Annotated in this window: 47 protein-coding genes and 3 pseudogenes (1 of these 50 cut by a window edge); 29 read left to right on the top strand and 21 right to left on the bottom strand. The window is 60.8% G+C overall.

The window, feature by feature from the left end; translation table 11 throughout:
• The 5 genes in view from paaB to FNL14_RS01345 are tightly spaced (at most 29 nt apart) and all read left to right on the top strand, a layout consistent with a single transcriptional unit that may run on beyond the window.
• A protein-coding gene (gene paaB, locus FNL14_RS01365; protein WP_142057005.1) for a 1,2-phenylacetyl-CoA epoxidase subunit PaaB crosses the window boundary here: on the top strand, window positions 1-211 show its end. It extends 257 nt beyond the left edge of the window; only the last 211 of its 468 coding nucleotides appear in the window; its start codon lies off the left edge, out of view; its stop codon occupies window positions 209-211.
• On the top strand, window positions 208-1116 hold the full coding sequence (paaC, locus tag FNL14_RS01360; RefSeq protein WP_142057003.1) for a 1,2-phenylacetyl-CoA epoxidase subunit PaaC: 909 nt from the start codon (window positions 208-210) through the stop codon (window positions 1114-1116). Before paaB ends, paaC begins: the two co-directional genes overlap by 4 nt.
• A gap of 8 nt (window positions 1117-1124) precedes the next feature.
• Window positions 1125-1649: a 1,2-phenylacetyl-CoA epoxidase subunit PaaD gene (gene paaD / locus FNL14_RS01355; RefSeq protein WP_142057114.1), complete on the top strand. Its 525-nt coding sequence runs from the start codon at window positions 1125-1127 to the stop codon at window positions 1647-1649.
• Between the two features lie 9 nt (window positions 1650-1658).
• Window positions 1659-2900 (top strand): 1,2-phenylacetyl-CoA epoxidase subunit PaaE, encoded by a 1242-nt coding sequence (gene paaE / locus FNL14_RS01350; RefSeq protein WP_142057001.1) that lies wholly within the window; start codon window positions 1659-1661, stop codon window positions 2898-2900.
• A gap of 29 nt (window positions 2901-2929) precedes the next feature.
• Window positions 2930-3709: an enoyl-CoA hydratase/isomerase family protein gene (locus FNL14_RS01345; RefSeq protein WP_142056999.1), complete on the top strand. Its 780-nt coding sequence runs from the start codon at window positions 2930-2932 to the stop codon at window positions 3707-3709.
• 133 nt (window positions 3710-3842) lie between these two features.
• On the opposite strand, the gene FNL14_RS01340 is transcribed toward FNL14_RS01345, so the two are convergent.
• The 3 genes from FNL14_RS01340 to FNL14_RS01330 are packed head-to-tail and all read right to left on the bottom strand — an operon-like array spanning window position 3843 to window position 5710.
• Entirely contained in the window at window positions 3843-4355 is a 513-nt protein-coding gene (locus FNL14_RS01340; protein WP_142056997.1) for a gluconokinase, read from the bottom strand.
• Window positions 4355-4666 (bottom strand): putative quinol monooxygenase, encoded by a 312-nt coding sequence (locus FNL14_RS01335; protein WP_142056995.1) that lies wholly within the window; start codon window positions 4664-4666, stop codon window positions 4355-4357. The genes FNL14_RS01340 and FNL14_RS01335 overlap by 1 nt, the downstream gene beginning before the upstream one ends.
• 9 nt (window positions 4667-4675) lie before the next feature.
• The gene (locus FNL14_RS01330; protein ID WP_142056993.1) at window positions 4676-5710 is read right to left on the bottom strand and encodes a LacI family DNA-binding transcriptional regulator; all 1035 of its coding nucleotides are present in this window, start codon (window positions 5708-5710) and stop codon (window positions 4676-4678) included.
• Window positions 5711-5940: 230 nt separating this feature from the next.
• Here FNL14_RS01330 and FNL14_RS01325 point away from each other — a divergent pair, with 230 nt between their 5' ends.
• The 5 genes from FNL14_RS01325 to galU all read left to right on the top strand — a co-directional run bounded on the left by FNL14_RS01325 (window position 5941) and on the right by galU (window position 12934).
• The gene (locus FNL14_RS01325) at window positions 5941-7293 is read left to right on the top strand and encodes an NAD(P)H-dependent oxidoreductase (protein WP_142056991.1); all 1353 of its coding nucleotides are present in this window, start codon (window positions 5941-5943) and stop codon (window positions 7291-7293) included.
• Between the two features lie 91 nt (window positions 7294-7384).
• Window positions 7385-8419, top strand: a complete 1035-nt coding sequence (locus FNL14_RS01320; RefSeq protein WP_091416689.1) for a DctP family TRAP transporter solute-binding subunit — start codon at window positions 7385-7387, stop codon at window positions 8417-8419.
• 84 nt (window positions 8420-8503) lie between these two features.
• On the top strand, window positions 8504-10423 hold the full coding sequence (locus FNL14_RS01315; protein ID WP_142056989.1) for a TRAP transporter large permease subunit: 1920 nt from the start codon (window positions 8504-8506) through the stop codon (window positions 10421-10423).
• Window positions 10424-10427: 4 nt separating this feature from the next.
• Window positions 10428-11339, top strand: coding sequence for an NAD(P)-dependent oxidoreductase (locus FNL14_RS01310; RefSeq protein ID WP_142056987.1), 912 nt, complete (start codon window positions 10428-10430; stop codon window positions 11337-11339).
• Window positions 11340-12043: 704 nt separating this feature from the next.
• Window positions 12044-12934 (top strand): UTP--glucose-1-phosphate uridylyltransferase GalU, encoded by an 891-nt coding sequence (galU, locus tag FNL14_RS01305; RefSeq protein ID WP_142056986.1) that lies wholly within the window; start codon window positions 12044-12046, stop codon window positions 12932-12934.
• A gap of 10 nt (window positions 12935-12944) precedes the next feature.
• Here galU and FNL14_RS01300 read toward each other — a convergent pair whose 3' ends face one another.
• From FNL14_RS01300 to FNL14_RS01280, 5 genes are all read right to left on the bottom strand, one after another.
• Window positions 12945-13403, bottom strand: a complete 459-nt coding sequence (locus FNL14_RS01300; protein ID WP_142056984.1) for a VanZ family protein — start codon at window positions 13401-13403, stop codon at window positions 12945-12947.
• A gap of 245 nt (window positions 13404-13648) precedes the next feature.
• Window positions 13649-14263: an LPXTG cell wall anchor domain-containing protein gene (locus FNL14_RS01295; RefSeq protein ID WP_142056982.1), complete on the bottom strand. Its 615-nt coding sequence runs from the start codon at window positions 14261-14263 to the stop codon at window positions 13649-13651.
• A gap of 173 nt (window positions 14264-14436) precedes the next feature.
• On the bottom strand, window positions 14437-16203 hold the full coding sequence (locus FNL14_RS01290) for a DUF4012 domain-containing protein (protein WP_255470660.1): 1767 nt from the start codon (window positions 16201-16203) through the stop codon (window positions 14437-14439).
• 85 nt (window positions 16204-16288) lie between these two features.
• Window positions 16289-17602, bottom strand: coding sequence for a UDP-glucose/GDP-mannose dehydrogenase family protein (locus FNL14_RS01285; RefSeq protein ID WP_142056978.1), 1314 nt, complete (start codon window positions 17600-17602; stop codon window positions 16289-16291).
• Between the two features lie 42 nt (window positions 17603-17644).
• Window positions 17645-19030, bottom strand: coding sequence for a sugar transferase (locus FNL14_RS01280; protein WP_255470664.1), 1386 nt, complete (start codon window positions 19028-19030; stop codon window positions 17645-17647).
• A 432-nt stretch (window positions 19031-19462) separates the two neighbouring features.
• On the opposite strand from FNL14_RS01280, the gene FNL14_RS01275 reads away from it, so the two are divergent.
• The 5 genes from FNL14_RS01275 to FNL14_RS23775 are packed head-to-tail and all read left to right on the top strand — an operon-like array spanning window position 19463 to window position 24752.
• Entirely contained in the window at window positions 19463-20446 is a 984-nt protein-coding gene (locus FNL14_RS01275) for a GDP-mannose 4,6-dehydratase (protein ID WP_142056974.1), read from the top strand.
• A 2-nt stretch (window positions 20447-20448) separates the two neighbouring features.
• On the top strand, window positions 20449-21441 hold the full coding sequence (locus FNL14_RS01270) for a GDP-mannose 4,6-dehydratase (RefSeq protein WP_142056972.1): 993 nt from the start codon (window positions 20449-20451) through the stop codon (window positions 21439-21441).
• Entirely contained in the window at window positions 21438-22535 is a 1098-nt protein-coding gene (locus tag FNL14_RS01265) for a glycosyltransferase (RefSeq protein ID WP_142056970.1), read from the top strand. Before FNL14_RS01270 ends, FNL14_RS01265 begins: the two co-directional genes overlap by 4 nt.
• Window positions 22536-23672, top strand: a complete 1137-nt coding sequence (locus FNL14_RS01260) for a glycosyltransferase (protein WP_142056968.1) — start codon at window positions 22536-22538, stop codon at window positions 23670-23672.
• A complete protein-coding gene (locus tag FNL14_RS23775; protein WP_142056966.1) occupies window positions 23673-24752 on the top strand; it encodes a glycosyltransferase in 1080 nt (359 codons plus the stop codon).
• 603 nt (window positions 24753-25355) lie between these two features.
• Here the strand turns inward: FNL14_RS23775 and FNL14_RS01250 are convergent.
• Window positions 25356-25826, bottom strand: coding sequence for an ATP-binding protein (locus FNL14_RS01250; RefSeq protein WP_370455786.1), 471 nt, complete (start codon window positions 25824-25826; stop codon window positions 25356-25358).
• Window positions 25753-26119, bottom strand: a pseudogene (locus FNL14_RS23560) (IS21 family transposase); the annotation flags it as partial. The pseudogene FNL14_RS23560 and the gene FNL14_RS01250, both read right to left, overlap by 74 nt.
• Before the next feature lie 282 nt (window positions 26120-26401).
• Between FNL14_RS23560 and FNL14_RS23180 the strand changes: the two are divergent.
• A complete protein-coding gene (locus FNL14_RS23180) occupies window positions 26402-26539 on the top strand; it encodes a hypothetical protein (protein WP_181762505.1) in 138 nt (45 codons plus the stop codon).
• 390 nt (window positions 26540-26929) lie between these two features.
• Here the strand turns inward: FNL14_RS23180 and FNL14_RS01240 are convergent, their stop codons facing one another.
• From FNL14_RS01240 to FNL14_RS01220, 5 genes are all read right to left on the bottom strand, one after another.
• Complete coding sequence (locus tag FNL14_RS01240) at window positions 26930-28240, bottom strand: hypothetical protein (RefSeq protein ID WP_142056964.1); 1311 nt, start codon at window positions 28238-28240, stop codon at window positions 26930-26932.
• Between the two features lie 36 nt (window positions 28241-28276).
• Window positions 28277-29563 (bottom strand): oligosaccharide flippase family protein, encoded by a 1287-nt coding sequence (locus FNL14_RS01235; protein ID WP_142056963.1) that lies wholly within the window; start codon window positions 29561-29563, stop codon window positions 28277-28279.
• Window positions 29553-29972, bottom strand: a complete 420-nt coding sequence (locus tag FNL14_RS23770; protein ID WP_181762504.1) for an acyltransferase — start codon at window positions 29970-29972, stop codon at window positions 29553-29555. Before FNL14_RS23770 ends, FNL14_RS01235 begins: the two co-directional genes overlap by 11 nt.
• Window positions 29973-30197: 225 nt before the next feature.
• Window positions 30198-31391 carry a glycosyltransferase family 1 protein gene (locus FNL14_RS01225; RefSeq protein WP_142056959.1) on the bottom strand — a complete coding sequence of 398 codons (1194 nt, stop codon included), beginning with the start codon at window positions 31389-31391 and terminating at the stop codon, window positions 30198-30200.
• Between the two features lie 60 nt (window positions 31392-31451).
• Window positions 31452-32975 (bottom strand): polysaccharide biosynthesis tyrosine autokinase, encoded by a 1524-nt coding sequence (locus FNL14_RS01220; RefSeq protein WP_142056957.1) that lies wholly within the window; start codon window positions 32973-32975, stop codon window positions 31452-31454.
• Window positions 32976-34885: 1910 nt separating this feature from the next.
• Between FNL14_RS01220 and FNL14_RS01215 the strand changes: the two genes are divergently transcribed.
• Window positions 34886-35815 carry a MinD/ParA family protein gene (locus tag FNL14_RS01215; RefSeq protein WP_255470659.1) on the top strand — a complete coding sequence of 310 codons (930 nt, stop codon included), beginning with the start codon at window positions 34886-34888 and terminating at the stop codon, window positions 35813-35815.
• Window positions 35816-36073: 258 nt separating this feature from the next.
• On the opposite strand, the gene FNL14_RS01210 is transcribed toward FNL14_RS01215, so the two are convergent.
• The 3 genes from FNL14_RS01210 to FNL14_RS01200 all read right to left on the bottom strand — a co-directional run bounded on the left by FNL14_RS01210 (window position 36074) and on the right by FNL14_RS01200 (window position 38035).
• A complete protein-coding gene (locus tag FNL14_RS01210; RefSeq protein WP_091416642.1) occupies window positions 36074-36538 on the bottom strand; it encodes an Lrp/AsnC family transcriptional regulator in 465 nt (154 codons plus the stop codon).
• A gap of 231 nt (window positions 36539-36769) precedes the next feature.
• Entirely contained in the window at window positions 36770-37012 is a 243-nt protein-coding gene (locus FNL14_RS01205) for a hypothetical protein (protein ID WP_142056953.1), read from the bottom strand.
• A gap of 384 nt (window positions 37013-37396) precedes the next feature.
• Complete coding sequence (locus FNL14_RS01200) at window positions 37397-38035, bottom strand: helix-turn-helix transcriptional regulator (RefSeq protein ID WP_255470658.1); 639 nt, start codon at window positions 38033-38035, stop codon at window positions 37397-37399.
• 265 nt (window positions 38036-38300) lie between these two features.
• Here FNL14_RS01200 and pdhA point away from each other — a divergent pair, with 265 nt between their 5' ends.
• From pdhA to FNL14_RS01175, 5 genes and pseudogenes are all read left to right on the top strand, one after another.
• Window positions 38301-39521 (top strand): pyruvate dehydrogenase (acetyl-transferring) E1 component subunit alpha, encoded by a 1221-nt coding sequence (pdhA, locus tag FNL14_RS01195; RefSeq protein WP_142056951.1) that lies wholly within the window; start codon window positions 38301-38303, stop codon window positions 39519-39521.
• The gene (locus tag FNL14_RS01190) at window positions 39518-40630 is read left to right on the top strand and encodes an alpha-ketoacid dehydrogenase subunit beta (RefSeq protein ID WP_142056950.1); all 1113 of its coding nucleotides are present in this window, start codon (window positions 39518-39520) and stop codon (window positions 40628-40630) included. Before pdhA ends, FNL14_RS01190 begins: the two co-directional genes overlap by 4 nt.
• 2 nt (window positions 40631-40632) lie before the next feature.
• Window positions 40633-42099, top strand: a complete 1467-nt coding sequence (locus FNL14_RS01185) for a dihydrolipoamide acetyltransferase family protein (RefSeq protein ID WP_142056948.1) — start codon at window positions 40633-40635, stop codon at window positions 42097-42099.
• Window positions 42100-42534: 435 nt separating this feature from the next.
• The gene (locus tag FNL14_RS01180) at window positions 42535-43659 is read left to right on the top strand and encodes an acyltransferase (RefSeq protein WP_142056946.1); all 1125 of its coding nucleotides are present in this window, start codon (window positions 42535-42537) and stop codon (window positions 43657-43659) included.
• A 36-nt stretch (window positions 43660-43695) separates the two neighbouring features.
• A pseudogene (locus FNL14_RS01175) lies at window positions 43696-44161 on the top strand (2-oxo acid dehydrogenase subunit E2); the annotation flags it as partial.
• A gap of 577 nt (window positions 44162-44738) precedes the next feature.
• Here the strand turns inward: FNL14_RS01175 and FNL14_RS01170 are convergent.
• Complete coding sequence (locus FNL14_RS01170) at window positions 44739-45479, bottom strand: hypothetical protein (RefSeq protein ID WP_255470657.1); 741 nt, start codon at window positions 45477-45479, stop codon at window positions 44739-44741.
• Between the two features lie 153 nt (window positions 45480-45632).
• Here FNL14_RS01170 and FNL14_RS01165 point away from each other — a divergent pair, with 153 nt between their 5' ends.
• The 7 genes from FNL14_RS01165 (at window position 45633) to FNL14_RS01135 (ending at window position 55308) form a co-directional block, all read left to right on the top strand.
• A complete protein-coding gene (locus FNL14_RS01165) occupies window positions 45633-49019 on the top strand; it encodes a BTAD domain-containing putative transcriptional regulator (RefSeq protein WP_142056944.1) in 3387 nt (1128 codons plus the stop codon).
• 504 nt (window positions 49020-49523) lie between these two features.
• Window positions 49524-50444, top strand: coding sequence for a hypothetical protein (locus tag FNL14_RS01160; RefSeq protein WP_142056942.1), 921 nt, complete (start codon window positions 49524-49526; stop codon window positions 50442-50444).
• Between the two features lie 48 nt (window positions 50445-50492).
• Window positions 50493-51101 (top strand): hypothetical protein, encoded by a 609-nt coding sequence (locus FNL14_RS01155; protein ID WP_142056940.1) that lies wholly within the window; start codon window positions 50493-50495, stop codon window positions 51099-51101.
• A 157-nt stretch (window positions 51102-51258) separates the two neighbouring features.
• Window positions 51259-52050: a BTAD domain-containing putative transcriptional regulator gene (locus FNL14_RS01150; RefSeq protein WP_142056938.1), complete on the top strand. Its 792-nt coding sequence runs from the start codon at window positions 51259-51261 to the stop codon at window positions 52048-52050.
• Window positions 52051-52092: 42 nt separating this feature from the next.
• Window positions 52093-53676: a hypothetical protein gene (locus tag FNL14_RS01145; RefSeq protein ID WP_142056936.1), complete on the top strand. Its 1584-nt coding sequence runs from the start codon at window positions 52093-52095 to the stop codon at window positions 53674-53676.
• Window positions 53677-53710: 34 nt separating this feature from the next.
• Window positions 53711-55039, top strand: coding sequence for a S8 family serine peptidase (locus FNL14_RS01140; protein WP_142056934.1), 1329 nt, complete (start codon window positions 53711-53713; stop codon window positions 55037-55039).
• Between the two features lie 38 nt (window positions 55040-55077).
• Entirely contained in the window at window positions 55078-55308 is a 231-nt protein-coding gene (locus FNL14_RS01135) for a hypothetical protein (protein ID WP_091416562.1), read from the top strand.
• A 39-nt stretch (window positions 55309-55347) separates the two neighbouring features.
• On the opposite strand, the gene FNL14_RS01130 is transcribed toward FNL14_RS01135, so the two are convergent.
• A complete protein-coding gene (locus tag FNL14_RS01130; protein WP_142057108.1) occupies window positions 55348-57210 on the bottom strand; it encodes a DNA/RNA non-specific endonuclease in 1863 nt (620 codons plus the stop codon).
• 128 nt (window positions 57211-57338) lie between these two features.
• Window positions 57339-57671: pseudogene (locus tag FNL14_RS23175) on the bottom strand (hypothetical protein); the annotation flags it as partial.

Genomic DNA, 57671 nt, shown 5'->3' with positions numbered 1-57671 from the left:
CCTGCACGCACCGGATGCCGCCATGGCCCTGCGCAACGCCCGCGACCTCTACACCCGCCGCAACGAGGGCGTCTCCATCTGGGTGGTGCCGGCCGACGCCATCGCCGCCAGTGACCCCGATGCCAAGGGCTCGTTCTTCGAGTCGCCCCAGGGCAAGGACTACCGGCACGCCACGTACTACACCAAGAGCGAAGGGGTAAAGCACCTGTGAGCCCCCAAGCCCCCGAAGCAACCGAGACAACCGGCCACGGCGACATCTCCACCGGAGTAGCCGGCGGCGACTCCAACGCCTCCGCCACCCGCATCACCCCCGGCAATGCCCTGCGCCCGGAGGACATCGCCCTCGAGGTCCGCACCGGCCTCGCCAAACCAAGCGAAGACGTCGCCGAGTACGCCCTCCGCCTGGGCGACGATGCCCTGATCCTCGCCCAGCGCCTGGGCCACTGGATCTCCCGCGCCCCCGAGCTGGAGGAGGACGTGGCCCTGGGCAACATCGCCCTGGACCAGCTGGGCCACGCCCGGAGCTTCCTCAGCTACGCCGGCGGCGCCTGGGACAAGAGTGAGGATGACCTAGCGTACTTCCGCCGCGAGCACGAGTTCCGCAGCGTCCAGCTGTTCGAGCAGCCCAACGGTGACTTCGCGGTGACCATCGCCCGCCAGTTCATCGTGAGCTACTACCAGTTCGAGCTGTACCGCCGGCTGACGGCATCAAGCGATGAAACCCTGGCCGCCATCGCCGCCAAGGCCGTGAAGGAAGTGGACTACCACCGGGACCACAGCGCCCAGTGGATCCTCCGCCTGGCCGGCGGCACCGAAGAATCACGCACCAGGATGATCCACGGCCTGCGCCTGATGTGGCCGTACGTCCACGAACTGTTCCAGGACGATGACCTGACGCAGCGCCTCGTCGAGGCGGGTGCCGCCGTCGCGCCGTCCAGCCTGCGCGAGGACTTCGACCGGCTCACCGGCGAAGTCCTCGCCGAAGCCGAGCTCGAGGTGCCGGACGTGCCCGCAGCGCCTGGCGGTGGCAGAAGGGGCAAGCACTCCGAGCACCTGGGCTACCTCCTGGCCGAGATGCAGGTGCTGGCCCGCGAGCATCCCGGAGCAAACTGGTGACCGCGGCCATGTACATCTCGGACTTCGAAACCCGGACCCGGACGCCGCGGCAGAAGGCGTGGGACATCGCCGCCACCGTGTGCGATCCGGAGATCCCTGTGCTCACCATCGAGGACCTGGGCATCCTGCGGAACGTGCAGGTGGCGGAAACAGGAAAAGTCACCGTCACCATCACCCCCACCTACTCGGGCTGCCCCGCCATGGACGCCATCCGCGACGACCTCAAAGCAGCCTTCGCCAAAGAGGGCTACGAGGACGTCCAGGTTGACCTGGTCCTCGCCCCGGCCTGGACCACGGACTGGATGACGGAGGCAGGCAAGGCGAAGCTGCAGGAATACGGCATCGCCCCGCCGTCGGGCATGTCCACGGCACAAAGGCACGCTGGCCCAATCCGCCTGACCATGGCGGTCAAGTGCCCGCAGTGCGCCAGCCTGAACACCAAAGAGCTCACCCGCTTCGGCTCCACCTCCTGCAAGGCGCTCTATGTGTGCCAGGACTGCAAGGAACCGTTCGACTACTTTAAAGTGCTGTAAGGAAGCCCCATGCCTGTTGTCCGCCAGACCGCCGCCGAATCGGCGCAGGCCACCGGCCGCCGTCGTCCGTCCTTCCACACGCTCGCCGTGAAGGAGGTGCGCCGGCTCACCGAGGACGCCATCGAGGTGGCCTTCCACGTGCCCCAGGAACTCGCCGGCCAGTTCGACTACCTGCCGGGCCAGTACGTGGCCCTGCGCACCAAGCTGCCGGACGAAACCGGGGTGCCAAAAGAGGTGCGCCGCAGCTACTCCATCTGCGCCGAGCCGCGCAGCTTCGCGGATGGCAGCAGCGAGATCCGCGTGGCCGTGAAGAAGGACCTGGGCGGGCTGTTCTCCACCTGGGCCAACGCCGAGCTGAAGGCCGGGGACACGCTGGACGTGATGAGCCCCATGGGCGCGTTCGTGTCCAGGCACGGCAAGGACGGCCAGGCCGTGGAGCAGAACCGGATGAACTCCATGAACAACCCGGAGGAGCTCGCCGGGGACGTTGCCGGGCAGGGGGAGGCGAACTTTGTGGCCATCGCCGCCGGCAGCGGGATCACCCCGGTGATCGCCATCGCCCGGACGCTGCTGGCCGCCAACCCGCAGTGCCGGTTCGATCTGATCTACGCCAACAAGGCCGCCATGGACGTGATGTTCCTGGAGGAGCTGGCGGACCTGAAGGACAAGTACCCGCAGCGGCTGGCCATCCACCACGTGCTGTCCCGCGAGCAGCGGATCGCGCCGCTGCTCAGCGGAAGGATCGACGCCGAGAAGCTCCAGCAGCTGCTGGGCACCGCCATCCACGCGGACGATGTGGACGAGTGGTTCCTGTGCGGGCCGTTCGAGCTGGTGCAGCTGTGCCGGGACACCCTGGCCGAGCGCGGGGTGAAGCCGGAGAACATCAGGTTCGAGCTGTTTACCTCCGGCAAGCCTGATAAGCCGGAGGGGCATGCGGGCCGGCCCGTGGTGGTGGACGAGTCCAAGGAGACGTACAAGATCACGTTCAAGCTGGACGGCCTGCAGGGCGAGGTGGCCAGCCCCACCCACGCCCGCGAGTCCATCCTCAACGCCGCGCTGCGGGTCCGCCCGGATGTGCCGTTCGCGTGCGCCGGGGGAGTGTGCGGCACGTGCCGCGCCAAGGTGGTCACCGGCAGCGTGACCATGGACGAAAACTACGCGCTGGAGCAGGATGAGCTGGACAAGGGCTACGTCCTGACCTGCCAGAGCCACCCCACCAGCAAGGAAGTCACCGTCGACTTCGACGTGTAAACAGCGACCCGTCTCAACCAAGGAGTTCCATGATTTCCCTCTCCATCAGCAACAACGTCGCCGAAGTGGTCCTGGACGCCCCGCACAAGCTGAACTCGCTGGATGAGCAGGCGCTGGCGGAGTTGTCCCAGGCGTACGACGACGCTGCTGCCGCCGCCTCACGCGGTGACGTGCGGGCGCTGCTGCTCAGGGGAGAGGGCCGCGCCTTCTGCGCGGGGCGGGACATCCAGGGCGTGAACCCGGAGAATGACGATGCCGCGACGTACCTCAGCGGGCTGGTGGAGCCGCTGCTGAAGAAGATGAGCACGTTCCCGGCTCCCACGTTCGCTGCCGCCCACGGGGCCTGCCTGGGCGTGGGGCTGGGGCTGCTGCTGGCTACGGACGTGGTGTACGTGGCGGAGAACGCGAAGTTCGGCTCGCCCTTCGCCAAGCTGGGCGCCACGCTGGATTCGGGCGGGCACTGGTACTTCACGGAGCGGCTGGGCATGCACCGGACGCTGGACCTGATCTACACGGCCGAGCTGATCAGCGGCACCGAGGCGGTGGCGCAGGGCCTGTTCAGCCGTGCCATGCCGGCCGACGAGCTGTTGGAGACCACCCGGGCCATCGTGGCCAAGGTGGCCCGCGGCGCCACCGGTGCCTTCACCGCCAGCAAGGAGCTGGTGGCGCACATCCGCGACCAGCGCCTGGGCCTGTGGGAAGCCATGGCCGAGGAAAACACCGAGCAGGCACGGCTCTGCAAAACCGACGATTACGCCGAGGGTTTCAGGGCGTTCCAGGAAAAGCGCGAGCCGCAGTTCGGCGGTTGAGCCGGGCCCACGCCCGTAGGGTTCCGTGGCCGAGCTTGCGAGGTAAGGTGCGGGTGGGGAGCGAAACCAAAGCAGGCGGGGTAGCCGACGGGCGGCCACCCCACCCACCCTAGAGACGCAAGGCAGCGCTGCTTCAGGACGCGACTGCCGCAGGGGCGCGAAGCTGCGCGACGATCGCATCGGCAGTCGCCTCGATTCCTTCCTGGGTGGACACCGTTAGTCCTGCCTCGTCCGCTTCAAGCGGCTCCAGCGTTTCCAGCTGGGACGTCAGCAGTGAAGCGGGCATGAAGTGCCCGGGCCGCCGGGCAACACGCTCTTGCAGGAGCGGAAGCTCCACCTGGAGTTGAACGAACACCGCCGAGGGCGCTTTGGCCCTGATGGCGTCCCGGTAGGCGCGCTTCAGGGCGGAGCAGGCAACCACAATCCCATCAGCGTGGTCTGAAGCCAGCTCAGCCCCCACCAGATCGAGCCAGGGCCACCGGTCCTCATCCGTCAGCGGCGTCCCGGCGGCCATCTTCTCGACGTTCGCTTTCGGGTGCAGCGAGTCGGAGTCGACGAAGGCAGCGCCCAGGCGTTCGGCAAGCGCCGCGCCCACTGTCGATTTCCCTGCGCCGGACACACCCATCACAACAATGACGGGCTTCATCAGAGGGTGCCCTGATGCGGTGTTCCTGCCGGGATCTGCGCGAGCCGGGTGACCTCAACAGGGCCCTGCAGGAGGCCTTCGAGGGAGGCGTTCAGGCGCTTGACGGGTTCCCCTGCGCCGTGGGCGTCCAGCAGTTCCGCGGATTCCCACTTTTCGATCATGACGATCTGGCCGTTGGGTGCCTCATGGATGGCATAGAGCTCGCAGCCGGGCTCGTCGTGTACTTCGGCAATGGCGGGGGAGAGGGCGGCCACTACGTCGTCGAACGCCCCGTCCTTGGGGGTGAAGATGGCGGTAACAATAACAGTCATGGTGTTTCCTTATCGGCTGGGTGTCAGGAGGAGCGGGGAGCAGCTGCTGCGCGGGACAAAGTCTGCGTTGACTTCGATGACGCGCGGGGTGGAAGGGAGTTTGCCCTGCATGCGCCCCAGTACCAGTTCCAGTGAATGGACTGCGAGCATGTCGATGGGCTGGCGGATCACGCTGAGCGGAGGCGTTGTCAGCTCGGTCCATGGATTGTCGTCAAAGACTATGACCGAGAGATCCTCGGGTATTTGCACACCCCGCTGGATCAAGCGCCGGACGGAGCTCTGCACCTGGGCCGTGTTGGCCACGATGAGGCCGGTGGGACGGTCGGGGAGGCCCAGGAGGGACCCCACGGCGTCACCTCCGCCGTCTCCCCGGAACGGCACATCGCGTATCAGCTGGGGATCGACACTCACCGAGTAGGCCTCGTGGGCGCTCTGGTAGCCCTGGATCCTTGCCCGCCCCGTGGACGTGGTGACAGGCCCGGAAATGAGGCCGATGCGCTTGTGCCCCAGGCTGAGCAGGTATTCGGTGGCGCGCCGGGCGGAGTCTGTGTTCGCAATGCTTACGACGTCGACGTTCCCCAGTTCGGGGATGGTGCGGTCCACGAAGACCACGTCCACGCCCATGGATTGGAGGCGCGCCCACTTTTCAATGTTCGCGCCCGTGGGCGTGGCGATGACTCCGGCAACGGAACGGTCCAGGAGGGTGTCCAGGGAATCGGCTTCGAGGTGGGGGTCCTCCTGTGTGGTCATGACCATCACCTGCACGCCGTGGCTGCGGGCCTCCCAGACGATGCGGTCCGCGAGCTGGGCAAAGAACGGGTTGGCGAGGTCCGCCACCACAAGACCCACCGTGGGTGTGCTCCCCACGCTCAACTCGCGGGCGGCGGCGCGCGGCCGGTACGCCAATTCCTCGATGACTCTCAGCACCGTTTCGCGCTTTGCCGGAGCTACCGGCCCCGACTCCGGGTTCAGGACGCGGGATACGACGGAGACTGAGACGCCCGCCGCCGCTGCGACATCGCGAATTGTTGGGGGCTTCTTCATTGCTCCTCCTCTTTCAAATCGTGTAGCGGTCCCCGCATCTGCTCCGGTCCGCCGTATCCGGCAGACCTTTTTGCCTTGCGAAGTGATTGTTGACACAGCCTAACACCGACTGGTACAAATGTGGAACCGGTTCCACTCCGGTTCGAGAATTCCAGTTAGCGACGAAGAAGTTGCTCCGCCAAGTCCCGGTGGAGGATGCTTCCGCGCTGAACGCAAGCAGAGAGATCCCCATGAACCTTCACAAGCTTCTGAGCGACCGCGAGCAAGATGGCCGCCCCATCCGGGTCGGACTCATTGGAGCCGGCCGCTACGGCACCATGTACCTGGCCCAGGCGAACAACATCCCCGGAATCCATGTGGTGGCGATCGCCGATATCAACGTCAAGCGTGCTGAAGGCGCTTTTGACCTGGTGGGATGGCCCAAGGACCAGATCGCTCCGGACATCGCCACCGCGCTGCGGGACCGCTCAACGGCCATCGTGGCCAACGCAGATGAGCTGTTCGATGTGGACATCGACATCATTGTCGAAGCAACAGGCAACCCGATCGTCGGGGTGAAGCACGCCCTGCGCGCCATCGAAACCAAAAAGCACATCATCATGGTCACCGTCGAGGCAGACGCACTGGCCGGCCCGGCCCTGGCCCGGCGCGCTGAAGCTGCCGGCGTCGTCTACTCCATGGCCTACGGCGACCAGCCCGCACTGATCATGGAACTGGTGGACTGGGCACGCACCAGCGGCTTCGACGTCGTCTGTGCCGGCAAGGGCGCAAAATTCCTTGAGCACTACCACGAGATGAACCCGGACAACGTGTGGGAGAACTGGGAGTTCTCCAAGGAACTGACCGATTCCGGCCAGCTGAACCCCAACATGCACACCTCCTTCCGCGACGGCACCAAGGCCTCCATCGAGATGGCGGCCGTGGCCAACGGCGCCGGACTGGTGCCTTCTGACTCCGGGCTGACCTTCACTCCGGGGGACGTCGAGGAGATCGCCACCATCTGCCGCCCGGCCGACGTCGGGGGAGTCCTCGCCCATGAAGGCAGCGTGGAGGTCATGTCCAGCGTCAAGCGCGACGGCACCTGGATCCCCCACAACACCCAGGAAGGCGTGTTCGTGGTGGTCAAGGCCACGAACGATTACGTCTCCGGCTGCTTCAACGAGTACCCCTGGCACCCGGACCCCACCGGCCAGTACGCGGCGCTCTACCGTCCCTACCACTACGTGGGCCTGGAACTGAACATGTCCATCGCCAACGCCGTCCTGCGCGGGGTTGCCACCGGTGCCCCCATCGGGTTCTTCGGCGACGTCGTTGCTACCGCCAAGAAGGACCTCAAGGCAGGCGAGTTCCTCGACGGCGAAGGCGGGTACACCGTCTGGGGCCAGTTGGTTTCGGCAAAGCACTCAGTCGCCACAGGCGCACTGCCCGTGGCCTTGGCCCACCACGTGGAACTGCGCAACGACGTCCCCAAGGGCGGAATCGTCGGCTGGGACGATGTGATCATGGACGACTCCCTGGCACAGGCCCTTGAGCTCCGCAGGGAAACCGAAGCCCTCGTCTCGGAAACCGCAGTCACCGCCTAACCATCCACGCACTGCCCCGGGCGCGGCAATGGACCTCAGACAGCGTTCACGCCTCCGGAACAAGACTCCTTCCAACGAAGAAAGGCTTCACATGAATTCCAAGACCCGCGCCCTCACCGGGGTGCTCGCCTGCACCCTGGCAGCCTCAGTCCTCGCCGGCTGCGCCTCCGGAGCTCCCGCCGGCGGGACTGGCGCTCCGCCCGCCAAGATCCAGCTCTCCATCCCGGATCCGCTCACCTCTTCCGTGGGCGTCTCCGCACAGCACTTTGCGGACCAGGTCAAAAAGTCATCCAATGGTTCCGTGACCGTCACGGTGGTTCCTAACGGAACAAGCTTCAGCGGCGACCAGAACGCTGCCGTCACCCGTCTGCAGGGAGGGTCCCTGGACGCCCTGATCCTCTCGACGTCGGTGTACGCGTCGGTGGTGCCGGAGATGAATGCCATCAGCATCCCCTACCTCTTCAAGGACACCAAGGAGGAGGCAGCCTTCCTGAACGGTGAGCCCGGCAAGGAACTGAAGGACAAGCTCAAAGAAAAGGACACCGTTGCGCTCAGCTTCCTGACCCGCACCGGCCGGGAAATCACCAACTCGGTCCGGCCCATCCAGCAGCCTTCGGACCTGAAGGGCCTGAAAATCCGCGTCCCCGGCAACACCTTGTGGACTGACTACTTCACCAAGCTCGGCGCCAGCCCCACCACCATGGCGTTCTCCGAGGTCTTCACCGGCCTGCAGACCGGCACCATCGACGGGCAGGAAAACCCCATCGAAGTACCGTGGACCAACAAGTTCTCCGAGGTCCAGAAGTACGTCTCCCTGACCAACCACATCAACGACGCCTGGGTCCTGGCGCTGTCCTCCAAGAAGTGGGACAGCCTGTCCGAGGACCAGAAGAAGGCCGTCACCGAGGCCTCGGAAGAGACGGCAACGTACAAGACCGGCTACGACGAGGAGCAGTCCAAGAAGCAGCTGGACGAGCTGAAGGCCAAGGGCATGCAGGCCAACGAGGTCAGCGCCGCCGGCCTCGAAGAGTTCAAGGCCGCCTCCAAGAGCCTCTACCCGGAGTTCTCGAACCTGATCGGCAAAGAGTTCTTCGACCAGGCAGTCGCCTTCAACGCCAGCAAGTAGCACGCGCGGTCCGGGGAGCCCACCGCTCCCCGGACCCCGCCCACCGCATCCCACTCTCAACGTCGACAGTCCGGAAGAAGACACATGAAACACATCAATACCCCCGAGGAAATAGAGGAGGTCATCCCCTCAGACGCGGAAGAAATCCTCCACCACGATCACGTCCCGCCGCGCTGGAGCGGCGCACTGTGGTTCGATAAGGCCCTCGAAGGTGTGGTGGGTGCGGCCATCATCGCAGAGCTCGTGGTCATCCTGCTGAACATCATGATCAGGGTCATCACCGGCGACTCCGTCCTGTGGACGCAGGAAGTCTCCGAAATCGCACTCCTGACCATCGCTTTCATCGGCGGGGCCATCGCGTACCCCAAGGGCGCGCACATGTCCGTCCAGGCCCTCATCATGCGGCTCCCCGTGGGCTGGAAGCCCTACCTGGCGGCCCTCGTGGACTGGCTTGTCCTGGTGATGAGCGCCGGCACCTTCGCCCTCTTTGTTCCCACCCTGGTCCAGCAGATCGAAGAGAAGACACCCATCCTGCAGCTGCCCGTCTTCTGGGTCTCACTGCCCTTCTCGCTCGGCATGGTCCTCATTGCCTGGTTTGCCCTGCTGAAACTGTGGCGCCAGGAACGCCGGCCCGTACTGGTGGCCGCGGGCATTACCGCTGTCCTCTTTGCCCTCGTGGCCATGGCCCAGCCGCTGTTCTACTACGCGTCCCCCAACGCACTCCTCGCGGTGGTCCTGGCAGTCTTGTTCATCCTGCTGTTCCTCGGCCTGCCCATCGCCTTCGTCCTGGCGCTGGCCTCCGGAATCTACCTGTACCTGGGCGGCATCTCCGAAATCAGTGCCATCCCCATCGGTATGGCATCCGGGGCCAAAGGCTTCGTCCTGCTGGCCATCCCCTTCTTCATCCTCGCCGGAACCGTGATGAACTCGGCCGGGCTGACCCTTCCGCTGGCACGGCTCGTGGACGCCCTCATCGGACACCTCCGTGGTGGTCTCCTCCAGGTGGTGGTGGTCACCATGTACATCTTCTCTGGCATCTCCGGTTCAAAGGTGGCAGACGTCGCGGCTGTGGGCACCACCATGCGCGGCATGCTCGAAGAGCGGAAGTACCCGCGCGGGGAAGTGGTGGCCGTGCTGTCCGCCTCCGCGATCATGGGTGAAACCATTCCGCCGAGCATCGTGCTGCTCATCCTCGGCTCCATCACCACCATCTCCACTACCACGCTCTTCCTGGCCGGCTTCGTTCCGGCGGCCTTCCTGGCCCTGGTGGTCATGGCGCTGGTCTTCCTGCGGGCCAAGAAGCAGGGCGGCGTGGCCAGCCCGAAGGCCACGTGGCGGGCCCGCGGCACAGCGACGTTCTTCGCCATCCCCACCCTGCTGCTCCCGGTGGGCATGGTGGTCGGCATCCTCAGCGGCTTCGCCACCCCCACCGAAGTGTCCTCGGTGGCAGTGGCCTACGCGTTCATCCTCGCCGCGGCCTACCGGCGCGGCAGCAGGAAGCTGCTGGGTGACACACTGCGGGAAACCACCACGACGGCGGGCATGGTGCTGTTCATCATCGCCGCGGCCTCGCCCCTGGCCCAGACCCTTGCCGTTGCCGGCGTCTCGCAGCAGATCCACGACCTCATGTCAGGGCTGGGCGATTCCCCGCTGCTCTTTATGCTCTTCACCATCGTGCTGCTGGTGATCATGGGGCAGCTGCTCGAAGGCCTCCCCGCTGTCCTGATCTTCGCGCCGCTGCTGCTGCCCATCGCCGTCGACTTCGGCGTCAACCCGGTGCAGTACGCCATGGTCCTGATCATCTCCATGGGCATCGGCTCCTTTGCCCCGCCCGCCGGCGTCGGCTTCTACGTTGCCTGCGCCACGGGGCACGAGACGGTGGAGAGGAGCCTCAAACACTTCTGGCCCTACCTGATCGCCGTGTTCCTCGGACTGCTGGTGCTCGCTGCCGTCCCGTGGTTCAGCACGTTCCTGCCCGCCCTTGCCGGACTCATCCCCTTCTAGGCCCATGCAGACGCCCAGACTGGAACAGCAGCAGCTGCCCGGCACCTATCCGTCCGTTGCCCTCCTGGGCACCGGACCGATGGGCGCCCCCATCGCACGGAACATCCTCAGGCACGGAGTTCCCCTGACTCTGTGGAACCGGACACCGGAAAAGGCCCGTGCCATCGGGGGAGGCACCGTGGCGGACTCCCCGGCGGAGGCCGCACGCGACGTCGTCCTTACCGTTTTGCCCGACCTGCCCCAGGTGGAAGCCCTGCTCCACGGCGGCGACGGCCTGCTGGAGGGCTGGCGGGCCGCCGGAATACAGCACCCCATCCTGGTGGTCCACGGGACCGTGTCACCCGTGGCGGTGGCTGACTTCGCAGCCAAGTGCCAGCGCAGCTGGGGCGTGGTGGTGGTGGACGCCCCCTTGAGCGGCGGCACCATCGGGGCTGAAGAAGCCCGGCTGAGCATCATGGCGGGTGGCCCGCGGGAGGCCGTGGACCGGGTGACACCGCTGTTCGAGCTGTACAGCTCAACAGTGGTGCGGTTCGGGGACACCGGTGCCGGGTCAACCGTGAAGGCCTGTAACCAGATCGTGGTGGCGGCAACTGTTACGGCACTTGCCGAGGCGATGGCCCTGGCGGCAGGCAGCAACCTGGACCTGGAGAAGGTCCAGGCCGTTCTTGCCGGCGGCCTGGCGAACTCCGAGGTCCTGGCGCAAAAGGGACGGCGGTGGGTGGAGCAGGACTTTGACGGCGGCGGATCCGCAAAGAACCAGCTCAAGGACCTGGGCTTCATCATGGAAATCGCCGGCCAGACGGGACTGAAGCTCCCGCTCGCGGCCTGCGTGCAGAACGCCTTCGAAGACATGGTGGCGGCAGGCGACGGCGACCTGGACCATACCGGGATTTACCGCACCATCCGCGCACATTGAGCGCGATAGTCCGGTGGTTGAGCCGGGCCCACGCCCGCAGGGTTCCCTGACCGAGCTTGCGAGGTAAGGGTGCGGATGGGGAGCGAAACCAACCCGCCCGTTGGTTGAGCCTGCGGAAACCAAAGCTGGTGGGGGAGCCGGCGCGGACTGCCGGTGGTTGAGCCTGTCGAAACCGTAGGGGGTTTGGGTAGCAGCGCCTCTCCCGGGCTTGGGGAAGTACGGTCGGCCTGAAGGAACGGGTATGGGTTACTCGTGTTTCCCGCTTGGCTTGGCTGTTTACTGGGAGTGCCGGCGAGGAGAGGGCTTTCGCACCAAGGCTCTCATCCAGCCTTTCGCCGGCACCATGATCGTGGTGGCTAAAACATTGAGTCGCCCAGCAAGCCGGGAACGACCCAGGAACGGCAGGATCCCATGCGAGCCAGATTATCCACTGGGGACGGCATCAACCTCTCGGCCTGCCCCCATCAATTTGTTGGCCGGTGCGATGACTGTTCCGCGTCGGCAGTGCTGAGCGAATCGGACCAGTTGGTGACGGATGAAGGCGGGACTACCTTCTTGGACGAGTCCGGCTCCTAGTCTGGCGAAAGGGTCCGTGCCTTTGCCCATGGCCGGGAGATGGGGTCGGAGCATTCCCGAAGAAGCGGGAGCCGCAGTCCGGTAGCGGAAAATTGCCTTTGCCTGCCCCTGATTTGTATGGTTCAGCTATGACTACGGGGAAAGCAATAACCAAAGCCGTCATTCCTGCTGCCGGATTGGGGACTCGCTTCCTGCCCGCCACCAAGGCAATGCCGAAGGAAATGTTGCCGGTGGTAGACCGGCCGGCCATCCAGTACGTCGTCGAAGAAGCCGTCAAGTCCGGCCTCACAGACCTGCTGATGATCACGGGGCGCAACAAGCGCTCCCTTGAGGACCACTTTGACCGCGAGCCGGGCCTGGAGCGTGCCTTGGAGCTGAAGGGCGACAAGGAACGCCTGGAGTCCGTGCAGTACGCGTCGGAGCTGGGTCCCATTCACTACGTCCGCCAGGGCGAGGCCAAGGGCCTGGGCCACGCCGTCCTGTGTGCCAGCCAGCACGTAGGCAACGAGCCGTTCGCCGTGCTGCTGGGTGACGACCTGATCGACGAGGCCGAGGACCTGCTCACGACCATGATGGAAGTGCAGCAGAAGACCGGCGGTTCCGTGATCGCCCTGATCGAAGTAGATCCGTCCCAGATCAGCGCATACGGCTGTGCAGACATCACCGCAGTGGAAGGCGAGGAATACGTCCGCGTCAACAGCCTGGTGGAGAAGCCTGCAACGGGAGAGGCGCCGTCCAACCTGGCGGTGATCGGCCGCTACGTACTGCACCCGTCCGTCTTCGGCATTCTTGAGACGACGGAGCCTGGCCGCGGCGGAGAGATCCAGCTGACGGACGCGCTGCAGACGCTTGCCGCCGGTGAGGGCGAAGGCTCAGGGGTTTACGGTGTGATCTTCAAGGGCCGTCGCTTCGACACCGGTGACAAGCTGAGCTATCTCAAGGCCGTTATCACGCTTGCTTCAGAGCGCGTTGAGTTTGGCGAGGATCTGAAGACCTGGATGAAGGGATTCGTCGGCTAGTCTCGACGTTTTATGGCTGCTTGGAGGCCCGTTGTCGCAAGGCAGCGGGCCTCTTCTGCGTCTGTACAGCGAAGGCTGCCAGAAGGGCGCCTATGACCGCTCCTGACGTGTTTGTCACGATGTCTGACGGGCTTGCAAAGCGGTCGTGAAGAAACAGCAGTTGGCCAAGCTCTATACAGCCCGAAATCAGCAGTCCGAAGGCGCCAATTTGCCACCAGTGTTTGGCGGGAAATGCAAGTGCGCTTACAAAACCGACCGGCATGAAAAGAACAACGTTCGCGAAGGCTTCAACAAATTTGTAGTTGAACCAGCCCGGCACGCCGTGCCTGTGGAGAAAGTTCAGGACCGCCGTGAGTTGTCCTGAAACAGGCTTATCAACTGGTGAGGGCCAAAAAGCAATGAGCGTCAGGGGAATCAGCATGGCGACCAGTACCGTGCGCCAGAAGCGATAGTTCTGGAGGAGCCTCAAGTGGACCTCACGAGGTCCGTAGAAGGGCGAAGGCGGCCGTCCCTAGGGCGGACGCGGCTAGGAGGAGAAGAAGCACGTAGTGCAGCACCCTTTGGCGGGGGAGGGGAATGGAAATGTCGAGCTTGCGTGGTGCTTTGCGCCAATGTCTCCCCATAGATCAAATAGATACCACACAAAGCAAAAGGTGGGTGCTTCTCCGAAATCGGAGAAGCACCCACCTTCGTTGGTGCTGAAAAGCCTTGCGGTTAGGCAGCGGCCTCTGCCTTGGCGCGGCGTCGAACCACCACTACAGAGGTTGCACCGGCGGCCAGGGCGCCAGCGCCAACCAGGGTCCACAGGACCAACCCGGAGTCGGCACCGGTCTTGGCCAGGCCGCCGGTGTTGGCAAGCGGAGCTCCGCCCGTGTTGCCGGCAACGGAGCCGCCGGTGTTGGCGAGCGAAGCTGCCACGGTGACGGTGACGGGGCCAACGGTCACACCGGACTCGGTGCCAGTGGCGGTGATGGAGTAGGTGCCGGGCTCATTGATGGCGATCGGCAGTGCGACGGCACCCTGAGCGTCAGCAGTAGCGGACAGCTCCTGCGCTTCTGCGACAACTGCGATGCGTGCTGCCACTGCCCGGCCACCGGCAATGTTGGCGCCGTTGGAAGCAGGGGCCTGGCCCGGCGTAACACGGATGATCAGCCGCTCTCCGGCGAGGAAGCCCTGGCCCCGGAAAACAAACGTCTCACCCGGGCCTACAACACCGTCAGAAACGGCTGCCTGCGGCGGAAGTGCCGGGTAGGTTGCGGCCACGGCAGGAGCCGAGCCGATAAGTGCAATGGAGCCTGCGAGTGCGAGTGCAGCAAAAGTCTTCTTCATGTGTGTCCCCCCGGAGACGTTTAATTTTTTTGATACCCGATTTCGGGGAAAGGTCCCCTCTGCACGAGACCCTGTGCAGAACTACGGATAAATATCCCAAGAAAGACGGTACCATCCCGACGGAGTTGTAACCAAGCTCAATCCAAACGGTTTACATAGTGTTAACGCGACCGTCACTGCCCTGGGATGCAGGACGCATTTTCCGTTGGAAGAACAACATCCTTTACCGACTGTACTGTAGGCGTGACAACCACGTTAGGCTCCGTGTGCTGAACAATTTTGCCGAAGGTGAACTCGACGGTCCTGCTATCACCCGGCGCGAGTTGCTGGGCGACGACACCCACTGGTCGGTTGGCGTGAAGGTAAGGAGCAAATGGGGTCTTCTGCCCATCGATTGTCGCTGATTCCACATGGGCTTGAATGGGGCCGTACGCGACGATGTTGGTTTGCACCGTACCTGGCGGCACACCGAAGATGCCTCCGCCTGTAACATATGCCGGCAGGGACTTCCCTGCGTCAACGGGTGCAGTGTTTGTGCTGGTGATTCGAACGCTTGTTTGCTCATAGCCGTTTGCTGGGCACTTCTTTACGAGCTGCACCGTGCGCTTGACGTAGTAGTCCATCTTGGCGCCCGTGCCGTCGTTGAAATACACCGCAAGCTGCGATGGGGCGATACTCGGGCCGGCCACTGAACCACTGATCCGATATTTCTCGATCGCGGCTTGCTCCACCTTTGACGCAGACCAAATGAGGATTCGATTGTCGCCGACGGCCTTGTTGATGCTAGTCATGAGCCGAACAGCATCGGTCTTGCCCAGAGAAAGTGATGTAAAGACTTCCTGGGCTACGGCGGCAAAATATGCATCCTGCATTTTCGGCTCGTCAATCTTTGCATAAACATCGGACAACAAAGTCTGCACAACGTTGTCACTTGTAAGCTTTTCCGGAAGACCGCCGAGTTCCATACTTGAATAGTCAAGATTTTTAAGCTCTACAGGTCCGACCGCTTCTAACAAGTAGCTCAACGCCACAGGATCGATAGACAGTACCCCGTCAACACGTTGTCCGGTGCGGCTCTCCCACATGCCTTGGGCGGTGGCTGCAGCCGTTGGAAAGTCAGGCGTCAAATTGACGTCTTGCATGTACTTTCCAAGTCGCTTTGAATAGATAACCTCCTGCTGGCCATCCACATTTATTGCTGGATCAAATACCCCAAGTGCACTCGCGCTGCTTTGCTGACCAAGCGACAGTTTGCCTTTGTCCAGAGTCAGAACGGCAAGAGCTCCGGGAATACCTCCCGAGGCTCGTGTTTCAGCATTATTTTGGACGATCACTAGGTAATGATGGGGTGAATCGATGCCGAGCATTGGTGGCAGAAGCTGCGATGCATCAGCCGAAGTATCCAAAGCGCCTGTGACGGATTGGAGTTGCTTTCGCGCCGATTCCAATGGTTCTGCAACTTGGGGCAGAAGGTTGCCGGATTCGATAGCCGATAATCTAGATGCAGATTCTCTGACTGCATGCGCGGCAGAAGTCACGTTCGGAGATGCTCTACGAAGTGGTTCCAAATCCATACCCGAGTGGCTTGAAAGCAGGCTGTTCCAATCCAGATCCGCGAATACTTTCACGAGCGGTGCCAATCCCAGAGAGGAAACATCATCGGCTGCGCGCGCAACTTCGGAAATGGCATTGAAATTTGCACCTAGGACCGGAAGAGTGCCCGCGAGACCCCAAAGCGGGTCTTCTGAGGACTCTCTGGCGACTGTGGTGTGTGAACGGATCTGGGTTACGGTCTCAGCCGCGGTTATCGCATCATTGGCGGCCAATGAAGTGCGCAGGGGACTCACTAACTGCACGGCTGCATCCAGTTCGCTTCTGATGGTGGAGGCTTTTGCTCCGAGCCAAGCCGTTGCCAAACCCAACAACACCAAGGTCGACACTACAACCAACAGCGCTATGACGCGCCTACGGTTCGTTCGATATGTCGCCCTTGAACGTCGGTGCGTCATCGAAACCTCCGGCACGTCAGGGGCGCCCCAATCCGCGGTACACCCATCCTGCGGCTCGCCATTTAGCGGCATCAAGCACGTTACGTCCATCCAATATGGTCGTCGACGCGACCAAAGACCTGAGTTCGTAAGGATCTAAACTCCGGTAGTCCTCCCATTCAGTGAGTAGGAGCAGGGCGTCTGCTCCCCGGACAGCCTTATCAGTATCCGCCTCGTAATGTAACTCAGGAAATCGACGAGCAGCATTTTCCAAGGCCTTTGGGTCCGTAACGGTAACGACCGCTCCCTGAAGTTGGAGCTGAGCGGCAATACTCAGAGCGGGCGAATCTCTGACGTCGTCGCTTTCAGGTTTGAAAGCAGCCCCTAGCACGGTGATTCTCTTCCCCAATAGCGAGCCGTCGCACAACTGCCTGGTCAGCTCAACGACTCGCGTTCTGCGCCTCATGTTAATGGCGTCAACTTCGCGAAGGAAAGTCAGAGCTTGATCTGCGCCCAGTTCTCCAGCTCGAGCCATGAAGGCTCGGATGTCTTTAGGAAGGCACCCACCTCCGAATCCTATTCCGGCGTTGAGGAATTTTCGTCCAATTCGGTCGTCTAGGCCAATAGCGTCAGCCAGCTGAGTCACGTCCGCTTCTGCCGCTTCGCAGAGCTCCGCCATAGCGTTTATGAAGGATATCTTGGTGGCAAGGAACGAATTTGCGGCTGTTTTAACCAGTTCCGCTGTTGGGTGATCGGTAATAAGACGTGGCGTTCCCGTCGACAATGGGGTTGAATAAACCTCGTCCAGAATTGCCACGGCACGGTGATCTTCGGAGCCGTTATCGACTCCGTATACAAAACGGTCGGGATGCAACGTATCTGCCACTGCATGGCCTTCGCGCAAAAACTCAGGGTTCCAAACAAGGTCAGCATCGAACTGAGTATCTTTTACTTGCGCGGACAAACGCCGAGCGGTACCAACTGGAACGGTTGACTTGCCGACTACAACGTCTCCAGGTGCTAAATGGTTTAGGAGCGCACTAATTGCAGAATCCACGTAGGTTAGGTCAGCGGCATTTTCGCCCTTCTTCTGTGGTGTACCGACACAAACGAAATGAACCTTTGCCCCAGCCGCCGCTGCTATATCCGTTGTGAAGTTTAGTCTGCCCGTGTTTTGCACTTCCGTAAGCAAGTCATCAAGACCGGGCTCAAAAAAAGGAGCCTTTGACCGTGCAAGCGCAGAAATCTTGCGTTCGTCTACGTCAATACCTACTACATCGTGCCCTAGCTGGGCCATGCACGCTGCATGTACCGCCCCTAAATAGCCGCAGCCAATAACCGAAATGCGCATTCATATTCCTTCCCCAAGGGGCATTTAAGCTGCCAAGTGAGCCTAGTAGGCTCCTGCACCGCCGAATACGGCTCGAACAGTTCTCAACAGAATGATGAGATCGCCAGCAAGCGACCAGTTTTCTACGTAGTAAAGGTCCAGCCGAACCGAATCCTGCCAAGACAAGTTAGATCGTCCGCTAACCTGCCAAAGCCCGGTCAGGCCAGGCTTGACTAATAAGCGGCGGCGGACGTCGTATTCATAGGATTGGACCTCGCTAGGAAGTGGCGGTCGAGGACCAACCAAGCTCATCGAGCCCGCTAAAACGTTAAAGAGTTGCGGTAATTCGTCCAGGCTGTACTTTCTCAGTAGACGCCCGATTCGGGTTACACGAGGGTCCTGCTTCATTTTGAATAGGACTTCATTGCCTTCATTTAGGGCCGCCAGTTGGGACAACTTAGCCTCAGCGTCAACGACCATGGACCGAAACTTCAACATCTTGAAGGGGGCACCTTCGATGCCAATGCGCTCCTGCCGAAACAGTACAGGACCACTACTATCAATCTTGATCAGAAATGCGACCACCAACATTAGCGGGGAGCTGATGATGATCAATAAACTCGCGAAGGCGGCATCGAAAAGTCGCTTGGCAACGCGTTGGCCGCCTTCTAGTGTAGGCGTAGTCACATGGATCAGTGGCAGTCCCGCCACCTGTTGTGTGTGAATGCGCGGGCCGGCAATGTCAGTCAGCGCTGGAGCCATAATCAAGGAAATATTTCGTGCCGCAAGTTCCCAACCCAGATGACGAAGCGTTTGAGGATGTAACTGGACGCCTGCTGAAACGGCGACAGCGTCGGCGCGGCAATCATCAATCGCTTGAATGATTGACTGCGCGTCTGGCTTGTGGCCTAGTACGGGGAGACCTGCCACGTGATGTTGCGAATACTCCTGTCCATGGCTGGGTGTGTATGCCGCTACTGGCGCGTACCCAGCATGCTTCGAGCTTTCGAGAGATGAGGCTAAGTGCGCGACCGCACTAGGACCGCCCAGGAGGAGCAGACTCGACATGCTGTGTCCTCGATTGCGTTCGAGAGTAAGGTGCTGCCGCAGTAGCCAGCGCGAAATTAGCAGCCCAACTAAGCCCACGGGGAGTGCTACTCCGACATAACCCCTTGCCGTATCTATGCGCAGAACATAAGAGACAATGGCGATGAATCCGAACAACCATAGTGACGCGGCAGCAACGCGCTTGTATTCATCCGCACCCGAGCCGAGGATGCGGCTCTCCCTACTGCTCCAGGCGCCGAGCATCAGCCACCAAGCCGGGGCCAACGCCATCGATGTGAGAGCGTAGGCAGAGTCGTGCCGCTCTATGCCAGGCTGATTGTCAATGCCAAACCTGACGATGTAAGCACCGGCAACGGCCCAGACAATAACGAAAGCATCGATTACGGCTAGTCGCCTTGAGTAGCGCGCACGCCAGTTGTTGCTGTTGCTGCCCCCCACGTTGTCCCCATCTCTTGCAACATGCTTCTCTGGGCTACTCGTGCCCACAGCGATCATAGCTAATCGGGGGCATCGATTTTCTTACATGTCCAGAAAGGGCCAGCGCACACGTGTAGGGAGTCGATCCACCTCGAACTCTCGGTCTCATCTGTGGCGCGAAACACATTTCTGTCAATGGCCGGACAGAGGCTACTATTGCCCGCAGGGGTGGGGCGCTGTTGGCCCGCGAGCAGGTTCCACGGGAGCACAGTTATTCATCTGAGGGCTGCAATCATTTGATTGCCTGCTGGCGCTGATCGTCTGGCCTCTCTTAAAGTCCATTCTTATCGTCTCGGCATATTTCCGAGGGCGTTCGCATAACAATCAGGGGGCACAATGCCTAGGGCACTCATCACAGGCATTACAGGACAAGACGGTCTCTATCTCTCGGAGCTTCTTATCGAAAAGGGCTACGAGGTATTTGGCCTGATCCGCGGGCAGAACAATCCCAAGCTCGACTTAGTAAAAGCGGTTGTCCCTGATGTGAAACTTCTCACCGGCGACCTTTCGGATGTTGCAGGACTGACACGTGTTCTGAGCGCTTCCCAACCAGACGAAATCTATAACCTGGGTGCGATTTCCTATGTCGCTTACTCATGGGAGAACGCTTCATTAACTTCGGACGTGACGGGCAAGGGTGTCCTTAACATGCTTGAAGCGACCAGGCAGTATGAGGGTGACTCGACCGAAAAGGTGAAGTTTTACCAGGCTTCGTCATCCGAGATGTTTGGAAAGGTACAAGAAGTACCGCAGAGCGAATCGACCCTCCTCTGGCCTCGCTCGCCGTACGGCGTCGCAAAGGTTTTTGGCCACTATATGACCATTAACTATCGAGAGTCATACGGAATGCATGCTTCTAGTGGCATTCTCTTTAACCATGAGTCCCCCAGGCGAGGGCCGGAATTTGTTACCCGTAAAGTGACTCAGGCAGTGGCACGCATCAAATTGGGGCTCCAGCAAGAGTTGGTTCTGGGCAACTTGGACGCGAAACGTGACTGGGGTTTTGCCGGAGACTATGTGGATGCTATGTGGCGAATGCTGCAGCAACCCGTAGCTGACGATTATGTCATCGCTACTGGTGAAACTCATTCGATTCGAGACCTTCTGGACGCTGCGTTCGCTGCTGTCGGAATCGAAGATTGGACGCCGTTTGTTCGACAGGATCCCAGGTTCATGCGGCCTGCAGAGGTAGATCTACTTATCGGCGATCCCTCCAAAGCTAAGGCCGTCTTGGGTTGGAAACCCCAGGTTAACTTTGAAGAGCTGGTACAGATGATGATTGAAAACGACCTTCGCGAACAAACAGCGCTCGGCCGCTAAAAATGGCGGTAGTTCTAGTCACTGGTCTGTCGGGCCAGGACGGGCGATTGTTAGCTGAACGACTAGTACAAGACACGTGGACAGTCCACGGCACCATCTCCGCTGAAAGCGTGGAAGACTCGGGTTTTTCGGAAGTAGCGACGCATCGGCTTGATCTGACTCATCATGACGAAACGTCGGCTCTTGTTCGTGACCTTGAACCGGATGTCATCTTCAATCTTGCCGGCATAAGCTCCGTTGCGAGGTCCTGGCAGGAACCAGCAGCGACTATTGCAGTCAACGCTGTTGGTGCTGCCACGCTCCTTGAGGCCGCCTGGCAACTGAGCATCAAAGCCCGGAGGAGCGTGAAGTTTGTACAGGCCTCCAGCGCCGAGATCTTCGGGCGGGCGGATGATGTGCCACAAAACGAGAAGACTCAGGTACGACCAGTTTCTCCCTATGGGGCTTCCAAAGCATTGGCTCACCAATTGGTCGGGGTTTACCGTGAGAAGGGGCTTTTCGCATCCTCCGCAATCCTGTACAACCATGAATCGCCGCTGCGCCCTGAGGCTTTTGTAACCCGAAAGATTACCAAACAGGTTGCCCGAATATCTCTCGGATACGACGAAACGCTGCGTCTGGGAAGTCTTGAAGCGAAAAGGGATTGGGGTTGGGCTCCGGACTATGTGGACGCCATGCTCCGCATGGCGAAGCATTCTCGTCCAGATGATTTTGTTATTGCATCAGGTGCTTCACACTCGATTGCGGAGTTTGTGGCCCAAGCCTTTGCGGTTGTCGGTATCGACGATTGGAAGAATTATGTGCAAATGGACGATCAATTTGCCCGTCCCGTTAACCCGGGGGAGATGCAGGGCGATGCCTCCAAAGCTCGAAGAGAGTTGGGATGGGCTCCCAGTCTGACTTTCGAACAAATTGTGCAAAGAATGGTCCAACACGATATCAATATGCAAAGATCACAGATGAGCCTTGAAAAAAATGAAGCGAGTCCTGCATGAGTGGCGTAATTGTTCATGAATGGTTGGAACCTCATGGTGGTGCTGAAAAGGTGGTGCAGGAGCTTGCCTCTATTTTTCCGACCGCACCGATTAAATGCCTTTGGAATGATGCTCCGAACAGGTTCTCCCCGGATAGAGTTTCAGAGACGTGGCTCGCTGCAACTCCTCTAAGGCAAAAGAAGAGCCTTGCGCTTCCGCTCATGCCTGAAACCTGGCGTCACTTGGGCAAGAGTGACGCCGAGTGGATTCTTTGCAGCTCACATCTTTTCGCGCACCATGCTCGGTTCAGTGGACAGGCCCGTGTCGCGCCTAAATTTGTGTATGCGTATACGAGTGCCCGGTATATCTGGAACCCAGAGATTGACGAGCGGGGCCAGTCCTTAGCTGTCCGGCTCGTTTCGCCTGCGCTTCAGCAGCTTGATAGAAAGCGTGCTCGTGAAGCTGCGGCAATTGCGTCCATCAGCTCCTTTGTGCAAAATCGGCTCGAAAACACGTGGCAGCGGGAGAGCCAAGTAATTTACCCGCCAGTTGACGTCGAGGCCTTCGATTCAACTGAAATCTCAACGTTTACGGCAGCGGAGCAAAGCGTGCTCGATGCCTTGCCGAAGAGGTTCATCTTGGGTGCCTCACGTTTTATTCCTTATAAGCGACTTGACCTAGTGATTCAGGCAGGGGTCGCAGCTGGCATAGAAGTGGTTTTAGCGGGAAGTGGACCCTTACGCCGCGAACTCGAACAACAGAGTGCGGAACATCCAGGGCTCGTAACGTTTGTAGATAGCCCCTCCCACGTCTTGTTGCGCGAGCTTTACCGCCGATGCCAAGTTTACGTTTTCCCACCAGTAGAGGACTTTGGAATTATGCCTGTTGAAGCAATGGCGACAGGTACACCTGTCATTGCTTCAAACATAGGAGGTGCCTCAGAGACCATCATTGACGGCAAAACTGGTGTACTCCTTGATTCCTATGATGCCGATAGTTTGCGTGACGCGGTCGTCGCTGCTCAGCGAATAAACTCCGAAGATTGTCGAAAGCGTGCTTGGGATTTCGATAAGTCGGTTTTCCGTGAAGCTATGACTGATTGGATCTGGAGTTAGATGTCAAGCGAAGGTCTTGCTAGTTCAAGCGGCATTGGCAGCCAGCCGAGGCAAGAAGCGCGACGTACCTCGCGAAAAGCTTCCGCCGTACATCTCGTGGAAGTGGGCGGACAAGGAGGAGTCTTCCAACATACGTTGGCTTTGGCCCAGCAGTTAGCGGCTGAAGGTATTTCCACCGTAATCCACACAGCTGATGATTGTGAACTTGTTCTAGATGGCGTGGATTTTTGCTTTTGCTTTTCCTGGCAGCGTAGCGAAGTGTTTCGGGGGCCGCGTATTGCTCTTCGCTACTTACTGTTCACCCTGCCTCATTTGATACGAGATACCTCTGGCCTCGTTTGGGTTCAGGGAACCTTTAAGTCTGCATTAACTTACATTGCAATCAGGATCCTGAAAGCCTTCAATAAGCGGGTTTTCTTCAGCCCACATAATATGTTTAGCAGACGCGGCAGCAATCTAGACTTCGGTTTTATTTGGCGCTCTATTAGCGCCGCCGACCTGGTAGTTGTCTACAACGGTCGAGATGCCCGAAAAGTCGAAGAACATAGAATTTCCTGCCTTCAAATTCCCTTGGAGATGTATACTCCTACCGTAAACCGCGAAACTGCGGAAAAATGGGCGTCACGCCTTGGTGAAGATAGGTTCGTTGTTGCTTCTATTGGCCAGATTCGACCGGATAAGAACATCGGCCTCTTAGTGGAATCCTGCGCCCAGGCTGGTGCCAGGCTTGTGGTTATGGGGCCCGATTCGGGTGGTGCCGCAGAAGTGCAGGAACGATTTCCGCTGGCCGCTCTAGATGTGCTCTGGCTTGAGGGCTACCACGATATGGAGGACCTGGCGGCAGTCACTGCTCTGAGCGACTGCGTAGCACTGTCGTATAGTCTTTCGAGCCAATCTGCTGCAGCATCTCTCGCCCACGCGTACGGAACTGCAGTTATCGCACATGGAACGGGAGGCCTTGATGAACAAGCAGACGCGGTTGTTTCGACATTAGAAGTTTCAGATTGGTCATCAGCTATCAAGGCTCTGTCGGAGACGATGCCCCGAAGCAAGAGATCGTCTCTGAACGGCTCTATTACTCCGACTATTAGTCGGCTTCCCGCCTCACTCAGGCAAACTCTCGAACGGGTGCTTTAAATGAGGATTCTTGAAACTTTTTGCATAAGCGAAAAAGTAAGTGGCGGTGAGTTGTACGTGCTCGAGCTGTTAGTCGCTCTGCAGCGACACGGCTGGTCGTGTTCGATTGTTACTGGGGTTAATTCCGTCTTAGCCGAGCGTGCCTCATCGATGGGCATCCAGTCGCGACATATTAAGCTAGGTCCTAAGCTTGGAAAGCGAACCTTACTGCGAATAATAGTTTCATGGCCGATTCAATTGATACGTCTTCAGCGGCATTTTGCAAAGAGTGAAGCTGGGGTGATTTTGCTTCAGTATAAGCTCGAGCAGTTATTATCAGCAATGCTTTTTACGAAAAAGCAAACAGTAATGTTGGAACATGGTCCTGTGCCAAGCTTGATAACGAAAATCGCGCCCGTTCGTTGGCTTTACTTGCGCGCCCTCCGGCGCGCTAGTCTCGTGCTTGCTGCTTCTAGCCCGGCAAGAGAGTCACTGCTGTCCTTGGGGGTGCACAGCGTTCCACTTCTCGCTGGCAACGATCCGAAAAGGGTTACTGCGGCGTTGGAAAGCCGGTGCGACCACAGAACGGTTCTTGAAAGCTATGTGGGATCTCATGTTGTCGGTGTCTACGCAGGGCGAATAGTGGCTAACAAGGGCGTATTCGACGCGGTGTCATTGGTTGCCCCTCTTGAAGGGGTTGGCCTGGTGATATTTGGAGAAGGCCCCGATGCTGACTTGCTTCGCGCCCGAATCTCTGACCTACCAAACGTGCACTTCGTGGGTGCCGTGTCTGATCCGTTGCCCTATATAGCGGCGGCCGATTTCGGGATACTTATGACGAAAGATCCTGGAGAGGGCCGGCCGCTTTTCGGGGTTGAGTGTTTATCCGTGGGGACACCGCTAATCGGGGCAGGCGGATCTCCTGCTATCGAGGGTCTTGTTGAGGAATTTGGTCCGGTAGATGTACGAGTGATGAACAGCTTGTCTTCAAGTGAACTGGCGTCTTACATACAGGGTCACCGTGCTGGAAGCCAGCACTCGCGGAACTGGGACGATACGGCCTCCGACTTTCACCAATATTTGGAGTCTGCTGGACTCTGATAACGAGCTATCCCTACTACTCTGTTAGCATTTGGCGGCTTGCACAGACAATGCTGTTCACTATGGAGTTGTGGATCGGGTGCTCTTGCTCCTTAATGGGGCGTGGGCGCTTCGGCTTGCTGTACGCAGGATGGACTGGTGAGACGGGTCTGACTCTCGGCTCTTCTGAGATCACACCGTTGTGATTGTCCCGCCGGCGACGTGTCGGTCGACCTTGTTCATTTTCGAAGTGCAGCCCAGCAAGCGTCATGTCCTAATGGGAGTCTGACGAGTCCCCGATAGTGAACTGGCAGACGCCTAGCGGAGCTGCGCACCCGACAACGAGGAAGGGCGCATTTTCCATGGTGAGCGAGAGGCAGATCAAGGTCTAAGGCGGGATCGACACCAAGCCCATTCGCATCACATCGCGGTCATCGACGCTACAGGACAACGGCTGGCAGATGTGTAGGCGCTCGCTACCGCTGTTGGTCAACAAGCTGCTTTACGGCGCGCTTCACGGTTGATGGGTTGGGGACAAAGGGGCCCGTGGACCTGCTGGTGTCGGCGATGGTATCGAAAAGTGTGCCATTTCGCGGGCTGAAAAGTGAGCCACCTTGACGCTGGCTATTCTGCCGTATCTTCCGTTCTTGTCGAGGGCAGCGAGTCGACATGGGTGTGTTTGAGGCGATAGCTGGAGCCTTTGAGGGTGATGACTTCGGCGTGGTGGACCTGCTCGAACGGGATGTAACAGACTTCGTCCACGATGATCAGACCGTACGGGCGCAGCCTGACCAGTTCCCGAGGCAGCCGTCCGCCTTGGTGGGCTGCTTGGAGCCGGGCGACCCAGTCGATGGCGGTGGCGAACAGAACCCGGTGACCGAGCTGAGTGGCCCGTAGTCCCAGGCCGCCGGCGAGGTGTGTTTTGCCGGTGCCGGGCGGTCCGAGCAGGAGGATGTTGGACGCTTCGGTGCGAAACGCGCCGGTGGCCAGGTGCGCGATGGTGTCGCGTTTCAGGCCCCTCCGGGAACCACAGATCACGCTGCGCCTGATCGCCCGGACCGTAAGAGATCCGGTCAGCTGGATCAGCCGGGGCATCCTCGGGTCGGATCCTGGCAACGTTTTCCCGGAACCAGGCTGGGGACCCCGACCAACCCACCCGTTCAGCCAACACCGTCGCCGGCATCCGCGGGTTCTCCATCAGCAGCGCACGAATTGCTGGTTCCACAGCCTTAATCCCGGAGTCCTGGGGCGCCCGAACGCAAGTTGGCGGACCCTCGGAGCTGACTGCTTTCGCAACCGTTACTGGAGATCCCCAAGCGCGCCGCTATCGACCTCATCGACTCACCCTCGGCCAGATGCAACCGCCGAATAGGCGCCCAATCCTCCACTGGGATCACTCACCCAATCGTTTGGAACGGGTGGCTCAGTTTTCAACCGTCGCAATGGCTCACTTTTCGACCGTCACCGACAGCTGGGATGAGTGGGTCTAGCATTCAACCTGGAACAGGACCACGAGCCCTTGAACGGGCTTACCGGGGTCGTAGCCGACGCTGCCACTATCCTCTTCAACCTTCCCGATCACCACGTCATGTCCGCCACCATACTGCCGTCGGGCGGCAGGTCATCATCCAAACCGACCAGACGCTCGGCTTCCCCCCGGCTGCAGGGTGATGGCATCCTGGCTGAAGGAGCGCCGCCTCCAACGACTCGGCGATGTCCCCGTCGCCGGCCCGGTGGACGCGCTCTGGTCCAAGTACCGCTGGTACTGCGAAGAGCTGGCATGTGAGCACCGGCTGTTGTTCTTTTGAATTGGCTCAGCAGGTGCCGCCCGGTGCCGGCTAGACAAGCCCGCTGCGGGACCAGCTCGTGGACGCGGTCATCCGCTCTGGCAGGGCTGTTGCCTAAACAGCTGCTGACTTCGCCGTGTCCTGGTGATTGCTCCGCAGGGCCTTCAATGAAGCGGCCTCCTCAGGCTCCCGGACATGGGGAAACTCAGCCCCCGAATGATTGGCATCGATGAACACCGGGGGCGGCGGTGCGCTACTTTCAGGACCCGGCGTGGATACGGTTCGAGTCGTGGATGACAAGCAGGGAGCCAGCTAACCTCGGCCTAGGCTATGAACCTGCAAGCTGGGTGAGCGCCGAAGCTTTTGCATCCGGACGAGTTCCGCAAAAATCCGACGCTTCTGCCGGGTCGGTTACGGCCCACGCCGAACGAAAGCTTCATTGCCAGCAGGGTTCGTTTGCGGAGATGACCCAGAGTCCGGGTCGTAGCGTTTGGGCTGGAGCAGAGTGAACCAAGCCTGCACGGCGAGAATTGGAACCACAAGAGTCAGACCATAGTAGAGGTCAAAGCTAGATCCGCCGAGGAAGAACCGGAACGCAACGCAAAGGATGATGGCAGACCAAAAGTGCGTTCTATATTTGCGGAGGAGACAGGCTAAGACGATCACAAAAACGCCAAGTGCTAACACTGCTCCTACGTGGCTTCCTGTAACGAGAGAAAGATAGCCGACTGGCGAGAGGTATTGGCCACTACCTTTATATCCTAGGTAAGTTGCGCTTAATTCTACAGATAGGTCTCTAGGCTTCTCCGCCCAGACTGACCGCGGGATGAATGTGGTGACAGTATTTAGTAAATCCAGAGGTTGCGGTTCAATAAGTGGTAACAACTTCTCGGAGAATCTATATCCGTCCAAAGTGTCGATGCCGGCTTGGAACGGAGCTACGAGCGGATTAGCGAGTGTTTGGTCCACTACTTCGGAGAAGGAATAGCCGGTGCCACGAACAATATTTGCACGCAGACTCGACATGAGAGATCCGCCGAGAGCAAGGCAAACTACCAGGACGACCGTCATAGCTGTGCGCTTGGGGGAACGATGTTTCGCTTGAATCATCTGAGAAGCCAGGTAAGCGAAGAACAGCACGAAGAGAGGGCTACGTACATTCTGAAAAACCAACCAGGAAGTACCGACGCCGCATAGCAACCAATACCGCCAATTTCGAAAACCGTGATAATAGATTATTATCGACAGCCCACAAATTAGAGCTGTTCTCATAAGTGTTGGAAATCCTTGACCGCCGGCCGCGCGTTCATCTAAGCCCGGAACCCGGAAAATTATTGTGGATAGAGTGCCAACAACAACGAGCACAAGGGCGGTCCGCTCCGGGCTTATCAAGCCACGCACAGGGTCAGGCAGTTTAGGCGCCTTGGGGCGCCAAGCCCAGACCAGTGCTTCACAAACGACGACTACCGCAAGCTCAACCGCCCATTGGAGGGAAAGGCGGTCAATCTCATCCAAAGTCGGTGCATCGGTCAGCCCAGCTCGAAAGAGCTTACTTACGATTGTGTCCGTCTGCTGCAGATGGGCAGGAGTCCAGAGGCAAAAGACGTAGACCAGGGTTGCGATCGTGCCGATCGCAACGCGATAAACTTCAGATCTACGTACAGCATTCACGGTAAGCGAGAGCGATATCACGACCGCAAAAAGGAAGAATATCTGTCCCACTACTCTCCCCTCATAAAGTAGAATCTGCTGCAGCGACTAGCGCACTTGAAGTGATAAATCATTATCTTTACCAACAATCGGGCTTGCAGAAACTCCATTAGGGGGTCTGTTCCGCCCCGACCAGACCAAGGCTGCCCCTACGGTTGCGCCACCAATTTGGCTGGCCGTCGATATAAGCGCTGCATAAGTGCTATTAGTGTCGGAGCCAATAACACCAAAACAAATCAGGGTGATAAGTACACTATACAAAGGGATAAGTGAGGACTTTGCTGGGTTTCCACGCCCAGAAACTATAGCGATACTCACAAAGGTGATGAGCGAGAACGCGGTCCCGACAGTGAGAATTTGTACTGCAAGAATACTGGGAGAGAAATTTGTCCCGAAAAGTGCTGGGATGTAAAACGGGGCACCAGCGTATAGTACTACCAACAAAAGAAGCCCTGATGCTATGAAGGGCGCTATGTCTTTCAATATAAACTTAAGGGTGGACCCCCTGCTTGCGAGAGTCAATGCGTTGCGTCCAGCTAATGCTGCACAAATAACAGGAACCTCAGCAACAGTTACCGCAATGGCGTAAAACCCAAGCTGCTCACTGTCGGCTACAATCGGGAGCAGTGCTTGGTCAATACGGTTACTACAAACAACCGCTATAGTGCCAACCGCTGCGGCGAATGAGTATCTGTATATTCCTTTTACGTCAGGAACATCTCTTTCTCGACGCGTGAATAAGTTCGGGCTCATCAAGAGTGCACCCGCTAGTAAGAAAGCCACGAGCGCGCCTGCAACATATGGCTGCACCGTCGTGAAGCCGATTGCTGCAACTATTACAACTGCGGAAAAGCGCAATATCGCGAACGAAAACCGTTCAAGGTCTAGACGCCGCCATGTACCGAGTCCTTGCCAGTACGCTCTGAGGATTTGGATCAGAGCCGAAGCGACCACGAAGGCCCAAGCCGTGAGGAGCAATCCTCGAGGTATATTCTGTGTTTCGCTTACGTGTTCGGAGTACCAGGCAAGTAGCGCATATGTCGCCACAGCTGACGGCAGACCCAATGCAAGCGCCCGGATCAATACCTTCCGCGGATCCTTACCTGCTGCTATGAAGTAGGTTACAGCTGATGGCAACCCAATGGTGGCAATGGCTCCACCCAGTGTGAGCGGTTCCATCACACTGGAGAACTGTCCACGTCCTTCTGGCCCAAGCGCTCTGGCCAATATCGGGCCTGAGAGCAGACCAAGGGCTGGTCCTAGGCCATACGCGAGAAGGGCTCTTACTTTCGACCAAACAAAGATCTTGCGGATGCTTAAACTTTTAGCCCACATTTAGGGCGCGTTCCGTGTCAGCCGACGGGAGGGGTAGGTCTCTGATGCGTTTCGCCGGAGTACCGGCATACAGCCCGTGCGGCAGGCAGTCTTTGGTAACTACGGCCCCGGCTCCGATCACACACCCTTCTCCGATGGACACACCTGGAAGGATGGTACTGCCCGAACCTATAAAAGCACCGTCGCCAACTGAGATCGGACCCCAGATGCTTTTCCCAGCGCGAGAAGCGGGGTCATCCGTATTGTGGTCAGTGTTTAGAAAAACTACACCGATGCCGATCCCGACGCTGTTCCCGACCTCCACGCCTACACGATTATCGAAGATGCATCGGTAATTTACCGTTGATCCGGACCCTATGGAAACTTTTCTGTCACGAAAAATCACTCCAGGACGTACAAGGGAAGACATGGAAATACGCAGACCGAGCAACCTATAAAGGACAGTTCTCGCTCGGGCCGGAACAACATGACTGGCAGCTAAGGAATTAGTGGCCCAAGACCAAGCGATTGACTTGCTTTCTCCAGGGTCGACTGCGGCTTCGGCTAACCGTTTCTTGAACATAATTGCAGATTTCAATGCAGTTCACCTGCAAGGCATCCATGTTGCATGATCCGTCTATAATCCATGAGCACATTACCCATCATTGTCTGCTGCCCGTGTGGATGCACCGACTACACATTCGTCTATAAGAGTCCTTGCGGCAGAGATGCGGTTCACCCAAGAATAGGGCATTGCACCTTTACTTCGTTCCTGAGCCTCGAGCCGATCGTAGGTTTCAAGGGCGGTCTTCGTAGCAGACAAGAAATCATTCTGGTCGATGATCGATATACCCGATGGCAGTTTCTTGCTTCTCAAGCTGCCGATTGGCGTGCACAGAACCTGAAGTCCCGCGGACAGATACTCATACACCTTCATCGGAAAAATTCCTGACGTATGGGTGTTTACTAGGTAAGGTACCAAGCCGACTTTCGAATTGGCCACTTCACGAGCGAGAGCAGCAGGTACTAGTACGCCCAGGTACTCCACATTTCTATAGGACAACAGGCGTTGTACCTGAGCGACTGGAGCAGTCCCGTCTATTGCGATTGGTCCAGCAATGGCCAAGGGAATATCATTGTCTGCTAAGTGAAAAAGGATTTCAAAATCAAGTTTCGTGGGAGTCAAGTTGCCCGAGAATATCGCGCGATGTTTTGGGTCAGCATTCAAATTCGCTGAGTACAGTTGAGTATCAGCGACATTCTCCCAAAGAACGGATGCCCGCCCAGTGTGCTTATGCAGGTGATCGCTGACGCCCTGGCTGCTCGCTATTATGTGGCTGGCCCGCGAAGCGATGACCTTCTCCGCATCAAGTATTTGTTTCGCCGGCGTGTGTGCGAACGTATGAAGCAAGTCCACCGAGTGATAGATTGTGGACGCAAAATGTTCTTCAATTCCATAAGTTACGGGAGAGAATGTCCACAACATATCGCGTTCCGCAGCGGGAATGTGCTTTCGAACAAACCGTGAAAGGAGGTATGAGTTGATTCGCTGAACCAGCGCTATGCCGTGAAATGGAAGAATTCGAGGAGAGAGGACATGAACGGATGGCTCTTGCGGCGATTTCCCTTTATCACTAGGTCCGTCGGCAACGGACGACCGAAGCCGACGAAGTATCCGTTGGATGTCTGCCTTATTAAGGCGAGGGGAACGCAAGCCAAGAGAATTGATATAATAGACTTTACTGGTTGCAGCCAAGCCGCTAGCTAGATGCTGCTTATTTGTCCATATCGGATTATCAAAATCGGCAGTTGAAAGTACGGTTACGACAGTTGAATCTTTCTTGTACACTAATGCAACCCTTGTTTCTGTTCATCTTGGGGAATCCTGAAGCCTGCCCGTTGAAGATTGCTAATCTTCATTAACCCGATATTTTTCGAGTTGCCGGGCAAAAGATCTAGGCTGACGTTCCTGAGTGGCATCGTCCATGATGGCCGTCATTTGTTCAAACTCAACCGATGGCTTTGTCGCTGGGATCCCATTACTCGATCCCTTCGCTTCCCCGGGCTTCCGACTACCGTTAGGGCTCCCATAGCTGTAATAGCTGTAGGCGTAGGCGTCCGGCCCCTTCACTGGGAGGCGGTTTAGAACGACACCTAGAACATCAGATCCCACCAGCCTTAGCGCACTAAGGGACTTTTCCAAGTCCTGATGCCTAAGCTTGTTTGCGCCTACGACCAGAACAACGCCCCCGACATGCTGAGAAAGAACCGCGGCGTCGGTCACGGGGAGGAGCGGGGGTGCATCAATGACTACGGCGTCAAACGTCTGTTCCATTCTTTGGATGAGGAGCTGCATCCTTTCGGAGCCGAGCAGTTCGCTTGGGTTAGGCGGAATTTGCCCGGACGTAAGGACGAACAAGTTGTCGTCACCCCAGGCCTGCAGCAAGTCGTCGACATCGGCTTGGCCAATAAGCGCCGTGGTGAGTCCAGCATTGCGTTCCAGACTGAGATATTCGTTGACCATGGGGCGACGTAAGTCGGCATCTATTAGGCAGACCGACTTACCAGATTCGGCCATCGCCAATGCAAGATTGGTAGCCGTGGTGCTTTTCCCTTCACCCGGCAAGGAAGAAGTGACAAGAACTGACCTTGCATGGCCTGAGACGTTGGCAAACTGCAGATTTGTACGCAGCTGGCGAAAGGACTCCGCGCGAGGACTTTGGGCGCCACTCTCGGTAAGTAAGGGTCTCTTGCTCGCGTCGGGGTCGAAAGCGATGCCGCCAAGCAGAGGGGCATCAGTTACGTTACGGAGGTCTGCCTCCCCACGGATGCGGGTGTCCAGGGTGCTCCGTAGCAGCGCGATGAGCACTCCTATGGCCAAGCCGGCAAGGAAGCCGAAGCTAAGGTTTAGGCGCGTGTTCGGAGCTGACGGTGAGGAGGGAGCAGTAGCTGGATTAATCACAGATAGAGTTACAGGAGATGTTCCTCCGCTTGCAGGCTTTTCCAATACATCGACAGCTTTTACTAGGCTGCCCGCGACCGCCTGAGCTATGGCAGCAGCCTGGACAGGCGAGGTGTCCTCCACCGAGATGCTGATTAGAACGGTGTTAAGGTCCGTTGTCGCCTTGACCTTTGGGGCCAATTCGGCTGGTGTAAGGGCGAGCCCTAATGCATCAATGGCGGGTTGCAGCACAATGGGTGTGGCAACGGTTTTGACGTAGGACTGAACTCTTGCTTGGCTGAACGTGTTTCCTTGCTGCAATTCAGTGACGGACCCGGTGCCCTGAATGGCTACGAAGAGTTGTGTTTCCGCAGTGTACGTCGGTTTCGACAAAACGGAAGCGGCCCCTGCAAGGAATAGACCCGTTAGCGTGGCCGCGGTAAGCAAAATCCAGTGCCGTCGAAGTATGCGCAGGTAGTCGCGTAAGTCCAAGCCGGGGTCCCCCTGAGTTGTAACTGGGGGCAGCCGAATCGGCACGCCACCAGAACGGCAATATTCGTGCGGTCAACGTAATTGTACCCGCCTCTACCCGCGTGCCTGCTGCCCAGCGCGCTTCACCGGGATCCTCTGTCGTGCGACAGATATTTCCTCCCAAAAGCTTCTAGTGGAAACCTGCTTCGCCTTTAGCTCTTTCGCAGATCTAGATCCGAGTAGCAGATGCTGCCGAAAGTGAGTAGTCGCCACTCTGGTCATCCTTGCCGTCGACTATCTAACGTCGGGGCATGGGCATACTCCATTTGAGGCTTTTAGCATCTCCAGATCGGTTCATTGCTGGCCGTAGCAAGTTAGCCTCGGTCAAAACAAAGTTCATGAAGTTCCGCACATGCGTATCTTGCCAAGAGTCGTCTTTCCATTCATGGTTTGCTTTACGTCCCCTGTGCTCGGACTGCGCCCAGGACAGCGACTGGGAAAAGTTCGGTCCGAGGCTTGGTTCCTTCCCCTACTAGTGGTGCCCGTTACGAGCCTTGGCGCAGAGTTCAGACGAGTAGTTGGTAATTGCTCAGACCAGACAAACAACGTGATTCGAAGGCTCTCGGAGCAGGTCGGCGCCTCGCGCCTTGATGCAATTTCAGGTGTTGTTGCCCTCCCCTAACAACGGCTGGGAAGCGCGGTGATCCCTCTCCGGCTGTTACCCGACCCTACACAACAATTGCATCAGCTCTAGGCGTTGCTCGGCAGTTGGGCTCTCAAGCTGATAGAAGCTCGCGCGAGATTTATTTGTACTTTGTACTCTACAACGCAGTCACCGCGGGACGGTCCGGCCCGCAGCAGTCGGACGCTTACATTAAATTCTGCAGGAACCCGCGCGAATACCAGACCCATCAGGAGCGCAGTCGGAAGGCGTTATCCACGCCACAACTGTGCGCGGCCCGTCATATCAAGCTTGACTTGATCGTTAAGCCAGGCCATGCAAGAAAGCCGCAGATACTCCTACTTCCCCGTACTTCCGGGAGTTTCCGACTTCCGGTTCAACAGGGCAGGAACCCGCATGCCACGCATAAAAGTAAGTCAACTTGGCATAACAGCGGACGGCAGGTAGCGTCCTGCTTGATCTGACATGGGGGATCGCTGCTTGCCAAAGGAGGTCTGTTGTGTCTCTACCTGATTTTGTCTTGGCGCTCTGCATGCTTATGGGCGCCCTTCTGATACCGTTCTTCGTCCTCTACCAGATGTTGCGGCTCAAGCGACGCGCCATCCAACTCACAGCTTCCGCCCCACCACGAGGTAACAGCCGCTAGCCATGCCGTACGTCGATATTAATCCGCACAAAGGCCGTCCCAAATGGCAGGGCTACGCTGTCCTGGCCGTCTTGCTCATCCTTACAGCAGCCGTTGTCGGGACTGCTCTTACGCGCGTCTGAGCTGGCAAATCTGCCGGAGCCCCTAGACTTACTGTTTGAACCAGTGCTGCAAGAATTTTTGCCGAACGTCCTGGGGGACATAATGCCCGATCCGGCGGATCAAAACGCACGCGCCCATGCAGAGGATGCAGGGCAACCACAAGTGCGCCGACGCCGCGACCTTCGTCGCGCCAACGGCGAGTTGCGGGATGCCCAGACAGGAACCATGCCAGCTGTAACACCGAACCCCTTAGTCCAGCCCGACGGCACGCCGTTGACCCGCCGTACCTCCTGGGCGGACGCGGCCGCTGCAGCGGATGCTGGAAAGCCGGCTGCCCCCAGCCGCCCACCGGTATCAGCACAGCCTGCCTCGCCGGGCGCAATCTCCTCAGTGCCGAATCCAGCCGACACGGCCGGGTCGGCTCCACCCCCCGCTCCCGCTGAATCGCCTGAGTTCCGGCGTGTTCGACCGACTGTCGCCGACACCATCGCCGAAAGCCCCATGCCTGACTTCATTAGCTCGCCCGGGCTATTCGTCAAAGAACAGAAGCCCCGCCCGGTAGGTGGGTTTCGTGGGGCCCTCTATAAAATAACTGGCGGCGCGTGGAACCTGGGACCGGGTGCCAAGCAGCGCCAAGAAGACGATTTGGCCCGACGCATTTCGCGTCAGCTCCAAGGCAGCTATAACACAGCGATCCTGAGCCTCAAAGGCGGCATCGGCAAGACCTCGACCACGGTCGGTGTTGGCCTAACCTTGGCCGAATACCGGGGAGATGCTCCCTGTGCCATCGATGCCAACCCTGACTCGGGTGATCTTGTGGAACGTGCACTCGGCGAAGGCATTTACCAGCAAGCCAGCCCCCGGACCATCACGGACCTGTTAGAGAACATTGAGTCGATTGATTCGCTCACTGCCCTAGCCCGATACATGCATCACGCCGGTAGGTTGCATCTGATCGCGGGGGAGCAGGATCCGGAGGTTTCGGATTCGCTCACCGCTGCTGAATATTTGCGTATCCGAAAGCTCATCTCCAGCTACTACTCGGTTGCATTGACTGACTGCGGAACTGGGGTCACACATAATGCCATGAGCGGGATCCTTCAGTCCGCGGACAACTTGGTAATTGCTGCCGGCTACGCCGTCAGCGGCGCCAAGCGCGCACGAAGCACGCTTCACTGGCTGGCAAGCCACGGGTACGAGGACCTGGCTCGCAACGCCATCGTGGTGATCACTGACAAGGACGAAGTCTCCTCGCGTGTGGACAAGGACGCTATCGAGGAGCACCTTTCGGGCATTTGCCGGGAGTTGATCGCCGTTCCGCATGACCGTGGCGTTGCAGATGGTGACCTAGTCACCCTGGACGTGCTGAAGCCCGAAACCCGGCGTGCCTACAAGGAGATTGCTGCCGCAATTGTCGACGGGTACCGGTAGGAAATCCCGCTTTCTTGCCCTGACTGATATCTGTCCTCTTCCTGGATGCTGCACAGATCTTGACCCAACTTATGGCCGAGCCTTCGGCCAATGCTGAGCTTGTATGGGTAGCTTGGGTCCATCAGGGCAGGACATCACGAAGGAGTGGCGGAATGACTATCACCGAATACGCCGTAGCACTAGGCGGAATGCTGGCATCGCTCGCGGGCATGGGGCTTTTGGCTGCAGGGCTCATCAAAGCAAAAGCGCGCCACTAATCTAGCGCGTATCCAGATCCTCGAACACAAGGAACGTCTGGGTATCGAGCACTCCGGGCATGGACTGCAGCTGGTCGAAGATGACCCGCCGCAGGTCGATGTTGTCCACGGCGCGGACCAACAGGATCACGTCGAAGTCGCCGCCCACAAGGGCCACGTGGTGCACCTCCGGGATGGCGCCGAGCTGGTCGCGCAGTTCCCGCCAGGCATCCTGCTTCAGCTTTAGTGTCACGTAGGCGGAGGACCGGAGCCCGGCCTTGATTGGGTCCACCAGCGCCGTGAACCTGGACAGAACGCCCTCGCTCGTGAGCCGGCCGATTCGCGTATACGCGTGCGCTCGGGAGATATGAACGTTCTCGGCCACCTGGGTCACGGACATCCGGCCGTCCCGGGTCAGTTCAGAAATGATCCTGCGGTCGATGTCATCCAGCGGGACTGGCTCAGTCCCCGCATCCCTGCTTGCCATTGTCCACAACGCCTGTCAGTCAGCGAGCTCACATCTACAATTCGTCTTTCAGTGTAGATGAAAGCCTTCAGACGTCTGCAGTTCCAACCGAAGCTGAATACGGAAGTTCACACGGATCCACACTAGGCGTACAGAGTGGCTTCGTAGAGCAGATCGCAGGCGACCTCGGGAGGCCAGACTGCACCAGGGTAGGTGGACAAGACCCCAGATGCGGGCTTGCCGCTCAAGCAGTCAGGAACGCTGAGCCGAGGCCTCGCTGCGGAGGGCATCGTGCCGTTCCGCTGCGCTGCGGATGAAGTCGCAGTCGCTCGGGGAGAGGACGGTTTCACCGTGCCGGTCCTGGTCCAACTCCACTCCCGTGGCCTTGCTGATCGCTGCCACCACGGCCCGGGGGAGGATCACGCACCCGGGATTATCAACAAACCACTGCCGCGTTTCCGTATCCAGCCGGTCCCACAGCTTTTCGATCCCCATGACGGTTACTCCCACCCATTGTGATTCCCGTGTATGAAATGCCGCCCCGGCCCCGCAAGCCGAGGCGCTTGTTTCCACCGCCCCATCTTCCGCAGCTACGGTGACCGCGAAAGGTGATGGAAAGGCGGAGGAAACCTCGTTGTCCCCTCCGCGTCCATCCCCGCTCCAAGAACCCCCAATAAGGGCAACCCCTGCCACTTGGTGCGAAGCCTTCTGCCTGTGATCAACAGGAGAAGAAACTCAATAATTTGGACGAATTGACGTTTTCGTCAACTCACTTAAAAAGTCTCGTCCTGAGGCAGGCCAGAGGTCAACGCAATTTTTTGTCAAGGCCCGGGCATGGTCCGAAAGAAGGATTGGCCGCGACGGGCCCGGGGCGGACAGTCAGGCCTGTCCGGGGACCTGCAAGTAGTCGTCGCTGCTGTCTTCGCCTGTGCGAAGTTCCTCGAGCGCGGCTTCCAGGAGCGTGATTCTGCAGGTGCGGGCAACCGTGATGAGCCGGCCGGCTGCCGCCTCCGGGCTGCAACCGGTCCGCGCAGCCATCGCCTGGCACGCGTCCGCGATCACCGAACGCGAAACGAGTGCGGCTTCCGGCGCCGAAAACCGCTCGCCCCACAGGGACGTGAACGGTTGCACTTCCGGCGTGGGGCCCAGGGAACTGACCGCTTCCCCCGTGCGAGCTTGAAGCACTGACCTCGCAGCAACCAGCAGCTCGGCGGCTTCCGGGTAGGCCAGTCGATAAACCAGCCGGCCACTGGACCGGAGGCACTTGATTAGGTGCTGCCCGCGCATCTGGGTCAGGTGCCGGGACAAGTGCGAGGGCTTCAGCCCCGTGCCGTCGCACAGTTCCGGGATAGTGCACTCACCCTGGGTGAGCAGCTCCAGGATCTGCGCCCGGGCCGGGTGTGCCACGGCCTTGAACAGCTCCGCCGCAGCATCCATCGATGAGCCGGCGTGCCCGTCCGGAACAGGTTCCACCGCAAGGGCCTGGTGGCTCTCCGTCTCCAAGTCATAGCTGCTCATGCGCGTCGCTCCTTCGGGCCGTCTATGCCATTATCCTCCGCCCTCGGGTCCGCAGACCCAAAGAACAACCCCCTGTACATCCATGTTTGCCCCCTTCATTTCCAATTTGTCCATGGCCAGCGTCAGTAAGCTGGCTCACAGTTACAATTCGTCTCCCGGCGAAGGCAGAATCAAGCAGCTTCTCCACGATTCCTCCAGATGCTGGATACGAAACCTGCTGCGGGCAGATACTGGGAAGGAATAGTGGCAACAGAAGGACGGAACAATGACGATCTCCGCAGACCACACCGCGCGCGAGCATGCCAGCCCGGTGCCGGCAGAGGATGCCCTCACCGAGGCCGCCAAGAAGTTCGGCATCACCGCCGAGGACTACATGCTCCCGGCCCGGCACCAGATCGAGATGGTGGACCCGGACGGCAGGCTCAAGCCCGAAGCTGAACAGGGCACCGAACCCGGCCACGAGTACCCCTTGCCCGGCGATGAGGAACTGCTGGCAGCGTACGAGCAGCTCGTCGTCGGCCGCCGCGTCAATGACCAGAACTCGGCACTGGTCCGGCAGGGCCGCATGGCCGTGTACCCGTCCAGCCACGGCCAGGAAGCCTGCCAGGTAGCCGCTGCCCTGTGCCTCTCCGAGGGCGACTGGATGTTCCCCACCTACCGCGACGCCGTGGCCGTGATGACCCGCGGCGTGGACCCCGTGCAGGTGATGACCATCTTCCGCGGCGACTGGCACGGCGGGTTCGATCCCCTCAAGCACAAGGTGGGCATCCAGTGCACGCCGCTGACCACCCAGCTGCTGCACGCCGTGGGCGTGGCCCACGCCGCCAAGCTCCGCGGCGAGGACACCGTGGTGCTGGCCATGTGCGGCGACGGCGCCACCAGCGAAGGCGACTTCCACGAAGCCCTGAACTTCGCCGCCGTCTTCCACCTGCCCGTCATCTTCTTCGTCCAGAACAACAAGTACGCCATCTCGGTGCCGCTGGCACACCAGTCCGTGGCGCCGTCGCTCGCGCACAAGGCCGTGGGCTACGGCATGGCCGGCGAACGCGTGGACGGCAACGACGTGGTGGCGCTCCTTGCGGTCCTGGACCGGGCCGTGAAACTGGCCCGGGAAGGCTCCGGCCCCCTGCTGGTGGAGGCCAACACGTACCGCATGCAGGCCCACACCAATGCCGACGACGACACCCGCTACCGGGAGAGCGCTGAAGTTGCCGAATGGCGGGCGAAGGACCCGGTGAACCGGATGCGCGCCTACCTGACGGACCGCGGCCTCCTGGACGATTCTGTTGAGGCGCGGATTGCTTCGCACGCCGAAGCGGTGGCCACCCAGCTGCGTGAAGGTCTCAGCGAGGACGTGCCGGTGGACCCGCAGGAGCTCTTCCGCCACGTCTTCGCCAAGCAAACGCCGCAGTTGAAGGAACAGTCCGCCCTGCTCGCCGACGAACTCGCCCGCGACGCAGCATCTACCGAGGAGGCCGGCAAATGAGCCCCACCATCACCACCTCGTCCGAAGCCAACGGCAACGTTTCCGCGGCTACCGCCCGGGCAGCCGCCTCCGCCGCCGCGTCTGCCGAGGCTGCCGGCCCGCAGCCGGTCACCCTTGCCAAGTCTTTGAACACCGCTTTGGTTGACGCGATGCAGGCCGACCCGTCCGTCCTGGTGTTCGGCGAGGACGTGGGGACGCTGGGCGGGGTGTTCCGGATTACCGACGGGCTCACCGCCACGTTCGGGGAGCAGCGCTGCTTCGACACTCCGCTGGCCGAGTCCGGCATTGTGGGCATGGCCGTGGGCATGGCCATCAACGGGATGCGCCCGGTGATCGAGATGCAGTTCGACGCGTTCGCCTACCCGGCGTTCGAGCAGATCGTCAGCCACGTGGCCAAGATGCACAACCGGACCCGCGGGGCAGTGAAGCTGCCCATGGTGATCCGGGTTCCGTACGGCGGCGGGATCGGGGGAGTGGAGCACCACTGCGATTCCTCCGAGGCCTACTACGCCCACACCGCCGGGCTGAAGGTGTTCACGCCGGCCACCGTGGCGGACGGGTACCGGATGCTCCGCGAGGCCATCGACTCGGACGATCCCGTGGTGTTTATGGAGCCCAAGAAGCTCTACTGGTCCAAGGACCTGGTGGACCTGGCTGAGCTGCGGTCCTCTTACGTGGAAGGCACGACGGCGGGCCGCACCACCGAGGGGCGCGCCGCCGTCGCGCGTCCCGGCACTGACGCGACGTTGATTGCGTATGGTCCATCCGTCCCCACCGCGCTTGCGGCCGCCGAGGCGGCCGCTTTGGAAGGGCGCTCGCTGGAAGTGATCGACGTGCGGACGATTGTGCCGTTCGACGACGCCACCGTGTGCGAGTCGGTGCGGAAGACCGGCCGGGCCGTGGTGATCGCCGAGGCGCACGGCTTCGCGTCCGTGTCCTCGGAGATTGTGGCCCGGGTGCAGGAGCGCTGCTTCCACTACCTGGCCGCCCCCATCCGCCGCGTCACCGGGTTCGACATCCCGTACCCGGCGCCCAAGCTTGAGAAGTACTACCTGCCCGGCGTGGACCGCATCCTCGACGCCGTCGACGACCTGCAGTGGGAGAACTGATTATGAGTGAAGCGCGCGTGTTTTTGTTGCCGGACCTGGGCGAGGGGCTGACCGAGGCCGAGCTGGTGTCCTGGCACGTTTCGGTGGGGGACACGATTTCCGTGGACCAGCCGATTGCCGAGGTGGAGACCGCGAAGTCCACGGTTGAGGTGCCGTCGCCATATGCCGGCATTGTGGCGGAGCTGCACGGGCAGCCGGGGGAGACGCTGGATGTGGGGAAGCCGCTGATCTCGGTGACGCCTGTTTCTACGGGTGAGCCTGCCGCAGCTCCGGAGCCGGCCGAACCGGTGGTTGAGCCTGTCGAAACGGAGCTGGGCGAATCGACGGATTCCGCTGCCGACGCACATCCTGAGGCTGAGGCCTACCGGGAAGAGGAGAAGGCGGGTTCCGGCAACGTGTTGATCGGGTACGGCACTCCGGGCGGCCATGGCGTTGCCAAGCGCACCCGCGCTCGCAAATCATCTGTTGCCGTGGCTGAGCCTTCGGAAGCCCCATCTGCCGAAACGAAGGAGCTCGACGACCTCTCCCTCCTGCGCACCCGCGTCCCGGGCAAGCTCGGGGCAGTGATATCCCCTCTGGTTCGTCGTATGGCACGGGAGCACGGCGTCGACCTCGGCGATCTCCCCGGCTCGGGCGAGGGCGGCCTCATCATGCGCAAGGATGTCGAGGCAGCAATTAGTGCCCCGTCGGTTGAGCCTGTCGAAACCAAACCGCAGCCGTCGGTTGAGCCTGTCGAAACCCAGGGCCTAGACCCCCGCACCGGCCTGGCCATCTCCTCCCGGACACCCGTGAAGGGAGTGCGCAAGGCCGTTGCCGCGAACATGACACGCAGCCGCTCGGAGATCCCCGAGGCAACCGTGTGGGTGGACGTCGACGCCACGGCGCTCGTCGAGCTTCGGAAGGAACTCAAAGCTGCCAGCTCTGAGGTGCCGGGGTTGCTCCCGTTCATTGCCCGCTTCGTGACGGCCGGGCTCAAGAAGTATCCGGAGCTGAACACCCGGATCGAAACGGCGTCCGACGGGTCGCAGGAGATTGTCTCGTTCGACGGGATCAACCTCGGCATCGCTGCCCAGACCGACCGCGGCCTGGTGGTCCCGTCAGTCCGCGCCGCGGAGAAGCTGACCGCCAGGGAACTGGACGCGGAGATCCGCCGGCTGACCGACGTCGCGCGCCAGGGCAAGGCAACACCCACCGAACTGGGCAGCGGGACGTTCACGCTGAACAACTATGGAGTGTTCGGCGTGGACGGCTCGGCGGCGATCATCAATCACCCGGAGGTGGCCATCCTCGGCGTCGGCAGGATCATCGACAAGCCGTGGGTGGTGAATGGCGAGCTGGCGGTCCGCAAGGTCACCGAGCTGACCCTCACGTTCGACCACCGCGTCTGCGACGGCGGCACCGCAGCCGGCTTCCTCCGCTTCGTAGCCGACGCCATCGAAAACCCGAACAGCCTCCTGGCTGACATCTAATCCAAGCACCCACCGACGCTCTCTCACTTAATGTCGCTTTAACCCAAACCCTCGCTCACTCGATGTCGCCTTAACCCAAACCCTCCATCACGTGATGGTGGTTTAACCCAAACCCTCTCGCCGTTGATGTTGGTTTAACTCGAACGCTCGTTACCTTTTTCGTAGCCCTTTCCTGTTGCAGGATGTGGGTGTGCTGGCCTGCTGGTCCCTGGGCATGATTGGAACGCTTTGTTGATGATGATCCTGAGAGTGTTGTCACCTGGGGCTGGTAGGTGCCGGGGAATGCCGGACGAGTTCGCGGTTCTCCACCCTTCAAGGCCGAATCCCTCGAATCGGCCAAGGATTCGCAAAAGATTAGTCAAAGTTTGCAGCGAACTCCCCATGGACAGTGTGGGATGGGGAAAGGAGATGTTTTCGAGGACGAGGTAACCCGGCATGACTGAAAGCTTGCAGCGACAGGAGCCCACGAGGCGGCTTCACTCGCTGACAAGCCTGCGGTTCTTTGCAGCTGCCGCGGTGGCACTCATGCATGGTTTCGGTCGGTACCAGCTTCCAGTCGTAGACCTGGGCTTCGTGGGTGTGAGCTTCTTCTTTATGCTCTCCGGCTTCGTACTGACGTGGGCTCACACCGAGGGCAAGGGTTCGGTCGTGTTCCTGCGAGACCGCTTCGCGAAGCTGTTTCCTCTCAACGCAATGACCCTGGCAGTCGCCGCGTTTGTGCCCGTGGCACCGAATTCGAGCCCCGTATTTTTCCTTCAAAGCCTTACCTTTACCCAAGCGTGGTGGCTACCAGCGGCGTTGTCTTTCAACCCTGTCGCGTGGTCTCTCTCCGCTGAGGCGTTTTTCTACCTGCTGCTGCCGGCCATCGTGAGTGTGATGCGGCGCTTCAGCACCCGGCAACTTGTCGGCTCCATAGTGTTCCTTGCAGTCCTTCAACCGGTAATGGGACTGATTTTGCAGCTCACCATCGGCGTGAACGTCAGTGCATCTGCGGCTCATTTCCTCACCTACTACTTCCCCCCGTACCGGTTGTCTGAGTTCATCATCGGCGTTGCCCTGGCCCTGCTCCTGAAAGCCGGATATATTCCTTCACGCGCCTGTCAGCTCGCGGCCCCAGCGACCATCACCGCGGGCGTCGCACTGGTATTCGTTGCCGATTTCTTCCACATGGCGCTGTCGTGGGTCAGCAGTGCCCTCCTGCTGCCCGCTATCCTCGTCCTGATTTGGACCTCGGCCACGCGCGAGCTCGCCGGCGCCAGCCGCCTCCTGACGAACCCGCGTCTGGTCAAGCTCGGAGACCGCTCGTTCTCCTTCTACATGGTCCACTACCTTGTCCTGGGCTTCGCCGGCCTTCTGATAGGAGAGGGCGCACAAACCCTGCCCTGGTGGATCGTCCCGCCCACCCTCATCGCGGCCGCAGGAATTGCAGCGGTTGGCTATAGGTTCGTGGAGAAGCCCTGCGAACGGCTCATCCGCGACCTGCTCTCGCGCAAGCCGGCGCTGCCGCCGGCCGGAGAAGATGCGAAAGGGGCAAGTTCACCACCGGTTCGTACTGGATGAGTTTGACGGGCGGACATCTAACCCCACCACGTTTCCGAGGTACCTGGCCTGCTCGCGTTTATTGCCGCTTTGTCACCGCGGGGCTGAAGAAGTACCGGAGCTGAACACCCGATCGAAACCTCGGCCGACGGGTCCAAGGAGATCGTCTCGTTCGACGGGATCAACCTCGGCATCGCCGCCCAGACCGATCGGGTCTCGTGGTCCCGTCGGTCCGGGAAGCGGAGAAGCTGAGTGCCCGGGAGTTGGACGCGGAGATCCGGCGGCTGACCGACGTCGCGCGCCAGGGCAAGGCAACCCCCACCGAACCGGGCAGCGGCACGTTCACACTGAACAACTACGGAGTGTTGGGCGTGGGCGGGTCGGCGGCGATCATCAACCACCCGGAGGTGGCCATCCTCGGCGTCGGCCGGATCATCGACAAGCCGTGGGCGGCGAACGGAGAGCTGCCGTCCGGAAAGTCAGCGAGCTGACGCTCACCTTCGACCACCGAGTCTGCGACGGGCCTATGACTTTGCGTGGCCTGACCAATGCGGGGGCTGTGGACGCCAGGCCGGTTCCGCCGATAGACACGAGAGGCTCAACCACCGGAGGCAACCGATGCCCGGACGCGCCTCGCAATCTCTACTCGTACACCGGTCAGGGGAGTGCGCAAGGCTCTTGCCGCGACCATGACTCGCCCGTATGCCGAGTATGAGGTGGTGACGTCGTTCCCGAGAGAACTTGCCGTGTCTGACTGTTCGTCGTCGACTTGCACATTATGCCTACGACCTACTCCGCTGGTTCCGGTTTCTTCACGGGAGATTTTTTCCATGGGAGCACGCCGAGCGCTTGGATGTCAGGATGTTGCTTGAGCCCATGCGTGCTTCCCAGCGCCGAATGCCCTCAGACGGGGGACCGAAAGTACCGCAACGACCAATGTGGTCACCGGGGACCGGGGTCAACGTTTTCGGCCAATTCAATCGAACACTTACGACGTCTCGTATCCCTAGCGTTTTCGAAACACCGAGGCTATGAGACACCAGGTGGGTTCAGAGAAGGAGCCGGCGCCCGCAGGCCGGATCGCCTATCGCATCAGCCGGTCACTTGTCGGACCTGAACACAATTGAGTCGAAGATGGCGCGTGCCTCTCTCGTCAGTGCCGGATCGATCGATCCGTGGGGTTGGCCCAGCACGATCACGGCGCACTCACCGTTCAGGTCGACCGCTCGGTAGGTGTCGTGCTCGCCCACATTTCGGTACCCGCGTCCGTCGCAGTCCTGCGCCAAATTCGAGTTGATGCATAACATGCCGCCGTCGCAGTCGGTGATGTCGACGTCGCTCTCGACGGCGTGGTCGAACTCGAAGCCGGAGTAGTCGCCCACCATGACCTTGACGGGAGGGGTGCTTACCGTTGACGCCTGCGCCGTCATCGCATCGACGAACGCCTTAGCCGTCGGATCCACCTGGACGAGCGCGCCTCTCCAGGCGCATGCGTCCGTCGGGACATGGGTGGCGGGCCAAAAAGTCACGGCGACATCCCATTCATCCGGTAGATCCGGGTCGTCCTTGCCCAGGCCCGAACCGTCGTACGTCACCCAGCCGTCTGGGACGGTGATCTCGAAGGGCACCGGGTAGCCGGTCACGAGGTAGGTGCCGGCGTCGATGACGCCGCTCTCCGGGAACGGTGCGACCGTGCGAGCCTCCGTAGTCGATGCGGGGGAGGGCGCCTCGGCGGCGGTGCACGCCGAGAGGCCAATGCACCCCAGCACTGCGACGGCGACACCGATCGGGTGTGAGCGCCCGCCGTGAGTGGCGCGGGAGGGCCGGTTTGAAGTCCACATGTCAAGTCCTTTACTTCGATCCATGCAGCGCCGTGGCTGTTTCCACCAGTGAAGAACACTCCGGTATCAGCAGGATACCGGCGCCCAAAAACGCGGTATCGTCCCGATATCAGCCGTCTTGACGGATGTGGGGTCAGGGCGGAAGGTGGCCTCATGGAGGTACGCGTTCTTGGAGCGCTGACGCTCGATGACGATCGGATTCCGTTGGCACCGCGCGATCGTGTGGTGTTGGGTGCGCTCATGGTCCGCTTGGGCGCATCTTTGTCGGTCGAATCACTCGCCGAGGCGCTCTGGGGCGATGACCTGCCGGCCTCATGGTCGAAGGTGATTCCGGGTTGCATCATGCGGTTGCGTCGGCTCATCGCGCCTGCACGGATCGAAACGACCCCGTTCGGGTATCGGCTGACCACGGACCATATCGAGGTCGACGCCGACCAGTTCGAGCGGCTCGTCAGTCGGGGTTCCCAACAGCTGAAGCTTGGTGAGCCGGAACGTGCCGCATACTCATACTCGGAGGCCCTCGCGCTGTGGAGGGGTGAGGCGTTCGTCGAACTCATCGACTGGGGGCCGGCTCAGATCGCCTCCGGCCGTCTTGAGGAGATCCGCCTCGGGGCCGAGGAGCTACTCCTCGATGCACGGCTGCAAGCCGGCGAGGTTCAGGAGGTCGCCGCCTTAGCGCGCACCCGCGTAGCCGAAGCTCCACTGCGCGAGCGGCGATGGGTCATGCTGAGTGTGGCGCAGTACCGCCAGGGCCGGCAAGCGGAGGCGATAGCCACCGTGCGCAGGGCGCGGGGACTCCTTGTTGCCGATCTTGGACTGGATCCGTGCACAGAGCTCGCCGAGCTGGAGCAGGCCATTCTCAGGCAGGATCCCTCGTTACTGTCCGACCAGGTATTCCGGGCCGGGAGCTCCGAGTGTCCGTACTTCGGCCTGCCTCCCGCGGGCGTGACGGATGCCGAGTGGTACTTCGGTCGCGAGCAGGAGCTGACCGGAGGACTGCGGGCCCTTGATGAACACGGCGTGCTCCTCATCGCGGGCGCGTCGGGCGTCGGCAAGTCCTCATTCGTTAGGGCCGGGATAGGCGCCCAGTTCACCGCACGCGGCACGCAGGTCATCATAGTAACGCCCGGCGAGCGTCCTCTCGAGGCCCTTCGAGACGTAGTTCGACGCCCCGGGGATTCGCTGCTCATCGTCGATCAATGCGAACAGGCGTTCGCCGCGGACGACCCCGCCGAGATCATGAAGTTCTTCGACGCACTGACGCGAGAGGTTTTACGCGGAATGCTCGTCGTCACCATCCGCGCGGACCGTCTGGGAGACCTGGCTGAACACAAAGGCTTTGCCGAGATCATCCAATCGCACATGCTCATGCTCACCGCCCTGAGCCACGACGGACTCCGTGCCGTGATCGAGAAGCCTGCAGAGCAGGCTGGACTCATCCTGGAACCAGGCCTCGTCGAGATCCTTATCCGCGACGCCGACGGGCGAAACCTTCCACTGTTGTCCCACGCCCTGCGCCAGGTGTGGTTACGGCGCGAGGGCCGTGTCATGACCGTCGACGGGTATCGGGCATCCGGTGAGATCGACGGTGCCGTCGCGAAGACCGCGGAAGAGGTCTTCGGCGCGCTCTCCCCGGAGGGCGCGCGGCTGCTGCGCGACATCCTTCTCCGTCTCGTCGAAGCATCTGCAGACGGTGTGGTGATTTCCCGTCGGATCGAGCGCACGCGGATCGCAATCGACGAGGACCATGCCAAGATCGTCGATCGACTGGTCGATGCCCGCCTGCTCACCACCGATGAGGAGTCGGTTCAGCTATCCCACGAAGCGGTTGCACGGGAATGGCCACGGTTGAAGGAGTGGCTCGCCGATGATATCGAGGGTCAACGGATCATGCGGCATCTTGGTTCCGCAGCCACCGCCTGGGATGCGATGGGACGCCCAAACGGCGAGCTCTATCGCGGCGGCCGCCAAACGGCCGCCCAGCAGTGGCGGGATGCAGTCAAGCCCGCGCTCACAGTGGTTGAGCGAGAGTTCCTAGAAGCCTGCGCAGCGGCTGAGACCGCAGGACTGGCGGCCACCCAGAGACAGCTAAGTAAGGAGCGCAGCATGGTGCGCCGACTGTCCTGGGTGTCTGCCGGCGCAGTGGCTCTCGCGATCGTTGCTATCACGGCGAGTCTTGTGGCAGGGTTCCAGGCAAATCTCGCCGGCGAGCGTGCAACGGTCGCAGAGGCGCGGCGCGTTGCCGCGACCGCGCTGGAGGATACGGACTTCGATCGAGCGCTGCTGCTCGCGGTGGAGGCCATCCAGATCTGGGACAGCACCGAGACACGTACCAACCTCGTGCGGGTGTTCGCGCGGGCCCCCCGGGTCACGAGCATCACCCGCATTCAGGAAGACGGAGTGACGCCCGCGAGCATGTCGCTCGCAAAGAACGGAACCCGTGCATCAGTGATCGACAGTGACGACGATTTACGGCTATTCGATCTCGCCAATCGATCCCAGCTCGGCGAATACTCACCCTTCGGAGGAATGGTGGCGGCAACCGCCGTCGACCCTGTCTCGGGCACCGTTGCATTCAGCCAGGCGTTGGGACTCTGCAACGCCCTCCCCTGCGATCGTGGACGAACGGGAACGCTCGATCTGGCTAACGGGGGTCGCGCCGGCCTGAAGACCTACCAGGGCTTGCCTGAGGCGGCGGCAGACGTTGAATACTCCACCGACGGATTCCTCTTTGCAGCGCTGGAGGCGACATCCTGGATCGAATCGTCCGGGAGCGTCGCCCTCTGGCGTGCCGGCACTGGGGACCCGATGCTATTGGACCTGGACGTGAACAGCTCTGACCCCGGCCCTTCCGGGTGGGTCGGACAGTTCGGCGCGGTTAAGTTTGCGCCGGACGGCTCGCGGCTGTACGCCAGTCGATTAGGACCCACCATGGTGTTTGATACGTCCTCGGGAAAGGCGATCGACCAGATTGCCGGCAACGGGCTTCTGGCCGTCAGCCCGGACGGCCGTCGAATTGCACTCCGGGACGGCTTACTCGCGGTCCGCATCGTCGATGTTTCCGGGGCAACGCCACCTATCACGGTCCCATTGCCAGCGACTCCAACCGTGGCGGACTTCAGTCCTGACGGCCATCAAATCGCCATCCCAGCCGGCACCCGCGTGGTGGTGGTGAACACCGGGACTGGCAACGTCGCGGAGAATCTTCGCACTCACGAGGGCGGGGTCACCGCAGCCGAGTTCCGGTCGACCGGTGAGCTGGTGACGGCCGGAGCAGACGGCGCGATGGTGACGTGGGACCTTGGCGATTGGTCGGCGAATTTTCGCACCGACACTTTCACCAGCAAAGGCACGTTCCTCGAAGAGGAGGACGAGCGCAGGCTCCTACTCGAACAGACTGACGGGAACACTCAAGTGATCGTCGCCGAGCCGACGGCGTGGGAGGAGCGCGCGTGTCGGATCGCGGGACGAATACTGACCCAACAGGAGTGGGGGGAGCTCTTAGGGGCTCGGCCCTACGCCCCGGCATGCCGCGAGTGACCGCGGCTGTACGTTCGAGACGCCCCATAGGATCGAATCAGTGTCAAGGTGACAGTGCCGCTCGAAACCCTGGAGAAACGAGACGTCGCAACCAGTGAACAATCCCCTCATCTGCACAGTCACAGATTTTCGGCGGAATTCCGGATGTGCGGTGGCAAGGGCAATTCTCGTAACTATGTATTGCAACCCTCAGGCAAAAATCGAGTACTCGTCGTTAGTTATGAGACACACGAGCGCCCGTAAGCCAGAGCGGACTAGTGCGGCAGCAGTTAACTGATCGGCGGCAGGACCGACGGGCCACTGATTGACAGAGTGCAGTGAATGTCTCGTTCGACGGGCTCAACCACCGGTTTCGACGGGCTCAACCACCGCCCGATGCAGTAACGCCGCAGTAACGGCCTGTGTGAGCAAATGCGAAATGCCTACCAGGCATGAGGAGCAAGAGTGAACTCGGGCAGGGTTCCAGTACGCCGGCCGGACGCGCAGCGCAGCCGTGGATCGCCCATGCCTGCAGCCGCCCGGCTCAACACTGTCCGGCGGAAGTCGCCTTCAGCTCCCACCACGGGAGTGGATCTCAGCCACTCAATAATTCAGTGGTTTGCCATTATTGCGCCCTTGACCACTGTCGCCACCGCGCTGGCATTTTGGTTCGGCTGGACGATGACGGCTACCCGCACCGCATATTTTGGCATAGATCAAAGCATTCTCGAATACTCCACAGTGGACTATCTGCTGCGGAGCGCCGATGCGATTATCGTGCCTGCCATAACCATTCTTCTCATCAGTGTGGTCTGCATTGGAATTCACGCCCTCACACTCAATATCATCGGCCGGGGCGGCGTACATAGGTACATTCTCTTCGGGGCGTGGATAATTCTCTCCGGCGGCGTTCTTCTCACCACGCTTGGCGTGTGGGTGATGTTTGAGGAACCTCCCTTCGTCACCCCTTTCCTCTTTGAACCGGTTGCCCTGGGCAGTGGCGTTGCGGTCAGCTCCTACGCCTTTTGGGTCCTTCGGAGGCTGGCCACACCAAGCGGCCAAAGGCTCAGATATCTGCCCATGTGGGAGAAACTCGGCTACGTGTGCACTGTGCTGCTGGTGGTTCTGGCATTGTTCTGGGCCTGCTCGCTCTACGCCGCGGCGCTGGGTACAGGCAGGTCCCGCGAATATGAACGAGAGCTGGCTAAACGCCCCTCGGTGGTTGTTTACAGCGTCCACTCACTGGCTCTGGCGAGCCCGGTCCGGGAGGACAGGATTCCGGACCCGGACGCGAAATATCACTTCAAATATACGGGGTTGAAGTTCGTCACCAGGAGCGCTGACAAATTCTTTCTTCTTCCCGAAGGCTGGCGGCGCGAGAGCGGTGTGGCAATCATCCTGGAAGAAAATCCGGAATATCGAGTCGAATTCGTTCCAGGAGGCTAAGAGTTGAGACATCCAGCAATGGAAATGTGCGTTGCATGCCTTCTTGGCGTGGGCGTTCTCACTTCCTGCACAGGTCCATCCGGAGGTGCCCGGAATACCGAGGACTCACAGCCGGTAGTTGAGAACCGGGTGCGGATTGGCGAGGACACCTGGATAGTCCAGGCCGCGCAGACCAACCCCGTTGCTGTTGCCGGCACTGTTGAGTCGATCGAAGTCACCAACGGCACTGATTCTGACGTGAGCGTGCCCGACGTCGGCCTAAACAACACGGCGTTCCGCGTCATTTTCAACGGCTGCACGGGAATCCTGAAGCCAGGTAAAGCGTGCGTGGTGCGCGGGGAATGGACCACCACCCAAGTGCGGGAGGCCAACCTGGAAGTATCCGTGGCCGAACCGAACGCTCCGGAAGGATCAGTGAGGAAGGGGATTTCAGTCCCGCTCCCAGCGGCCGGGGCCACCACCGCCGGCAATGCAACCCTGCCACCCACCACAGGTTCCACGTCCGGGCCCGCGCCGTCGCCGTCGACTAGCTCTCCGTCGTCGTCGGCAAGTTCAGGGACCGCCACGCCGGCGCCTGTGACCACCACCGTCAGACCCACGAAGGGAACGCCTGCAGTTGGGGCACCCCCACGGCAACTTGCTCCAACCCTGAGGTAAAGCTGCTTTCCCCCTATGACACCTTTTTTGACCGGCAGGAGAGAGTGCACTCTCCCTATCGAAGAAGGGGGTAGCAGCTTATTGACAGCACTGTTCGTACTGAGGATGCTCATTCATACCTGCCTCATCCTTTTGACAAATCGGAAATCAGGTTTCCATGGGCACCGTGGGCTGTGGGGAACTAAAACTGGACTTACTTCGGTCCTGGCGGCTCCGCCGGGACGACGAAATTCTCCATGTTGCAACACGCCAGCAACGGCTGATCGCTGCCCTGGCCGTGCATGGACCAGGCATGCGGGGGTATCTCAGCGGCCTGTTGTGGCCGGAGTACCCTGACGCCAGGGCACTGGAAAGCCTGCGCGTCACGGTGCACCTGATTTCCCGCCAGGTGCCCGGGCTGCTGGTCAACGGCGGCGCAATGCTGTCCCTGGACGAGCGGGTGGACGTTGATGTGCAGCGCATCCGGTCCCAGATCCAGGCCCTGCAGGAAGACCGGCACACCGGGAACGGCGCCGCCTTCTTGCATGAACTGCGCGACGCCGAACTCCTCCCCGGCTGGTACGAGGACTGGGTGGTCTTCGCACAGAACCGCCTGACGGAGGAGCGTTTCCAGGCCCTCGCCCTGCTGGCACGGAAGTCCCTCGCCGCGGGTGACTGTGAAACGGCAGCGGAAGCTGCCCACGCCACACTGGAAATTGAGCCCCTCTACGAGCGTGCCGTTTCGTGGCTCGTTGCGGCGGAACTGCAGCGCGAAAATCCCGGCGCAGCGCTGCGGGCCTACGAACGGTACCGGGAGCAGCTGGAGAAGGACATGGGTCTGTTGCCCTCCGGATCCCTCACCGCCCTCGTGGCCGACCTCCTTGACCGCCAGGCCCACCCGGTTGCGGAACGCCTGATTGCGGCCGCCGGTTCCCTGCTGGGCGGGCGTCCGGCGCTCAACCCCACCTAGGCAGTAACGCAGCCGTAACGGCTCCCGTGCTGCACTCTCTCCATGGGAAACACCCTTCACGACGGCCGGCTCCCGGTGATCTACGTCCGCGGGTTTGCGGGCACCGGCTCCGGGATCAACAGTGCTGTTGACGACCCCTTCTACGGGTTCAGCCAAGGCTCGGTCCATGTCCGTGCCGACGGCGGCGGACGGGCAAAATTCCACCAGTTCGAGTCGCCCATGCTGCGCCTGGTGGCAGACCACCACTACGAGGTGCCGGTCCACGGGGACCAGTGGGCCTTCCTGAACAGCGCAGACGCCAAGTCCGTGAATCCGGCCTCGATCTGGATCCACCGCTTCTACGACGACGCGGCGGATACCTTCGATGAGAAGGCCGAAAACTTCACGTTCGAGGAAGCGGCAAAGGACCTGTTCGGCATGATCAAACTCGTGCTGGAGAAAACCGGTGCCCCCAAAGTCTTCCTGGTGGCGCACTCCATGGGCGGACTCATCTGCCGCTCACTCCTGCAGCGCGTCATCCCCGAAAGCCTGGCCGGCGACGACGGCGGGATCGACCCCGCGGCAGGCGCCAGATACGTGGCCAGGGTGTTTACGTATGCCACTCCGCATGGCGGCATCCGGTTCGCCGTCGGCCTGGGCCTGTTCGAGAAACTCCGGGACGCCACACGCTTCCAGGGGGCAGACATCTTCGGACCCGACCGCATGTACGAATACCTCACGCCACCCGCGCTCCGGCGGATCCGGACGCGCGAAAGCTTCCATGCCACCGAGATGCCCGACGACGGGTTCCCCGTGGACGAACTCTTCTGCCTGGTGGGCTCCAACCCTGAGGACTACGACGTCGCCATGGGCCTGTCCTCCAAAGCGGTGGGTGCCCGCAGCGACGGGCTGGTCCAGATCGACAATGCCGCCGTCAAGGGCGCGGTGGTGGCGGTGGTGCACCGCAGCCACAGCGGACGCTACGGGATCGTCAATTCAGAAGAGGGCTACCAGAACCTCCAGCGCTTCCTTTTCGGCGACCTCAAAGTTGAGGTGGAATTGGTGGGCTTCACCGTGGGCAGGGCCGACCCGCCGGAAGTCGAGTACCAACTCGACGTGGGCCTGGCCATCCGGGGGCTGCCCGTCCTGGTCCACGAACAAAGTGCTGCCCACTTCTGCCCGGTCCAGATCGAGCACTGGAAAGAAGGGGACCCCATCGACTCACCGGTCCCGCTGTTGACCACGTTCCTTTCGTCCACGGCCCCACGCCCGCGCGTGGACGGAAGGGAAGTACCCCGCCTGCGCCAGGCACTCAAGCTGACGCTGATGTCCATCATCGAAAAGGACGGGCACTTCTTCTTTGCCGACCACCTGGAGCAGACCGAGGACTGGCAGGACACACTGCTGGTGGACATCGAACCGCCGTCTGAGGCCCGGCCCTTGCCCAAGGCCTGGGCAGCGTGGAACAGCACCATTCCTGGCGCCCTGCGCAACTGGGACGCGGGCGATGCGGACCAGCTGAAGGACACCGACCCCACCCTGAACCGCTGGCAGGGATTCATTCCCGTTCCCGCCGTGTCCAGGAGCCTCCTCGGACAAAAAGCCGGCCTCCGCCTGACGGTGACCCCCAGGACACTGGTCCTCTAAAACCATCCATCCCCCCGCTCAAAGGAGACCTGAAATGATTAACCCCAATTCCTTCCCAGCGTCCGAGAACGCGTCCGGGTCCATCCCGGAGGCGGACTATTCCGGCGCCGAGACCACCGGCCGGTTCATCGTGGTGTTTGCCCGGGAAGAGGGCAGCCCGTCCTCGGTGCTGGAATCGGCAGGACTGGCCAACGTGGCGGACTCGCGTGACTTCAAGGACCGCGAAGTGGATGTCTCCGAAACCAGCGGCGCAGACGCCACGTTCTTCAGTTCCCTGGGCATCGCGGTGGTTTCGGCGGCGCCGGAGCAGATCGGCGCGCTGCAGACCACCGAAGCGGTGCAGGGGGCAGTGTTGTCCGTATCGCCGGAACTGATCCACCACGTCCTCCCGGCAGGCCCCGCTGAATACGTGAGGGGTTACCGTGACGCTGTCCTGGACCTGGACACCCGCCTTAACGGCGGAAACGGTCAGGGCGCGGCGGTGGCGGCACCCCCAACGGTGCCCATCTTCCAGGACACGGCCCAGTTCACGTGGGGGCTGCAGGCGGTCCAGGCCCACTCATCCCAGTATTCCGGCCGCGGGGTCAAGGTGGCCGTCCTGGACACCGGCTTTGACTCAACCCACCCGGACTTCGCCGGACGCAACATCACCACCCGTTCCTTCATCCAAGGGGAACCAGCCACAGACGGACACGGGCACGGCACGCACTGCATCGGCACATCCTGCGGCGCCAAGTCCCCGTCCACGGGGCCGCGCTACGGCGTGGCCTACGAAGCGGAAATTTTCGCCGGGAAGGTGCTCAGCAACGCCGGTTCAGGCAGCGACGCCGGGATCCTGGCTGGCATCGACTGGGCGGTGACCAGCGGCTGCGCCATTATTTCCATGTCTCTGGGAGCCGACGTGCCACAGGTCCACCCGCCGTATGTGGCGGCAGGTGAACGGGCATTGGACGCCGGGACGCTGATCATTGCCGCCGCCGGAAACAACGCCAAGCGGCTCCAGGGCAACTTCGGTTTTGTGGGCACGCCGGCCAACAGCCCCTTTATCATGGCCGTGGGCGCTTTGGACCATCAGTTGGATGTTGCCTTCTTCTCCGCACGCAGCCTGCCGGTGCGGGGCGGGCAGGTAGACGTTGCCGGCCCCGGTTGGCAGGTCTACTCGTCCTGGCCCATGCCCACCCGGTACCGGAGCATCAGCGGCACCAGCATGGCCACCCCCCATGCTGCGGGAGTTGCCGCCCTCTGGGCACAGGCCACCGGCTTCCGCGGACGGGAACTCTGGTCCTCGCTGGTCCAGGAAAGCGACCGGCTGATGGCACCGTCCGTGGACGTTGGCTCCGGCCTGGTCATCGCCCCGCTGTGAACACCGCTGTCAGCGCTGCGATGAGGATAATCTGAAGCATGGTCAACATTAACATCACGGTGGACCCGGAGCATGTGTCCGCCATCGCCGATGTCGCGGACGCCCTGCGCGCCCGCGGCATGCAGGTGGAGCAGGTGCTGCAGATGGGCTTCATCACCGGGTCCGCTGAGGATGACAGCCTGCCCGCCCTGAAATCCGTGCACGGCGTGCAGTCCGTGGACGAGGACCTGGGATACCGGCTCCCGCCCCCGGAGGCAGACATCCAGTAGGCGAAGGGCCTGCCCCTGGTTACTCACCACCGGATGTACTCACCACTGGATGTCAGACGGATCCTCCAGCGGCCGCCGGTCACCCACCGACTCCGGGACCACGAGCGTGTCAGCCTGCCGCAGCGTGTCCGCGAACTGCAGGCTGGTCCGTTCCTCGATTTCGGTCACGGCAACCTGGAAAACCCGGAATTCGTCGAGTTCGAGGGCTTCCACCTGGATGAGGTTCTGGGTCAGGAGGAAGGCTCTGCTCTTGAGCTGTCCCTGCTCCACGAACGCGATGATCTTCCAGTACTCGCGAGGCAGGCGGGTGCCCCGGTAAGCGCGGTCATCGTCCTGGAGGACCGGGCCGCCGAACACACTGACTTTGAGATCCTCGACGTCGACGTCCGCGAACACCGCGTCCTCAATCTTTCCCCAGACCCCGTTCTTGCTGCTTTGGTTGAAATCGTCCATCTGCGGGGTGATGTTGGTGAAGTAGAACGAGTCCTTGTTGGCCCGGGCCGCCTCGTCGGGCTGTCCCCAGACCAGATCGGCCCGGCGGGCGATGTGCCCACGGTCCAGCCGGTTGCCGCTGTACAGCTCGTCGCCGGTCTGGACGTCGGCCGGGACGCGGGGGTCCTTGATGAAATTGATGCCGGTCCGGCTGAGTTTTACCAAGCCGGCGCCGTCGATGTTCCACGCCACCCAGCGGGCAAACCGCCGGGACTTGCTCATCGAGAGTGAAAAGTGGGTGTACGGGATGATCTCCGAGCCCGCGAGGCGGACAGCATCACTGTCCAGGCTGGCGGCAAGGGTGGGCAGGCCAATGTGGGGGCCGAGGAAATCGCTGGCGAACCCTTCGGGGACATCCTCGGCGCCCTCAGGAGCTGCTGCAGGCGGACGGAGGGTGATCTCCAGCTTTTCGAACACGGATTGGGGCAGGCAGGCCAGGGCGTGCTCGTCGGGGCTGTCGCCCGATTCCCCGCCGAAATGCAGGCCCGCCAAGACGGTGGTCAGCCCGCCGTCGGGGGTCTTGAAAATCCAGGCGGCCCCGGAGTCTCCGCCGCGGCTGATTTCCCCGTCCGCCGGGGGATTGTCCGGGTCCGGGCCGATTTCGAAGCCGCCGATGGCGTGGGTCCCCGCGGACCCGTAACTCAGTTTTGCGATCACATCCACCCGGCGCACCTTGCCATGGGTCACCCCCGTGGTGCGGCCGCTTTTGACCACCTTGTCCCCGATTTCGGGTTCACCGAGCTGGTCCGGGGTCACGTCCAACGACTGGATCGCCGTAGTGAATCCGCGGTCCTCGATGGTTGCCACAGCGCAGTCTCCGGCGACACCCAGGTGGGAGCGCACCAGCTTGCCCAGCCCGTTGGCGTTGACGCGGTTGTCGTCGTGCGGGCCCGGCTGGACCACCGCGTCGCCCAGGGCGCCGGACTCACCGTGCAGCACATGCCAGTTGCTGAGGATCATGGGTGTCCCCTCGTGCCTGTCGTACACGATGCAGCCGATGGTGCCGGCGCTGGACCGGAAGTGGCCCACACTGACCCCCGGCCGGATGGGATCGAGCCGGACTTTGGTGGCCGGCGGCTCCACCTCGGCGACCGCCCGGAACGAGGGACGGTAGTTCCGCTCAATAACATCGGTGGGCACGGCAACCCCGTCCACCACGATCGCTTCCGGGATGGGGGTGGTGTTGAGGGCCTCCAGGGCTTCCGGCGCCGCCTTCTCACCCACCGTGAACTGGAGGGCAATCTCGCCTGTTTGCTTGCCGTCAACCACTTTGTGGCCCACACCGATCGAGGAGATGTTGGGGTCCTCGAGGTAGTCGGCGCCTTTGGTCCTGATGAACTGCCGCAGCGAAGCCAGCAACTGCTCTTCGTCAGGTGTTGCTTCCGGGGAGGGGCGGTCGGTGCTGTTCATGCCATGTCCATTTCCTGGTGTTGCTTTTTCTGCCGGCCGCGGCGGGCCATCCCGGGGTGCGTCAGAGGTGACGTACGACGGCGGCCGCGCGCCGCCGTCGTACCTTACGGTTCCTGCCGCCCGCCTGCTCAGGCGCTGACGGACATGCCCAGGGCCGGCATGCCGCCTTCCTTCTCGGGCGTGCCGGGCCTGCCCGCGGACTCCTTGGCTGGAGCGTCCATAGCCCCGGTGGGCATGACCGCTGCTGCGGGCTGCTTGTGGCCGTTGGTTGTCACGCTCCCGGCCATGGTGCCGGTTGGCATGTCCACCGTTTCGGGGACCACTGCCGCGGAGGCCGCGTCCGCGCCTGCCTCCTCCGCCATGGCGGCAGCGCCGGAAGCGCCGGTGGATTCTTCGGTCAGGAAAGGACTGTTCTGCCACATGTGCCACAGCGCGTTGTCCGTGCCGCGGACGAAGACCTC

The sequence above is a fragment of the Pseudarthrobacter sp. B4EP4b genome (genome assembly GCF_006680095.1).
GTDB lineage: Bacteria > Actinomycetota > Actinomycetes > Actinomycetales > Micrococcaceae > Arthrobacter.
Note: the sequence above shows the minus strand (reverse complement) of the source record. Positions and strands in the feature narration are given on the sequence as shown.

What these genes read in the sequence shown, in the direction of transcription:
- FNL14_RS01200 (WP_255470658.1), bottom strand. Translation starts at nt 38,035, where the DNA reads ATGAGCAGCTATGACTTGGAGACGGAGAGCCACCAGGCCCTTGCGGTG.
- FNL14_RS01215 (WP_255470659.1), top strand. Translation starts at nt 34,886, where the DNA reads ATGCCTGACTTCATTAGCTCGCCCGGGCTATTCGTCAAAGAACAGAAG.
- FNL14_RS01320 (WP_091416689.1), top strand. Translation starts at nt 7,385, where the DNA reads ATGAATTCCAAGACCCGCGCCCTCACCGGGGTGCTCGCCTGCACCCTG.
- FNL14_RS01140 (WP_142056934.1), top strand. Translation starts at nt 53,711, where the DNA reads ATGATTAACCCCAATTCCTTCCCAGCGTCCGAGAACGCGTCCGGGTCC.
- FNL14_RS01310 (WP_142056987.1), top strand. Translation starts at nt 10,428, where the DNA reads ATGCAGACGCCCAGACTGGAACAGCAGCAGCTGCCCGGCACCTATCCG.
- FNL14_RS01315 (WP_142056989.1), top strand. Translation starts at nt 8,504, where the DNA reads ATGAAACACATCAATACCCCCGAGGAAATAGAGGAGGTCATCCCCTCA.
- FNL14_RS01345 (WP_142056999.1), top strand. Translation starts at nt 2,930, where the DNA reads ATGATTTCCCTCTCCATCAGCAACAACGTCGCCGAAGTGGTCCTGGAC.
- FNL14_RS01250 (WP_370455786.1), bottom strand. Translation starts at nt 25,826, where the DNA reads ATGCCCCGGCTGATCCAGCTGACCGGATCTCTTACGGTCCGGGCGATC.
- FNL14_RS01295 (WP_142056982.1), bottom strand. Translation starts at nt 14,263, where the DNA reads ATGAAGAAGACTTTTGCTGCACTCGCACTCGCAGGCTCCATTGCACTT.
- pdhA (WP_142056951.1), top strand. Translation starts at nt 38,301, where the DNA reads ATGACGATCTCCGCAGACCACACCGCGCGCGAGCATGCCAGCCCGGTG.
- galU (WP_142056986.1), top strand. Translation starts at nt 12,044, where the DNA reads ATGACTACGGGGAAAGCAATAACCAAAGCCGTCATTCCTGCTGCCGGA.
- paaD (WP_142057114.1), top strand. Translation starts at nt 1,125, where the DNA reads ATGTACATCTCGGACTTCGAAACCCGGACCCGGACGCCGCGGCAGAAG.
- FNL14_RS01265 (WP_142056970.1), top strand. Translation starts at nt 21,438, where the DNA reads ATGAGTGGCGTAATTGTTCATGAATGGTTGGAACCTCATGGTGGTGCT.
- FNL14_RS01205 (WP_142056953.1), bottom strand. Translation starts at nt 37,012, where the DNA reads ATGGGGATCGAAAAGCTGTGGGACCGGCTGGATACGGAAACGCGGCAG.
- paaE (WP_142057001.1), top strand. Translation starts at nt 1,659, where the DNA reads ATGCCTGTTGTCCGCCAGACCGCCGCCGAATCGGCGCAGGCCACCGGC.
- FNL14_RS23180 (WP_181762505.1), top strand. Translation starts at nt 26,402, where the DNA reads ATGGCATCCTGGCTGAAGGAGCGCCGCCTCCAACGACTCGGCGATGTC.
- FNL14_RS23775 (WP_142056966.1), top strand. Translation starts at nt 23,673, where the DNA reads ATGAGGATTCTTGAAACTTTTTGCATAAGCGAAAAAGTAAGTGGCGGT.
- FNL14_RS01270 (WP_142056972.1), top strand. Translation starts at nt 20,449, where the DNA reads ATGGCGGTAGTTCTAGTCACTGGTCTGTCGGGCCAGGACGGGCGATTG.
- FNL14_RS01235 (WP_142056963.1), bottom strand. Translation starts at nt 29,563, where the DNA reads ATGTGGGCTAAAAGTTTAAGCATCCGCAAGATCTTTGTTTGGTCGAAA.
- FNL14_RS01170 (WP_255470657.1), bottom strand. Translation starts at nt 45,479, where the DNA reads ATGTGGACTTCAAACCGGCCCTCCCGCGCCACTCACGGCGGGCGCTCA.
- FNL14_RS01285 (WP_142056978.1), bottom strand. Translation starts at nt 17,602, where the DNA reads ATGCGCATTTCGGTTATTGGCTGCGGCTATTTAGGGGCGGTACATGCA.
- FNL14_RS01165 (WP_142056944.1), top strand. Translation starts at nt 45,633, where the DNA reads ATGGAGGTACGCGTTCTTGGAGCGCTGACGCTCGATGACGATCGGATT.
- FNL14_RS01330 (WP_142056993.1), bottom strand. Translation starts at nt 5,710, where the DNA reads ATGAAGAAGCCCCCAACAATTCGCGATGTCGCAGCGGCGGCGGGCGTC.
- FNL14_RS01180 (WP_142056946.1), top strand. Translation starts at nt 42,535, where the DNA reads ATGACTGAAAGCTTGCAGCGACAGGAGCCCACGAGGCGGCTTCACTCG.
- FNL14_RS01145 (WP_142056936.1), top strand. Translation starts at nt 52,093, where the DNA reads ATGGGAAACACCCTTCACGACGGCCGGCTCCCGGTGATCTACGTCCGC.
- FNL14_RS01335 (WP_142056995.1), bottom strand. Translation starts at nt 4,666, where the DNA reads ATGACTGTTATTGTTACCGCCATCTTCACCCCCAAGGACGGGGCGTTC.
- FNL14_RS01150 (WP_142056938.1), top strand. Translation starts at nt 51,259, where the DNA reads ATGGGCACCGTGGGCTGTGGGGAACTAAAACTGGACTTACTTCGGTCC.
- FNL14_RS01160 (WP_142056942.1), top strand. Translation starts at nt 49,524, where the DNA reads ATGCCTGCAGCCGCCCGGCTCAACACTGTCCGGCGGAAGTCGCCTTCA.
- FNL14_RS01185 (WP_142056948.1), top strand. Translation starts at nt 40,633, where the DNA reads ATGAGTGAAGCGCGCGTGTTTTTGTTGCCGGACCTGGGCGAGGGGCTG.
- FNL14_RS01135 (WP_091416562.1), top strand. Translation starts at nt 55,078, where the DNA reads ATGGTCAACATTAACATCACGGTGGACCCGGAGCATGTGTCCGCCATC.
- FNL14_RS01340 (WP_142056997.1), bottom strand. Translation starts at nt 4,355, where the DNA reads ATGAAGCCCGTCATTGTTGTGATGGGTGTGTCCGGCGCAGGGAAATCG.
- FNL14_RS01325 (WP_142056991.1), top strand. Translation starts at nt 5,941, where the DNA reads ATGAACCTTCACAAGCTTCTGAGCGACCGCGAGCAAGATGGCCGCCCC.
- FNL14_RS01210 (WP_091416642.1), bottom strand. Translation starts at nt 36,538, where the DNA reads ATGGCAAGCAGGGATGCGGGGACTGAGCCAGTCCCGCTGGATGACATC.
- FNL14_RS01260 (WP_142056968.1), top strand. Translation starts at nt 22,536, where the DNA reads ATGTCAAGCGAAGGTCTTGCTAGTTCAAGCGGCATTGGCAGCCAGCCG.
- FNL14_RS23770 (WP_181762504.1), bottom strand. Translation starts at nt 29,972, where the DNA reads ATGTCTTCCCTTGTACGTCCTGGAGTGATTTTTCGTGACAGAAAAGTT.
- FNL14_RS01130 (WP_142057108.1), bottom strand. Translation starts at nt 57,210, where the DNA reads ATGAACAGCACCGACCGCCCCTCCCCGGAAGCAACACCTGACGAAGAG.
- FNL14_RS01190 (WP_142056950.1), top strand. Translation starts at nt 39,518, where the DNA reads ATGAGCCCCACCATCACCACCTCGTCCGAAGCCAACGGCAACGTTTCC.
- FNL14_RS01275 (WP_142056974.1), top strand. Translation starts at nt 19,463, where the DNA reads ATGCCTAGGGCACTCATCACAGGCATTACAGGACAAGACGGTCTCTAT.